Raw genomic sequence first — 57,671 nt, forward strand, 5'->3', positions numbered from 1 at the left:
ACGACGTACGTCCGGACGACATGAGCGCACACCGTCACCCCGGCGTACGCCGGGGTCCACGGCGAGGCGATCGGTTTTCGCCGGCGGTCGCGGCGAAGCCGCCGGTACACCAGCCGCGTAGAGGCTGACCGATACCCGGCGTGCGCCTAGACGACGGGCCCCGACTCCGACTCACGTCGTCGCGGCAACCGTCCGTGCCTTAAGCGACTGGATGATCCGTTTGCCCATCGCCTGCCCCGGCACCTCGACGAATCGGTAGGTCAGCGTCGCGAGAACCACCGTCCCCGCCAGCGCGATGACGACCGTCGCGAGGAAGTAGGCATCCGGCGAGAGCCTGTCGCCGGCATGGACCGCTGCCAGCAGCTTGCGCGCCACCTGCAGCATGAAGAAGTGGACGAGGTACCCGCTGAAGCTGATCTTGCCGATGTGGCGCAGGGGCGCATTCACCAGCCAGCGGTACGGCGAACGGTGCAGGCAGAGCGCGATCAGCGCGAAGGCCGCTCCATAGGCGAACACCGCGCGCGGATCGTCCGTCCACTGCGGGACGACGAGCAGCGCCGCCGCGGCGACCGCGAACCACGCCGCGTTGGCCGCGCGGCTTCCGCCATGGAAGAACGCGGTCAGCCTACCCGCCCGGTCGAAGAGCACGAAATACGCGCAGATCCCGAACAGGAAGATCGGCAGCTGGTTCGGCAACCACACGAACGCATAGCGGGCCCACAGGTCCGTGTCGTCGATGGGCGGATGCGCGAGCAACGGCTCCCACGCCACGAGGTCGATCGCGAGGACGATCAGCAACGCCATCCACGCCGCCCGGAACGAACGCAAGGCGAGGAACACCAATGGGAAGACGATGTAGAACGACATCTCCACGCCGATCGACCAGCCTCCCGGGACGACATCGTTGGCGCCCAGGAGCCAGGCGGGGTTCCACCCGTTGGTGAACGTCAGCGTCCCCAGCACGGTGCCGATCCCGGGGAGCGCGTGCCCCTTGAGGATCACCGGCGCCAGGCAATACGCGGCGAACGCGAGGTAGAACATGGGCGCGATGCGGAACACGCGCCGGATATAGAAATTGAGCCAGGGCTCGGACTCTCCCGAACGCTTGCGCGCGGAGAGGAACAGCGTCAACGCGCTGATCACGAAGAACAGCTGAACGCCACGCGCGCCCTGCTCCGCGTAACGGCTGAGCCACGGCGACAGCGCCGCGTCACGCCCCATCGCCTGGTAGATCTCGACGTTGCGCTGCGCGTGGCTCACCAGCACGCCGACGATCGCGACGCCGCGCAGGGCGTCGATGTAGTCGAGCTGGACCTTCGGCGCGGCCTGCACGGTCAATAACGCGGCTGCAGGTGCCAGTGCCAGGCGCTGGCGAGGATGTCGTCGAGCAACGCGACGTGCGGTTTCCAGCCGAGCGTCTCGCGAGCCCGGGCGCTGGAGGCGACGAGCGTGGCCGGGTCGCCCGGCCGCCGCTCGGCGAACTCGTGCGGCACCGGCCGCGACGTGACGCGCGCGGCGGCGGCGATCACCTCGCGAACGCTGAAGCCTTCGCCGTTGCCCAGGTTGAACGTGTACGCGCCGGGATTCTCGTCGAGGTACTCCACGGCCAGCAGATGCGCCGAGGCGAGGTCGTTCACGTGCACGTAGTCGCGGACGCAGGTGCCGTCGCGCGTGTCGTAATCGTCGCCGAATACCTTCAGCCCCGGCCCGTGTCCGAGAACCGCCTTGAGCAGGTTCGGAATCAGGTGCGTCTCGGGGTTGTGCGCCTCGCCGATCGTCGCCGACGGGTCGGCGCCGGCGGCGTTGAAGTAGCGCAGCGCCACCGAGCTGAGCCCATAGGCCTTGTACGCGTCCGCGAGCACGCGCTCGATCATGAGCTTGCTCTGGCCGTACGGATTGATCGGATCGGTCGGATGCGTCTCGTCGATCGCGTCGGACCTCGGGTGGCCGAACACCGCCGCCGTGGACGAGAACACCAGCTTGTCGATCTTCACCTCGCGCATCGCGGCGAGCAGAACGAGCGTGTTGCCGACGTTGTTCCGGTAGTACTGGTAGGGGTCCACCACCGACTCGCCGACCAGCGATCGGGCGCAGAAGTGCATCACGGCGTCGAAGCGATGCGTCGCGAAGAGGCGCCAGAGCGTGACCGCGTCGCCGATGTCGCCGTGAACGAACGGCACGTCGTCGGGCACCGCTTCCCGGTGTCCCGTCGACAGATCGTCGAAGACGACGACTTCGTGTCCAGCCTGAATCAGGTATCGCACCATGTGCGAACCCACATAGCCCGCACCGCCACAGATGAGAAACTTCAATCGATACCTCGTAACACGGGAAAGTGGGATCGCCGCCCTGCCAGGCGGTCCTTTTTTTCGTCTGTCAGGCGGACTCCTCGCTCGCGCTGGCCGCACCCGAGGCCGCCTGCGCCACCGGCTTGAGCGGTGCGGCAGCGGGCGCCTCGGTATGCACGAAACCCTTGAAGATGGTCAGGAAGATGATCCGCAGGTCGAACGCGAGCGACCAGTTGTTGATGTAGTACAGGTCGTACTCGATGCGCTTGACCAGATCGGTGTCGCCACGCCAGCCGTTGATCTGCGCCCATCCGGTGATGCCCGCCTTGACCAGGTGCTTGTGCATGTAGCCGGCGATCTCGCCCTTGAACTTCTCGACGAACATCGGACGCTCCGGACGCGGGCCGACGATCGACATGTCGCCGCGCAGGACGTTCAGGAACTGCGGAAGCTCATCGAGGCTCGTGCCGCGGATGAACTTGCCGAAGCGCGTATTGGTCTTGTTCGTGGCGTTGCCCCACTGCACCGCGCCGCCCTTCTCCACATCCACGGGCATCGAACGGAACTTCAGCATCTCGAATTCTTTGCCGTCGAGGCCGACGCGCCGCTGGCGGTAAAGGATCGGCCCCGGGCTGGACAGCTTCACGCCAATGGCAAGGGCGACCATGACCGGGCTGATCATCAGGAGGATGATGCCGGCGATCACACGGTCCTCGATGGCCTTGAGTATCCAGGCATGCCCGTGGAGAGGACTCTCGCGCAACGTCACGACGGGGACGCCGCCGCAATCTTCCATGCGATGGTTGATGAGCTGGCGACCCAGCATGTCGGGCACGAACTTCACCGCCGTCACGCGCTCGTCCATGCGGTCGAGTACGTAGCTGATCGCACGATGCGCGCTGACGGGCAAGGCGACCAGCACCTGGTCCCATTCCCCGCGGTCCAGGATCTCGTCGAGGTTCTGCAGCGAGCCCGCGAGGGGGACGCCATGGGGTACACCCGTGTCGCAGGCCGTGCGGACGTAGGACGTGATGCGCATCCCATGGCCAGGATTCGCCGCGGCCTGGCGAGCGAGATGGATGCCCGAGTCGGTCGCACCGATCAGCAGGCAGCGATGCATGCCGATGCCGCGACGGCGCAGATACCAAAGGGTGAGCACCGCCGCCTGGCGCACCACCGCCATGAAGGCGAGGCCAAGGAAGAAGGTGAGCGATACCCATCCACGCGAGAAGAGGTCGCTGACCTTGAGCAGATAACCCAGTGCGATCAGCGTCGCGAAACCGACCGACCACGATGCTGCGATGCGCAAATACTGGCTAAATGAATGCTCGCCTAACGGCTTTTCGTAGGCGCGGAAGGCGACGGATGCCGTGAGCGACGCCAGCACCAGGATCACGAGCGCCACCGCGTAAAGGCTGCTCATCCGCAGCGTGTCGAAGCGGATCAGATAGGCGAGATAAGCGGCCGCGATCATCCCCAGCGGATCGCTGGCACGGAGCTCGAGGTCCAATAAAGCATTGAATCTGGACAACTGCATGACAGGTACCTTCCGCGTGAGCGAGATGTGCCGGCGAAACCGGCAGGCCTAGGTACGTGCCCCCTGTGGAGCCGTTTCCGTCCGATCCATCGGACGTACTTCGGTCCAACACGCTTTCGACCGCGTCCGCGAGAGCGACGGACACAGGCTTTTACGATCGCAAGATTCCACAGCGACGATCCATGCTGCATCGCGGGGAAAAACGGGGCAATCCACGCTCCGGCTTTTTGCGAGTCGTGTCACAAAAAGAGTCTTCTGGCTCTCACGTTCAGCTGTTTGCCTTGACCGTCGCGCTATGTATGACGGTGAATGTCCCATGCGACACGCACGTCGCGACGCATTCACCTTCGCGCACCGTCATCGCGCTTCGCCCCACTCCACAGGAGAACACGCCCGTGAGACGTCTACTCATCGCATGCGCCATTCTTGCCGTCGCCGTTCCCGCGATCGCCCAGTCACAACGTGCCGCGGGACAGAACGCCGCCGCATCGGAAAACCCCGAAAACACGAACGCCCCGCGCGTCGCGACGCCGCGGCAGGCCCGTCAGGCCGCACAGGGCGCGCTCACGCCGGCCCGCGTCGCACCAGGCACGGCGGCCGTCGCGGCGGCGGCCGGCGCGACGGCGAACGACACCAATGGCACCGGTAACGACGGCACCGGCGGTACCGGAGGCACGGGAGGAACGGGTGGGACCGGCGGCACCGGCGGGACGGGCGGAACCCACTGAAGACATCGTATATCGGCGTCTGGACGTCTAGATGTCCACGCATGTTCCCAAGCCATTAATGCACGATCGGTTTAAGTACGTCGCTGGCCCCCGAGCCACACGGCGCCTCGACTGAAGGATCCCGTACACGATGAAGTTCCTGCCGACCCTCGGTCTGGCCGGGTGCTGTCTTTTGTTGCAAGCATGCATCCTCGCACCCGGCCAGCACATGAAACGCGCCGAGCTGAACGACAGGGAGAGCGCCACCGGAAGCCGCTACCAGCTCGTTCCGATCACCCCTAAGCTGATCGCGATGGACCGTGCCACCGCGTCGACGCCTACTGTCGACCCCGTGCTCACCTCGTACCGGCCCGATGAATACCGCATCGGTCCCGGCGATTCGCTCTACATCACCGTCTGGGAGCATCCGGAACTCACCTCGCCGGCGGGTTCGCAGCAGCAGACGGCGGCCAACGGGCGCCTCGTGCGCCCCGACGGCACGCTTTTCTATCCCTACGTCGGCCTGCTCCATGCAGCGGGGCTCAGCGTGGAGGAACTGCGCGTGGCCATCACCGACCGGCTCACGAAGTACATCGAGAAGCCGCAGGTCGACATCAGCGTGGTCAACTTCGCGAGCCAGAAGGTGACGCTCGGCGGCGCCTTCGTGAAAACCGACCCGCAGGACATCACCGTGACGCCGCTGACGCTCGCGCAGGCGGTCGGCACGGCCGGTATCAACGCGCAGCTCGCCGATCTGTCCGATGTGACACTGCGCCGCGACAACCACGAATACCACCTCGACCTCGACGCCCTCTCGCATTCGCCGCAGGGCACGCAGGACATCTATCTCAAGGGCGGCGACAGCATCTACCTGCCGTACAACGATCGCCACGAGGCGTACGTGATCGGCGAGGTGTTGCGTCCCCAGGCGATCGCGTTCAAGACCAGCGACCTCAGCCTGACCCAGGCGCTCGGCCGCGCCGGCGGTCTCAATCAGACCAGTGCCAGCGGCAAGTCGGTCTATGTGATCCGCGGCGTGGAGGACATGGAGAAGGCGCCGGCCACGATCTACCAGCTCGACAACACGTCGCCGTCCGCGTTCGCCGTGGCGGCGCAGTTCGCCGTGAAGCCGGGCGACGTCGTCTTCGTCGGGCCCGCGGGCATCACGCGCTGGAACCGCTTCATCAGCCAGTTGCTGCCCTTGTCCGGGCTGATCAGCAACGCCGCGAACGCACAGTACAACCTGGACCGCGATCGCCAGCTGTAAGCGCGCGCTCCTCTTCCGTTCTTCCAAATCGACAGGCGACACAGATGAAGGTCACTATCTTCGGCACCGGCTACGTGGGATTGGTCACGGGCGCCTGCCTCGCGGAAATGGGCAACCACGTCGTATGCGTGGACGTGGACCAGGCCAAGGTGGACGGCCTGCGCAAGGGGGTGATCCCCATCTACGAACCGGGCCTCGAGCCCATCGTCAAGCGGAACCACGCGTCGGGACGGCTCGACTTCACCACCGATCCGGCACCGGCCATCGCGCATGGCGACGTCATCTTCATCGCGGTGGGAACGCCGCCGGACGAGGACGGCAGCGCCGACATGAAGTACGTGCTGAGCGTGGCGCGCACCATCGGCGAACACCTCGACCGTTACGCGGTGGTGGTGAACAAGTCGACGGTACCCGTCGGCACCGCCGACCGTGTCCGCGAGGCGATCGGCGACGTGCTCCGCGGGCGCGGCGCGGAGGTGGAGTTCGACGTGGTGTCGAACCCGGAATTCCTGAAGGAAGGCGACGCCGTCGAGGACTGCCTGCGTCCCGACCGCGTCGTGGTCGGAGCGTCCAGCGAGCGTGCGGTGGCGATCCTGCGCAAGCTCTACGCCCCCTTCAACCGCAACCACGATCGCATGGTCGTGATGGACGAACGTTCGGCGGAGCTCACCAAGTACGCGGCGAACGCGATGCTCGCGACGAAGATCAGCTTCATGAACGAGATCGCGAACATCGCCGAGCGCGTGGGCGCCGACGTGGAGCTCGTGCGGCAAGGCATCGGCTCGGATCCGCGCATCGGTTACCACTTCATCTACCCCGGTGCCGGCTACGGCGGTTCGTGCTTCCCCAAGGACGTGCAGGCCCTCGAGCGCATCGCGCGCGGCAGCGGCTATCACGCGCGCCTGCTCGGCTCGGTCGAAGCCGTCAACGGCGACCAGAAGACGCGGCTCTTCGAGCAGGTGTTGCGACACTTCGGCGGCGACATAGCCGGCAAGACGATCGCGCTGTGGGGCCTCGCGTTCAAGCCGAACACCGACGACATGCGCGAGGCGCCTAGCCGGCGACTGATGGAAGCGCTCTGGCAGGCAGGTGCGAAGGTGCGTGCTTTCGATCCGGAGGCGCGCGCGGAAGCGACGCGCATCTACGGCGAGCGCGACGACCTCGTGCTCTGCGACGGCGCGTACGAGGTGCTGCAGGGCGCCGACGTCCTGGTGCTGGTGACCGAATGGAAGGCCTTCCGCAGCCCCGACTTCGCGCGTATCGCCGCGACGCTCGCCACGCCGGCGATCTTCGATGGGCGAAACCTGTACGATCCCGCGGTCGTCGAAGAAGCCGGCATCGCGTACTACGGCATCGGGCGCGGCCGCTCGTTGCAGCGCTGAGCGGCGGGTGTCGATGACGCTCACGGCGCAGGCGCGCTGGTCCGGAGCTCTGGTGCTGGCCACGCTCGCACTCGCGGGCTGTTCCTCGGTGTCGCGCGGCAGCCTCGAGGCCGTGCGGCTGGCCGTGCATGGTGAATCCGTGCACCCCACCGCCGCGTCCGTCGCCTCGACACCGTACTACCAGATGCAGGCCGACGGCCCCGACGGCGGAGCGGTGCTGATCCTCGCCAGCACGGACGGTGGCCGCCTCGGCTGGTATGGCTCGGGCAAGGACATCGTGTTCACGCGCGACGGCCTCGTGGTGAAGACGGTTGGCCTGTCGCAAGACCTGGAAAGCTCCACGTTCATCGGCGACGATCCCTTCCACGCGGGCCTGCAGAAGCTCGCGGGCCCGCGCGACGCGCAGCGACGCCTCGACTGGACGCCCGGCTACCGCTACGGCCTCGTCGCGCACTCCCACCTCGAGCCGCGCGGTATCGAGCAGGTCGACATCCTGGGAACGGTGCACGCGCTGCGCCGTGTGGACGAGACCCTGACCTTGACCGACGCGGGGACGACGCTGCACAACCGCTACTGGATCGATCCCGCGGATGGCTTCATCTGGAAAAGCCGGCAGTACGTCGCGCCCGGCCTTCCGCTGGAGCTGACACAGCTGCGCCCCTACCGGGTCGCGACGCCATGAGGATCGCCGGGTTCCTCGTGCTCGCGATGCTCGCGATGGTACCGGCACTGGCCGCGCAGACGATCGACGTCTCGACGCGCGGTGCCGTGTCGCACCCAGGCACCGCGGCATACCCCGCTACCGCGCGGCTCTCCGACGTCACCGACGCGTCGGGCGTCTCGCCCGACGCCTATGCGCTGGGCGCGGCGTGGCTGCAACCGGCGTTGCATACGGACCAGGTGCGCCTGAAGGCCGGCGTGCTCTTCGAACTCGGGGCGATCCACCGCAAGGCCATGGCGGAAGGTGACGACGAGCTCGCGCTGCGCAGCGCCGCGTTCCAGTCCTGGCTCTCGGCACTGCCGGTGACGGACCGCCGCAGCGGCAGCATGCTCGACCCCGCGCGCCTCGCCGTCTCGCCCGCGGACGACCGGCCCGTGCACGCGGGCGATACGCTAGTCTTCCCTCCCCGTCCCGGCGACGTACGGATCGTGGGGGCGGTGACGCAGGCGTGCCGTGTCCCGCACGTACCGATGCGCGACGCGCGGCGGTACCTTGCCGATTGTCCCGTATCGACGGCAGCCGATCGCGATGCGATCTACGTGATCCAGCCCGACGGTGCCGTGTTCGAACAGGAGATCGCGCTGTGGAACCGCGACGATCCCCGCCCGCTCGCGCCGGGAGCGTGGATCTACGTGCCGTTCGACCGTCGCAGGATCGCCGGCGCGGCGGAGGACGATTTCAACCGCGACGTCGCCGATTTCATCGCCACGCAGCTGCTGGACGGTGACGGATGGCGTTGAGGCGTTTCCCGCGATGGCGCCCGCGTGGCGGGTGGCGCGGCTGCTGTCGCGCCGGGCTCGTGCTGTGGGCAGGCGGTGCCGCCGCGGTCGGTGCGCAGGATGCGTACACGCAGAGCGACTTCGGCGGCGTGGGCCTGTTGCAGACCCCCACCGCGCGCATGGCGCAAGAAGGCGAGTTCAGCTTCGTGCTCAGTCGCACGACGCCTTACACGAACTACAACGTGTCGATGCAGCCGCTCCCGTGGCTGGAGGGCTCGTTCCGCTACACCAACGTGAGCAACCGGCTCTACGGTCCGCGCTCACTCAGCGGCAGCCAGACGTACAAGGACAAGTCGATCGATGCCAAGGTGCGGCTCTGGCAGGAGTCGCGGTGGATTCCCGCCGTCGCCGTGGGCGCGCGCGACGTGGGCGGTACCGGCCTGTTCTCGAGCGAATACGTCGTGGCGAGCAAGCGCGCCGGCCCGTTCGATTTCAGTCTCGGCCTGGCCTGGGGCTACATCGGCGCGCGCGGCGACATCCGTAATCCGCTCGGCTACCTCGACGACCGATTCGACGTGCGCCCGAGCGGCGGCACCGGCACCGGCAAGTTCAGCACGAACAAGTTCCTCCGCGGGCGTCCCGGCTTCTTCGGCGGCGTCGAATACCGTTCGCCGTGGGAGTGGCTGCGCCTGAAGGCCGAGCTCGACGGCAACGACTACCGGCACCAGCCGCAGAACAACAACCAGCCGCAGCGCTGGCCCGTGAATCTCGGCGCGGTGTTCCGGATCAACCGCAACGTCGATCTCACGCTCGGCTACGAGCGTGGCGAGATCGCCACGGCCTCCATCAACCTGCATTCGAACCTCGCACGGCACGTCGACCCGCCGAAGGTCAACGACCCGAAGCCGGAGGCGGTGGCGTTCACCTCGACGCCCGTGGATGCCGCACAGCCAGGGGCGGCGGAGCCTGCGAGGCGCGCGCCGAAGGACGTCGACTGGGGCGAGATGGCACGCGCGCTGAGCAGCAACGCCGGCATCGACGTGAGCCGTATCGGCCGCCGCGGGCAGGAACTCGTCATCCACGGCGAGCAGCGGCGCTTCTTCTATTCGGCCGAGGGCGTGGGCCGCGCGACGCGTATCGTCGACAACCGCGTGGACGACAGCATCGGCTGGCTCACCGTATCGAGCGAGCGCGATGGTCTGGCCACCCTGGAAACGAGCGTGCACCGCCCGCGCTTCATCGAGCTGCTCGATCATCGCCTCGACCTCCAGGACTTCCGGCGCAGCGTCGAGCAGAACCCGATCACGCCGCGCGAGGAGGAGACGCTCTACCTGTCGCCCCTGAAGCGGTTCAACGGCGGTGTGGCACTGGGTTACCAGCAGAACGTCGGCGGTCCCGACGCGTTCGTGCTCTACCAGGTCTACGCCGCGGCGTCGGGAACGTTCAACTTCAGTCGCAACCTGTGGCTCGATGGCGTGCTGGCCGTGAACCTGGCCAACAACTACGACAAGTTCCGCTACGACGCGCCGAGCGCCCTGCCGCGAGTCCGCACCAACCTTCGCCAGTACCTGACCAGCTCCGACGTCACGCTGCCGAACTTCCAGCTCACCGGCACGCGCAAACTGGGCAGCGATCTCTACGGCCTGGCGTATGCGGGCATGCTGGAGAGCATGTACGCCGGCGCGGGCGGCGAAGTGCTTTACCGTCCCTTCGGCGAGCGCTGGGCGATCGGCGCGGACCTGAACTGGGTGAAGCAGCGCGGGTTCCGACAGGACTTCTCTCTGCGCCGGTATCACACGATCACCGGGCAGGCCACCGGCTACCTCGATACCGGCTTCCAGCACGTCACGCTCGCGGTCAGCGTGGGCCGGTATCTGGCGGGCGACTGGGGCACGACCATCGACGTGTCCCGCCAGTTCTCCAACGGCACGCGCATGGGCGCGTACGCGACGATCACGAACAAATCGGGCAGCCGCGGCTACGGCGAAGGCAGCTTCGACAAGGGCATCTACGTGTCGGTCCCGTTCGACCTCCTGCTCCCCCACTCCTCGCGCAGCCGCGCGACCCTCCTCTGGCAGCCCCTGATCCGCGACGGTGGCGCGCGCCTCAACAAGCGCTACACCCTCTACACGCTCACCAACGACCTGGACACCAATCTCTTCGACAAGAACCTCGGCAAGATCGCGGAGTGACGGCTCGTAGGAGCGCGCCCTGCGCGCGACATGTTTTCGCGAGGAGCATCGGGTCCTGTGGCGCTTGCTCCAGGGAGCTGTCGCGCGCAGGGCGCGCTCCTAAAGATAACGGAGCCAGCTTGCCACGCCGCGTTCGATCAGTCCGTGCACGTGCTCGAAGGCGGGACGCTGCTGGCGGTAGGGATCGGGAATGTCGCGCCCCTCGTTCCAGCGGTCGAGCAGGAACACCTTGCCGCTGACCTCGGGCGCCATGCGCTGGATCGTCGCGACGTGCGCCTTCTCCATCGCCAGGATGAGGTCGGACTGGCGAAGCATGGCAACGTCGACCTGACGTGCACGGTGGGGCGCGCCATCGATTCCCTCCCCGCGAAGGAGGTCGAGCGCCGTCGGATCCATCGGATGGCCCGTCATCGCGCCGAGGCCGGCGCTGGACACCGTCGCGCGATGGCCGTCGCCGAGGCGATGACGCAGGAGGTACTCGGCGGCGGGGCTACGGCAGATGTTGCCGATGCAGACGATCAGTATCCGTTCGAACATGGCTGCTGCGATACTCGGTAATCGACAGATGATAAACGATGGGCATGACGACATCCGCACGATATCCCGGTGGTGACACGGCATGAGCGTCTGGCACGCCATCACCGCCTTCGGCGACAGCGCCTTGCTGCTGCCCGTGATCGCATGGATGGCCGTGTGCCAGCTGGCCGCGGCCCCATGGCGTCGGGACGGCTGGCGGTGGATCGCGGCCGCCGTCGCCTGCGGCGGCTGCGTGTCGCTTTCCAAGCTGCTCTTCATGGCGTGGCACGTCGCGCCACCCGGCATCGACTACACGGGATTCAGCGGTCACACGGCGCTGGCGATCCTGGTCTGGACCGCCCTCGCGGCGATCGTCACCCGGGGCATGCCGCTGGCGGCGCGCGTCGGGGCGATCGCCGCCGGCGCGTCGCTCGGTGTGGCGGTCGGCGCGTCGCGCCTCGCGCTCAAGGTGCACAGCCCTTCCGAGGTATGGCTCGGCGGCGCGCTGAGCGTCGTCGTCGCGGCCTGGTTCGTCGCGCGCATGACCCATGCGGTTCCTCCGCGCGATCGCGCGACCGGATGGCGACTCGCGCTCCTCGGCGGCACGCTCGCGATCGGGCTGGTCTGCTACGGGCGCGTGTTCCCATCGCAGCACCTGCTGCAGGACATCGCCTTGTGGCTGAGCGGACACTCCCGCGTCTTCACGCGCCTCTGAGCCCCGGCGTCACGTCGTCGTGGCCGGATGAAGGCCGATCAGTTCGGACAGCCCGACCCAGAAAAGCTGGATGCCGATGCAGAAGATCACGAACGCCAGCAGCTGAAGCACCACCTGGGTGCGCTGGGCGCCGAGTTTCTGGCTGAGCCGGTCGGCGTAGCGCATGCACAGGTAGATGCTGACGGTGAGCGCCGCGAGCGCGATCGCGGCGGCGATGACGTGGATCCATCCTGCACCTTCCCGCGGCGATCCGGTCCCGATCGCGATCGCCACGGAGATCGAGCCCGGCCCGACCGTGAAAGGCAGCGTCAGCGGATAGAACGACGGGTCGCCGCGATGGTGGTGCACCTCGGTTTCGTCATCGTCGTCGTCCTGGCCGTTGAGCATGCGCCATCCCGCCGCGGCGATGACGATTCCGCCGGCCACCCGCAGCACGGGAATCGAAACGCCGAAAAACGACAGGACGTACGCTCCGAGCAGCAGGGAACCGAGCAGTAACAGCAGGCTGTTCAGCGCGACATTGCGCGCGAGCCGCTCGCGCTCCGCGGCATCGGCATGGGGCACGACCCCCAGCGACATGAGCGCCGAACCCGGCGGATTCACCACCGGCAGCAACGCGGCGACGATGACCAGCGTCGCCTGACCGATCTCCATGAACATCCATCACCCCCGTTGTTGGAGCGGACCGGGCCGCTCCGACAGGATGGCGCGACGCCGGCGGTCGGGGCAAGGGTCGTTTTCACACCTCGTTTCAACAAGATTCCGGCCGTGGCGCGCCACATGATGCGTCAGGCGCTTGCGCCCAACCCGCCGGCAGCGCCGGCTTTCCTCGTCGAAAAGGAGTACCACCATGCTGCCCAAGTCACACCGGTTCATGCTGCTGGCCATCGCCGTCGCCGGCTCCGCGTTCTTCACCCAGGTCGTCATGGCCGACGGGGACGCGCATTACCCGGCATTCGCGACGCTGAAGAAGGACAAGGCCGATCCCAAGATGCTGGACCGAGACGCCATCACGCCGGCGCTTGAAAAGAAATACCCGCGTCTGGCGGGCCTGAAGAGCCATTGGGACGACGCTGACCTCGACCACGACGGCAAGATCAACCAGGCGGAATACGACGCCTATGTGTCGGTCGACCACGGGACCTGAAGCGCTCCGCGCGATCCAGGCCGGACCGCGGCGGTCCGGCCTCCCCGCCGCCGCGCCGACGCGCGGTGCGTGCGCATGAACGTCCAAGCATGACATGACAGGCGTAAGGCGGCGGAAAGCTTCGCCGCGCGTTACTTCCGGGACTTCGCCGTATCCGCCGCGGGGGGCAGTCCGCCCGCGTTGTCCGTCCCCTGCCCCTTGGGCGGCGTCACCTTGGGCGTACCGTACTCGTCGCGCTCGCGAGGATCCGGCGCGCGCTTCGTATTCATGCCGTCATTCCAGTGCTCCCGGCGTTCCTTCGCGCGCGAGTGCGCATCCTCCTTCACCGTCTGCGGCTTGCCGCCGTTGACGGACTGGCGCGTACCGTCCTGCACCGTGGCGGGCGGCTCGTGGTTCTGCGGAACACCTGCACTGCTACCGAGCAGGAACATCATCGTCAGGATCATGGGGGTCACCTCCCGCACAGCCTGCCGCCGCCGCCGTGACCGGCGCGTCACAGGCCCGGCCACGGGAGGTCACGCCCGCGTGGCGCCCATCGTCACCGAATCCAGGTGCTCCACCCGCTCGATGTCGCCAAGCCAGACGAGACCGCTCCAGCCGGGCTGCCGCGCGTCCTCCAGCTTCACCGTGCCGTTGATGCCTTCGTTGTCGGCCGCGTCGCGGAACACCTGGATCGTCGGCGTCACCATGACGACGCCTTCGACGACGCCGCTCTTCGTGTGCACCCGTACCCTGGCATTGATCGCGAGTTCTCCGACGAAGCGTTCGAGGCGCGCCACGTCGCGCGGGTCGGTATATACCTTTTCGGCAATGCGTCCCATCGTCTCCTCCTCCGGAAGAAGGCCGGACGGCGGCACACCGCCGCCGGCACGAGTCCCTCAGGCAGCCGACTGCTCCGCGGCACGCTGGTTGCCCGCCTGCTCCGCCAGGAGCGTGAGCTTCTCGTCGGTCGCCTTTTCTTCCTCGAGCGTCGCCTGCAGCAATGGGATCGCGTCCTTGTAGCCAAGCTTTTTGGCGATGGCGGAAATCGTGCCGTACGACGCGATCTCGTAGTGTTCGACTTTCTGGGCGCCACCAATGAGCGCGGCGTCGCGGAGCGGACCTGCTTCGATGCCGTCGATCACTTCCTTGCTTTCCTCCACCAGGCCTTCCATCGCGGCGCACTTGACGCGCTTGAGCCGGATGCCCAGCGCATCGACGATCTGGTCGATGCGCTCGACCTGACCCTGGGTTTCCTCCAGATGCGTCTCGAAGGCCTGCTTGAGTTCGGGGGCCTCGGCGGCGCGCGCCAGGCGGGGAAGTGCCTTGGTCAGCTGCTTCTCCGCGCTGTAGATATCCGACAGTTCGTGGATGAAAAGATCTTCGATGGTCCCGATGGGCATGTGCCGCTCCGTCTTCATGAATGAGCCGCCATCCTATGAAGCCCGCCGTTGCGCGGGACACCAGAGGGCGTGAAGAAACGTCACAATGCTGAAGGGCGAGAAGGAGGTGGGCGAAATGCCTCGACCGACTCCCAGCCGCCTTGCTCGTCCTCGATCTTGAGCCTCACGGATCGACCGCTCCGTCGGCCAAGGCTGTCGGCCAGACGTAGCGCATGACGGAAGCATTCGTCCTGCGTCGCGAACGTTCCCATCCGGTGCGCGTCGTGAAACACCTCCCAGGGGAAAGCGTCATGTCGCTGCGCCAGGGGCAGGTAAAGCATGATCGGGGGCTGCGGATTCATTTCCATGCATGGAAGGCATACAAGCACCGTGCCAATGGGAAATTCCCGCCACGGAGCCGCTCGTGCGGAACGTCACGCCCGGCCCCTGCAACTTCTTCATGCACCACTGCAACCCTTGCCGCCGCAGGAGCCACGCGGCGAACGTGGCCATCGACCGAATGCGGATACCCGACGCATCGTCGTCAGGCGTCGTACTCCGCCTCCTCGGTCAGCGCCTGACCCGGACGTCCGGTGTCGCGTCGCGCAGGAGCATTCCCTCGTCGGGCTGCGGGAGGTGTTCGCGTACCCACCTCGCCCTGACCTGTGCCTGCGGCAGCATTCGCTTGTCCCGTTCACCAGTGTGTCGTCGCCGTCACCACGGGTGCCCGCGGTATCGACCCGCGACATCGAAGGATGACCACTCCACCAGCCTGCCGAGAGCGATACAAACATGTTCAACCACAACAAGCGACTCCAGTACACCGTGCGCGTGGGCGAATCCAACCCGGGTCTCGCCAACCTCATGCTCGAACAGTTCGGTGGTCCGCAGGGCGAACTCGCCGCCGCGATGCGTTACTTCACCCAGGCGCTGGCCGAGGAAGACCCGGGCCGCAAGGACATGCTGCTCGACATCGCCACCGAGGAGCTCAGCCATCTGGAGGTCATCGGATCGATCATCGCCATGCTCAATCGTGGCGCCAAGGGTCGCCTCGCGGAAACGATCGACCAGCACGCCGAAATGTACCGCGCCCTGCAGGGCGCCGGAAACGACAGCCATGTGACGCAGGTCCTCTTCGGAGGCGGTCCCGCGCTCATCAATTCGGCCGGTGTACCGTGGCACGCCGGGTACGTCGACACGATCGGAGAACCGACCGCGGACCTGAGGTCGAACATCGCCGCCGAGGCGCGTGCGAAGATCGTTTACGAGCGTCTGATCAACGTGACCGAGGACCCCGGCGTGCGCGACGCGCTGACGTTCCTGATGACACGCGAGATCGCGCATCAGAAATCGTTCGAGAAAGCGCTGTACTCGATGGACAAGAGTTTCCCGCCAGGCAAGCTTCCGGGCGATCCGCGCTTTACCGACGTTTATGTGAACACGTCGCTGGGCGAAGGGGATCGCACGGGCCCATGGCGCGAGGGCAAAGGCTTTACGGAGGTGCTGGTGCCCGGCGAGGACACTATCCCGGTGAATGGTGGCGATGGGCATGCCGATGTCGGACTGTCCACGGACGAACAGGCCGCTGTCGACGCGTTCGCCGAGCGCGGGGCATCGGATCCTACTCGCGACCCGGTGACTGGCGCCGACCTCGGCACGCTGCAGCAGGAGGCCGCTCGCTGATAAGCGGTGCCACCAGCCTGCTGAGCGGGGCGGCCGGAGCTGCGTTAAGTTCCCGGGTGCCACGGTGATGACGCATTCACATGCCGCTCACGGCCATCGCAACGCGTTCGGGATATTCCTGACGCTTCGAAGCCGGCGACCGTTTCCCGATCATGTCCGTAGGCACGCTGTTGATTCTGGAAGACGATCTCCGTTTCGCCGATCTGGCGGGCAAATTCGCCCGCCAGATCGGGTTCGATCCGCATCCGGTGACCACGCTCGGCGAGGCGGTGCGGATGGCGTCGAAGCGGCGCTTCGATTGCGCGTTGGTCGACATTGGACTGCCCGATGGTTGCGGCCTCGACCTGTTCGCCGAGCCGCGACTGGCGAGCACGCGCAAGATCGTCATGAGCGGCGACGCGTCTCTGGCCGGCTGGGCGGCGCGCAGCGTGCCGGGCGCACTTGGCGCGTTGACCAAGCCTTTTCGCTTCTCCACTTTCCGCGAACTCCTCGACCGCTCATGCCCTGCCCCGCAACCCGGGCGCGACCTGCTTGGACGGTCGACGGCGATGCGGGCTGCCGTCGATGAACTGGACACCGTAGCCCGAAGCCGCTTTCCTGTTCTGATCCACGGCGAGAGCGGCACCGGCAAGGAGTTGGCGGCGCGACTGGTCCACGACCGCAGCGGACGCAACGGCCCTTTCATCCCGGTCAACTGCGCGACATTGTCGGCGGAACTACTTGCCAGTCAGCTGTTCGGGCACCGGCGTGGCAGTTTCACCGGCGCCGTCGGTCATGAGGCAGGGCTCGTCGCGCAAGCCGATGGCGGCACGCTCTTCCTCGATGAACTCGCGGAGGCGCCGCCGACGGTGCAGGCGGCACTGCTGCGCTTCCTGGAATCCGGGGAGGTCCTCGCCCTCGGTGCACATTCGCCGAAGCGGGTCGACGCACGTATCGTCGCGGCGACCAACGTCGATCCACGGCGCGCGGTCGATGAAGGGCGACTGCGCGCCGACCTCTACTTTCGCGTGGCCGGCTACGAGGTGCGCATGCCGCCGCTTCGCGAGCGACCTGAGGATGTCGACGTCATCGCGCAGTCGATCCTCGACGAACTGAATCGCGAATACGGCAAGGCGCGTCGCTTCGTTCCGGGCGCGTTCGACGCCGTCCGCGGCGACCGCTGGCGTGGCAACGTGCGCGAGCTGCGCCAGCGCGTCCAGCGTGCCTGGCTCGAAGGTGACGAGGCGCTGATCCTCGGCCGGCCGGCGTCGGAGAGTCACCGCCAGACGCGCGACTCGCGCACACTCGACGACATCGAGCGGGAGGCCATCCTCGACGCGCTCCTCGCGTCCGCTGGCGATCGGGCGATGGCCGCCGCGCGCCTGGGCATCAGCACGCGCACCATCTACAACAAGCTCTCCCGATACCGTGGCGACGTGCCGGACGCGCCCCTTCCCAAGACTGGATGAGCGAGGTCCTACGCCCCGATCAGACGGAGGAAGGGTCCGACTCCAGGCGGATCCGCTGGCTGACCGACGCGTAGACCTGCTCGCGCTCCGCACCGCGACGGCGCGTCGTCGACGGCGACAGCTCGTCCGCGTCGGCGAGCAGTTCGAGAAAGTCCTGCGTGCTTGTGCGCGACGCGGGGGTCGTGATCTCGTCGACAAGCCTGGCGAAAACGTACTTCATCTGGTGGGTCGACTGACTGGCGCTCAGCGTGAGCGACGCCTTGACGAGTTTGCCGTCGCGATAGCCGATTTCCGCGAGGCTGCTGGCCCGGTCGTCGATCTGGGTGTAGAGATAGTTCTGCGACAGCGGATCGTCGGTCAGGGACAGCGTGCCACCCACCGTCAGCGGCGAATGGAAGCTGGCGAGCAGATGCGTGTCGCGACGCTGCGACAGTTCGCGGTTGCGCATGCCGCCCTCGCCGATGCGGGTGGTTTGCGAGGTGTCGTACGAAAAGGCGTCCTTCTCGTCCGCCCGGTAAGGATTCGACGCCACGGCGGTCTGGACGATGCTGGCGTGGTAGTCCGCCAGGCCGCTCAGCATCGCGTGCTCCGCCTTCGAGAGCGACGCGGCCATCGGTCGCGTCGTGCCGGGTGGGACGTCGTCGGCGGCGTGCAGCTGACGGAAGGCATCCTTGTACATCGCCGCCAGGAACCGATCGCCGTGCCCCCGCGCCGTCGCCTTGTCGACCTCGCCCAGGACATTGGCCATCGCGCGATCTCGCTGCGACGCCGTGCCGAGGATGGCCCCCGACGACGCGTCGACCCCGATATCGACGACGCCTTCGGCCGAGGTGAGCTTCAGGGTTCGTCCCCCGGTATCGGCGTGGAACGCGAGCGTCATCGGCGCACGGTTGGCAGACGCCACGCTGGCCGTGACATCCACCGAGGCGAACGCATGTTTGTCGAACGCGGCGAGCGCCGCGAGATCGAGCTTCGGCGGGGAGCCGGCCAGACCGTCGATCGCGGCCTGGAAGCCATCGGCGAGCTTCGACAGCGCCGCGCGTTCCGCGTCGTCGAGCGTCGCGCTTCCGCGAGCCCGTACCTGAAGTTCACCGTCGCTCCCGGTAAGCGCGAAGGTCACCGTTTTGCCGCTCGCGGTCGTCGCGGAGAGGCTGAACGCGGTTCCGTCGCTGCCCTGCGTGCCGCGAGTCGATACGGCCTGGGCGAAGTCCACACCCTCGGCGGCGAACTGCCCGACCAGCGCGGTGCCGAGTCCCGCGAAACGCGCTCCGTCCGTGGACGCGGTGTACTGCCGCGCCATGCGCCGCGTGACGTCGTCATCCGACGGAGTCTGCCACAGAGGCATCGCCGGCTTCGGGTAGACCGGCGATGCCGGGGGCGCCTCGGCCCCGCTCAGACTTACCACCACGGAAGGCGGTGCGGCGGCGGCCGGCGTGGCCGCCGCGTTCACCGGGCCGCGGCCTACCGTCCCGGTCATCGGCCACGCGAGCATGCCCGTCGATACGTTCCCTATCATGCGATCTCCTTGCGCTTTCCGTGCACGGGTTATCGGCGCCCGTCGCGGTCTCTTGAATGGCGCCACCTCCGGGTGGGGGCGAGCGAATCGCTATTTCGCCGCGCAATCCGTCCGGCTGTTGTCGGCCACGCCCGCGATCAGCCACCTGCCGTTCGTGCGCACGAGGTGGATCAGGTCCGAGCCGCAGTGGTGCACCTTGCCGTCGACAAGGAACTCGTACGGCGCCCAGACCATGGCCAGGTCGCCATCGACGCGCACCAGCGGATCGTAGATGCGTTCCTCGATGCGCCCCTTGCCCGGCTTCACGTGGCTGACGAACTCGCCCAGGGTCATGCGCTTCACCGTGCCGTCCCGCAGCAGCGCCACGCTGCCTTCGGGCTGCACGGTCGCCAGCATGGCCGCCTGGTCGTACTTCGCCATGCCGTCGAACATTGCGTAGACCGGCGCCAGCACGGCTTTCTCGTCCGACGGTGATGCCGCTTGCACGGAGGTGGCCGCGACCACGGCGAGGGCCGCCACGATCACGATTCGGATGGTCATACGCACTCCCCTCACTCCCAGGTCGGGCCCCATCCTAACCCGAGGGAGCGGCCCTGGCGCTCTCACCCGGAGGACGAATCGACAAGCCCCGTCACGCGGTCTCTGGTACACCAGCGACCTTCCTACGCGCTTACCGGAGACGCCCCATGCCCGCCAACCATCTCGACGACGCCTTCATCCATGGCCAGAAGCAGCGGCTCCTCGCGCTGCGCCGGCAGCTGATCGCGTCCGGCGACGCGGCGGGTGCCGACGAGCAGCTGCTGCAGTCGGCCGCCGGTGGCGAGCCGCAGGATGCCGGGGACGATGGCGAACGCTTCGCCCAGCAGGAGAACGACGAGGCCTTGCTCGCGCATGACGAGGCCCGGCTCGCCGCCGTCGACCGCGCGCTCGAGAAGATCGAGGACGGTACGTACGGCCTCTCCGACCTGAGCGGCGATCCCATCCCGCGCGAACGCCTGCAGGCCGTGCCCGAGACGAACGTCACGGTCGACGAGGCATCCCGGCGCCTGCATTGAATTCCCTCGACCGGCACCGCGACGCGGAACCATCGTGTCGATCAAAACGCGGCACGACCGTCCTATCCGGCCGCGTGTGCATTACGTAAAAAGGGCGCGGGCCACCCAAGGAGATACCCGTGACCGATTCCCAGAACACCGCCCCCGATGCCGGGCGCCGTAACTTCGTCGTGAGCGCCGGCGCCGTCGCCACCGCCACCCTCGTGGGCGCCGGCGCCATGGCGGCCGCCACCACGGCCGAAGCGGCACCCTCCTCCACCTCCTCGAAAAAGAAGGAAAGCTCGATGCTTACGCTCAAAGACGGGACGCAGATGTACTACAAGGACTGGGGCACCGGTCAGCCCATCGTCTTCCATCACGGCTGGCCGCTCAGCGCGGACGACTGGGATGCGCAGATGCTGTTCTTCCTGTCGCAGGGTTTCCGCGTCATCGCCCACGACCGTCGCGGCCACGGCCGTTCGACGCAGACGGCCACCGGTAACGAAATGGACACCTACGCGTCCGACGTGGACGAGCTGGTCACGCACCTCGGCCTGAAGGACGCCGTGCATATCGGCCATTCGACCGGCGGTGGCGAAGTGGCGCGTTATGTCGCCCGTCATGGCAAGGGTCGCGTCGCCAAGGCCGTGCTGGTCAGCGCCGTGCCGCCGATCATGGTCAAGACCCCGGCGAATCCGGAAGGCCTCGACATCTCGGTGTTCGACGGCCTGCGCAAGCAGCTCGCCGAGAACCGCGCGCAGTTCTACCGCGAAGTGCCGATCCCCTTCTACAACTTCAACCGCGCCGGTGTGAAGACGATCGAAGGCACCGTGGACAACTGGTGGCGCCAGGGCATGATCGGTGGCGCCAAGGCCCACTACGACTGCATCAAGGCGTTCTCGGAAACCGATTTCACCGAGGACCTCAAGGCGATCACCGTGCCGACCCTCGTCATGCACGGCACCGACGACCAGATCGTCCCGTACAAGGACGCCGCCGAGAAGTCGGTGAAGCTGCTGAAGAACGGTACGCTGAAGCTGTACGACGGCTACCCGCACGGCATGCTGACCACGCACGCGGACGAGCTCAACAAGGACCTGCTCGCGTTCATCAAGAAGTAAGACTGGAGCCGGGCGGCCTCGCCGCCCGGCTTCCGATTCGCCGGGGCGCTAGGCCACCGGCCCCGAGCACAGGCACTCGCCGTCCTCGTTCACATGACCCAGCATCGCGTCGAGCAGGTCGCCGGTCGGCGTCCACTGTCCGATGGCCGGATGGATCAGCATCGCCTTGCGGGCACCGAGCCGGTCGCCATCGAGCACCGAGGCGATCGCCGCGCGCTCATACGCCTTCACCGAACGCACGAGTCCGCTCACCGCATCCGGCAGCGGCGCGATCGGGCGCGGCACGATCGCATCGAGCGACACGTCCGACGCGATCTCCACGATGTCGTCGTCCGGCAGGTCCGGCAACGCCCCGCCGTTGCGGGTATTGACCACGATGCGTGCGGGCTTCGCGCCCGTCAGCGCGCTCATCACGTCGATCGCGATGCGGTGGTAGCCGGTCGCCACCCGGAACGGGTCGCCCTGCAGGCTCACGCCCTGGTCGAACGCCGATCCCCCCTCCGCCTCCAGCTTCATGTACGACCCCGAGCGCTGGTTGAGGTATGCCGCGTACGCGTCCACGGCACCGGCGCCATCCCCGGCATCGAGGCGCGACCGCAACGTGGCGAGCAGCTCGTCGTTGAGGCGCTGGATCTCCGCGCCACGGCTGCCCCCCTGCTTGCGCTGGTTGAACAGCGCGCGGCGGCGCTCGTAATAGAAGAACAGATACTCGGTGGGAATGAGCCGGAGCGTGCGGATCATGTCCACGTCGAACAAGGGAGCGAGGTAGAGCTGGCGCAGCCGTTCCTCGCTGGCGAGCAGACGGTCGAACACGTCTTCGCCGCGCACGCGTACGCCGCGCACCCACCCCAGGTGGTTGAGTCCGACGTAGTCGCACTCAACCTCGTGCGCCGGCTCGCCGAGCGCGCGCGCGATGTTGTGGAAGAGCTCGGTCGGCGTGTCGCAGATGCCGACGATCCGCGCCTTGCTGTGGTCCGACACCGCCTGGGTGACCAGGCCCGCGGGGTTGGTGAAGTTGACGAGCCAGGCCTCCGGGCTGAGACGCTCGACGAGCCGCGCCTGCTCGATGGCGACGGGCACCGTGCGCAGCGCCATGGCGACACCCGCCGGGCCGGTGGTTTCTTGCCCCGGGTACCCGTGTTCGATCGCCGTGCGTTCGTCGGCGGCACGACCGGCGATGCCGCCGATGCGGATGCTGTTGAGCACGAAGTCGGCGCCCTCGATGCAGTCTTCGAGGGATGCGGCGCCACGCAGGCGAAGGCCGCCGCCGAAACGCGACACGATGGCGCGGCCGAGATCCACCATGATCGCCAGCCGCGCGGGGTCGGGGTCGTAAAGCACCATCTCGGATGCGCCGAGCGCTTCCGCGGCGTCGTTGACGCCGAACACCACCAGCGGCGAGCGAACGCCGCCGCCTCCTACCAATGCGATCTTACGATCCGTACGTACGGTCACGAAGTGTCCTCAATTGCGGGGGATGGGGTAGAGCCTGCAGCGCACCGGCCGCGGTGGTGCACAGCGCGCCGCAGACGCAGGCCTGCTGCACGCAGCGGCCGGGCGATTCGCCGTCGAGCCAGGCGTCGATGAGACCCGCGTTGAACGCGTCGCCGGCACCCGTGGTGTCGACCGCGTCGACACGCGGCGCGCGCACGGATTGCGACATGCTGCCATCGGTCCACCACGCGCCGTCCGCGCCGAGCTTGAGCACCGCGCGGGGAAGGTCCACGGTCTGGGCCCAGGCGGCATAGGCGTCCACGCCCTCGCCGCCGGCGACGAGCGCGGCTTCCGTGGCGTTGGGCAGGAAGAAGTCGACCTCGCGGCACGTGGCATGGTTGGCGCTGTCGCGCAGCCATGCCGGGCTGAAACCGACGTCGATCGACGTCGTGCAGCCCGCATGGCGCAGCTGCGGCAGGATGGCGGTCGCCAGCTCGCGCGTGAGCGGCATCGCGAAGTGCACGTGACGCGCGGCACAGAGGTCGGCGATCACCGCGGGAACCTCCAGCAGCTCGGCGAGCCCGCGGTTCGCGCCGTGATAGGTGAAGAAGGAGCGGTCGTCGGGCATCGAGACGCTGAACGTCGTGCCCGTTCCGTCGGCCCCGAGTCGGATGCCGCCCACGCGCACGCCGTACTCGCCGAGACGCCCCTCGAACCAGTCGAAATCGGCGTCACCGATCAGGCCGACGAGGCGCACCCGTCGACCCAGACGCGACAGGCCACAGGCCGTGTTGACGCTGCCGCCGCCCAGTTCGCGCACGTAGTGCTCCGCGAAGGCCTCCTCGCCGGGCTTTGGCCACGAGGGAAAGCCGCTGAACACGTGGTCCGCGTAGATATCCCCGACGACGGCGACGTCCCAGGGCTTCATGTCGATTGAAATGGCCACGTGCGGGTCCTCCGTGACTGGACGAGGAAGATGAAGCTACCGACGACCACGGCGAGCAGCGCGACGACGAACGAGGGCCATCCCGCCGTCGCCACCAGATACAGCCAGCCGGCGACGCTGACCACGATCGGCAAGGGGTACAGCGGCATGCGAAAGGCTTCCGGCGCGGTGCGGCGACGCCGCAGCGCGACCACCGCGAAACACTGGGCGATGTACTGGAACAGGATCTGCACGACCATCAGCGTCGCGATGAGCCGCTCCAGCGAGAGAAAACAGGCGAGCGCCGAGGTGATTCCGACGAACACGAGCGATACGGTCGGAAAGCCACCGCGCGGATGCAACCGCCCGAACACCCGGAAGAACTGGCCATCCCGCGCCGCGGCGAACGGCACGCGCGAGTAGCCCAGCAGCACCACCAGCGCCGAGCCCCAGCTGGCGAGAAGGATGAGCGCGACGGCCAGCATGCCGCCCGACCGGCCGTGGATCGCCTGCATGAAGTCCGCGACGACGGCCTTCGAACCCGCCGCCTGCTCCCACGGCAACACGCCGAGGATGCTCACGTTGAGTCCGAGGTAGAGCAACGCCACGAGCGGAATGGATAGCAGCACCGCCCGTGGGATCGTCCGTCTCGGCTCGCGGACTTCGCCGCCGAGCATGCAGACGTTGTTGTAACCGCCGTAGTCGTAGACGGCGATCAGCGCGACCGCGCCCAGACCCAGCCAGAAGCCCTGCCCCGCGTCGGGCCGCGCGTCGAGAAAGCGTCGTGCGACCGCCATGTCGAAATGGGCGATGCCGGTGACGACGATCCACGCGCAGGCGGCGACGACCACCGCGCTCACCAGCATGGACAGCTTCTGGATGTGACCGATGCGGCGATAGAGCACGGCGGTGTTGAAGAGGCAGAGCCCCGCGGCCATCACCACCCTTCCCGCGTCACCGAGGGAAGGGATGAGGAATCCCGCGTACTGCGCGAAGCCCACGGCCGCCGATGCGATCGACAGCGGGGCCGTGAGCAGCGTCTGCCACAGGTAGAGGAAGCCGAACAGCCGCCCGGCGCCCTCCCTCCCGTACGCCTCGCGCAGGTAGTGGTACGGCCCCCCGGATTCCGGAATGGTGGAGCCGAGTTCCGCCCAGACCAGGCCGTCGCAAAGGCACAGCAGCGCGCCGGCGATCCAGCCGAGGAGCACGCCCGGCCCCGCCAGCGCGGAGAGCGCGAGCGGAATGGTGACGAACGGACCGATGCCGATCATGTTCAGCACGTTGGCCGACAGCCCACCCCACAGGCCGATCGCGCGGGGCGGCAGCCCTTCGCGGGCCGCCGTGCCTTCGGACGCTGCCGCTCGCATCAGAACGCGTACTTCACGGTGACCAGCGTGGTCATGCCGGCATCGACGATGTCGGAATTGACCAGGCTGTTCTTGCCGATGTGCGACCAGTACGAGTACTGCTTCGTCAGGTTGCTGACCTGCAGGTCGACCTGGAAACCGTTGGTGAACTGGTAACCCGCGTGCAGGTCCACGCGGCGGATCGGCCGGATCCACAGGTCGTCCCACGGATCGTTCTGGTTGAGGAAGTCGTACGTGGAGAGGTAGGAACCGGTGTAGTGGTAACTCAGGTTGAGCGAGAACCCGTTCTTCTCGTAGAACAGCTCCGCGTTCGCCATGCGCTGCGGCGCCGCCTGCAGGCGCTCGTTGCCGAAGCCCTCGCGGCCGAGGTCGACCTTCGAGTTCTGCCGCGTCGCGTTGACGCTGAATCCCAGCCCGTCGAACGGTGCCGGCAGGTCCTGGAACTTCTGCCGCCAGGTCGCCTCGAGGCCATACACCTTGCCGTCCCCGCCGTTGGTCGGCGTCTTCGTCAGGATCGTTCCTTCGCCCGTGGTGTTCGGATTGGCCTGGCCGCCGCCGCTGTCGTAGATATAGTCGCGAAGCTTCTTGTAGTACCCGGACAACGACACGTAGCCGCCCCGCTCCGTCGTCCACTCCGCCGCGAGGTCCACGTTGGTGGACTTGATCGGGCTCAGGTTCGGGTTGCCGCGCGTGATGGTCGTCACGCCGTCCGACGTGTTGATCTGCGATCCGCCGCCCAGCTGCACGAAGGCCGGCCGGGTATAGCTCTGGTAGATCGACGCGCGATAGACCACGTTGCCGCTGGGCCGGTAGTTGATGAACAGGCTGCCGAGGGGCTCGTTGTAGATCGTCCGGTTGTTGGAGAAATAGCCGGGCAGTTCGTTGCCGGCGTCGTCCGTGGGCGTGGTCCAGAACGTGTTGTGGATCGACGTGTGCTCGAAGCGCACGCCCGGGATGATCTCGACGGGGCCTTCGTTGATCGTCGCCATGGCGTACGCCGCGCTCACCGCCTCGGTGCCCCGCATCGTATCGCAGTTGTAGTTGTTGAAATCGAGCGAGCCGCAGGTATCCAGGTCGGAAGGCAACACGTGCTGGTCGATCAGGGCCGCGACCGCCGCGCGACTCACGTCCGGCGTCCGCCAGTGGAACTTGTCCGGGAAGATCGACGAGTAGTAGCCCTTGAAGATGCCCAGATCGTCGAGCGTGGTCACGCCATCGTTGATGCCGCCCGTGGACCAGTCGCGGTTGGTGAACTTGCGCGAACTGTCGCTGTACTTCACGCCGAACTTCACCGACGACACGGGGCCATCCTCGAAGTCGTAGCGCAGGTCCAGCTTCGCGCCACCGCGCTTCTGGCCGGACCGGATGCGCGTGACCTCGCCGTAATCGTTGGCCCACATCGCCTGGACGTTGTTCACGGAATTCAGCAGGCCCGGCGTAAGCACGGGATACGGGAAGTGGCTGCTGCCATAGCGAAGCAGCGAGCTGCGGTCGTAGGCGAAGTTGTCCTGCGAGTACTTGTCCTCGCGACCGTCGATCTCGACGTGCTCGGGGCGGTCGTTGCGACCGAAGCTCCAGAACACGTTCGGGGAGATCGTCCAGCCACCGGCCGTCTTGTCGGCCCCGAACTGGAAGGTGGCCAGGTCGGCCCGCTCGGGGTTGGTCTCGAACCAGAAGCGGTTCGCGATGCGGCCGATGTTCGGCGTGTAAACGCCCGGCGTCGCGGTCGGCACGTAGGTCACATCGGACGGCAGCAGCTGGTTGTACGTCGTGTTCTGCTCGGTGAGCGCATACGCGTAGGTCATCTTCGCGTAGGCCTTCAACGTGGGATCGACGTTCCAGTCGAACGAAATGTTGCCGCCGTAACGGCGCTCGAAGCCGGCGGCGATACCGACGTTCGTGCCGAGGCTCGTCAGGTTGCGCGCCGGATCGTATCCCGGTGCGTTGTCGCCTTCCGCCGTCGCGTGCAGGAAGGCCCAGGAGCCGTCGTTCGACGCGCTCTCGGCGGCGCCGATCTCGCTGTTGGTGATGTTGCGGTAATCGTAATAGCCGCTGACATAGACGCCGAACTGCTTCTCGGCACCGAACTTGCCCTGCAGCTCGCCGGCGAGGCCGCCACCGAGCCCGCTGCCACCGTAATCGCGCGCGCGGCTCTCGGAGCGACCGCTGGCCGTCACGCTGCCGCTGAAATCCTTCTTGAAGTCGAAGGCGCTCGGCGTACGGAAGTCGATCGTGCCACCGATCGCGTCGCCATCCATGTCGGCGATGGCGGTCTTGTTGAGCACGATGGTCTGCAGGCCCGAGGGCGGCAGCAGGCTCAGCTGCACGCTGCGGCTGTACGGCATGCCCTGGGCGATGTTCGAACCGTTGATCAGGTTCACGTTGTACTCGGACGGCAGACCGCGCACCGACGCGAACATGCCTTCGCCGCGTGCCGCGCCATCGATGCCGCCGAAATAGGCCGTGCCGGTGGTCGTCACGTTGACGCCGGACATGAGACCGAGCGCTTCCGCGACGTTGTGCACGGCGGTGCGCTGAAGGTCGCTGGCCGAGAGCACCTCGACGGTGTTGACCGAATCCATGCGCATGTTCGTCGCGTCGTAGCGGTTCGCCACCACGCTGAGCGCCTTCATCTGCACGGCTTTCTCCGGCTTCGCCGGCGCGCCCTTGTCGTTGTCCTGCGCGGTGCCCGACGCTGCCGGTTGCGCCTGTTGCGCCCAGACCGGTAAGGCGACGGACCCAAGAACGGCGCAGAGCGCCACCACGAGCGATTTCCTGTTCGGACGATGAATGTTACGCACGATGCACCCCACCCCAAAAAAAGCGTACGAGAAACCGATCGCGCGGCCCCTCGCCACGCGACGCGTCACTGGCTGCGACCAGCGGGTTCGCGTGCGCGTACGGTCACGCGATGCCCGGCGCGCGCAGGCATGCGGGCGCACGAAGGCATGACGTCAGGACGCGTCGAACGTGCCGATCAGCCGGATTGGATCAGTGCGCGAGGATCGGGGGCGAGTAGCCGGCGACGCACTTGCCGCGCGAACGCAGCGCGCTGAGCTTCGCGCGCGCGAGGATCGGCTGGCCATCGGCCCGGACAAGCGGAAACGAGCGTTCCGCGAGGACGCAGCGGGAGTTCGCTTGATTGGAATTGAGGCGACGCATCGAGGCTGTCCCGTCATTCACTTCGCGAGCTGCGCGTGCTCGCGCATGCCCCATGCATGCGCGATGGAGCAAGGTATAGCGCACGGTAAAAAATGCGTCAACGGCCAGATTTGCATAGGCGATCGGGTGCTGCATCGCGTCATGCGAGCGAGGGCGCCGCGGCGAGGTCACGATGCTGCGTCGCCAGATGACATGCGCGGGCCGCTCACCCATCCTGCGCCACCGCGACGTCAGGGGTGGGTCGCGATCTCTTACGAACGCAGGGAATGAACGGATGATTCGTCTTCGCTCGACGCACGGCGCGGCCGTGCTGGCTTCTCGTCCGCGCGCGCTCGCCAGCGCCTGCGCCCTCGCCCTTCTGCTCGGCACGAGCGCCTCCGCGGTGGCGCAACAACAGGCACAGAATCGGCAAGAGAATGCCACTCCGGCACCGCCGGCCGCTCCCGCGAAGGAGAAGAAGCGCGTGGATCCCGATGCCGCCAGCAACCTCGACGCGATCGTCGTCACCGGCATCCAGGGCAGCATCCAGAATTCGATCAAGGCCAAGCAGAACTCCGACAACATCATCGAGGCCATCTCGGCGGAAGACATCGGCAAGCTGCCCGACAGCAGCATCGCGGAAAGCCTCGCGCGCGTCTCGGGCCTCGCGACGCAGCGTGTCGGCGGACGCGCGAACCAGATATCGATCCGCGGGTTCTCGCCCGACTTCGCCGGCACCACGCTCAACGGTCGCGAGCAGGCGACCATCGGCGAGAACCGCGGCGTCGACTTCGACCAGTACCCGTCGGAACTCATCAGCGGCGCGGCGATCTACAAGACGCCCGACGCCACGCTCATCGGCCAGGGCCTGTCGGGCACCGTCGACCTGCACACGATCAAGCCGCTCGATCTGCCGAAACGCGCGTTCGCGGCGAACCTGCGCGGCGAGAACACGTCCAACGGCAGCCTCAACCACGGCAGCGGGGTCGGCGACACCGGCCACCGGGCAAGCGCGTCGTACATCGACCAGTTCTTCGACCACACGCTCGGTCTCGCCGTCGGCTTCGCGCAGCTCGACTCGCCCGTGCAGGAGAAGCAGTACGAGGCCTGGTGGTGGAGCCTGAACAACGGCCCGGACGGCGCCGAAGGACGCTGGGGCGCCCCACGTACCCCCGGCCTCCCCGACGGCGTGCTCTCGCAGGAGGGCATGCAGCTGCGCGCGAAGTCCGAGCACCAGGTGCGCAACGGCCTGATGACGGTGCTGGAATGGGCGCCCGACGATCACTACCACTCGACGCTCGACCTGTATTACTCGACGTTCGACCAGAAGTCGTACCTCAACGGTGCGCAGTGGTCGAGCAGCCCCTACGACAACGTCTCGTATTCGAACGTGGGCTACGTACCGGCGCTGCCCTACCCCATCGTGACCACCGGCCACATCGACGGCCTGAAGTCGGTGCTGCAGAACGACTATACGAAGGAGCGCGACACGCTCTTCTCCGCGGGATGGAACAACCAGTACGATTTCGGCAACGGCTGGCTCGTGACGGCCGACGCCTCGTATTCGAGCGCGAAGCGGCGCCTGCACGACGCTTATCTCTTCGCCGGCCTGCCGGGCCAGGCGACGTCGTCGACGGATTTCGCGACGCCGGAGCACGAGGGCTTTCCGGACTTCCGTCCCGGCGTGAATTTCGCGGATCCGGCGCGCATCTTCTTCACCGACCCGAACAACTACGGCTACAACGGACGCGAGGAGTTCGACCGGCAGAAGGACACCATCAAGGCGTTCCGGCTCGAGGTCACCCATCCCGTGGGCTGGATCTTCAGCGACGCGACCCTGGGCGTGAACTATTCCGACCGGCGCAAGACGAAGGAGGCGGACGTCTTCTTCGCCTGGCTCAACGGCAACGGCTCGACCGCCGACGACTACGACCCCGGTTTCGCCGCGCCCATCGATCCATCCGCGCTCAGCGGTTCGACCGATCTCAGTTACGGCGGCATTCCCGGCATCGTCAACTACGATGTCCTGCGCGTGCTGCGCAGCCAGTTTTACCTCACCCAGCGCAATGGCCAGGCCGACTGGAGCCGCAACTACACGGTGCGCGAGAAGGTGCCGGTCGCGTACCTGAAGTTCAACATCGACACGCACCTGGGCGACATACCCCTGCGCGGTAACGTGGGCGTGCAGGCGGTACGCACGGATCAGTCGTCGGAGGCGCTGCAGACCAACGGCGATACCCTGGTCGGCAGGATCACCGGTGGCACGCGTTACACGAAGGTGCTGCCGAGCCTGAACCTGGCGGCGGAGATCGCGGACAAGCAGTACCTGCGCTTCGGGCTCGCCAAGACCATGGCACGTGGACGCATCGACGACGAAAAGGTCGCGACCTCGGCGGGCGTCGGACTCGTCAACGACGGACCCGCGGCCGGCCAGGTGCTGTGGTCAGGAAGCGGCGGCAATCCGAAGCTGAAGCCGTACATCGCCGTCGGTGCCGATCTGTCGTGGGAGAAGTACTTCGGCACGTCGAGCTACGCCGCCGTGGCCGTCTTCAACAAGAACCTGTTGAACTACATCTACAACGAGACGACGCTCGATTACGACTTCTCGCGCTACATCAACGACAACCCCACGCTGACGCCCACCAGCACCATCGGTTCGTTCACGCGCCCCGAGAACGGCACGGGCGGCAAGATGCAGGGCATCGAACTCTCCGGCGCACTGGAAGGTGCCCTGGTGACACCGGCACTGGACGGTTTCGGCGCGCAGGCGAACTTCTCGCTGACCAACAGCACGCTGCCGGTCAGCGCGGTATCGAGCATTCCCGGTAGCCCGTCCACCCTGCCCGGTCTGTCGCGCAAGGTGGCGAACCTCGCGTTGTATTACGAGAAGCATGGCTGGTCGGTGCGCATCGCCGAGCGTTATCGTTCGGCGTTCACCGGCGAGGCGGTCGCGCTGTTCGATCAGCTCGGCTACACGCAGGTGCTGGCCGACAAGCAGACGGACTTCCAGCTGGGCTACGCGTTCGAGCATGGCACGTGGAACGGCCTGTCGATCCTGCTGCAGGTGAACAACCTGACCAACTCGCCGATGAAGACGCAACAGATCGCCGCGCTGCCGAACGACGTCAAGGTGGCGCGCCCGCTGAAATACGACACCTACGGACGGACGGTGCTCTTCGGCATCAATTACAAGCTGTGACGTCGCAGTGATCGCGGCCAGGTCCGCTCCAACGGTACGACGCGCTGTTGGAGCGCACCTGGGCGCGATAGGGGTCTTGCCGCGAGCACCCATCGCGGCCAGGTCCGCTCCAACAGCGCGATAGTTTGGGGTCTTGCTACGAGCACCCATCGCGGCCAGGTCCGCTCCAACAGCGCGATAGTTTGGACCTCGTCGCGAGCACCCATCGCGGCCAGGTCCGCCCCTACGGGGAGCGTCAGGTCGCCTCGACCGGCGGTGGGTGCAGGTGGTCGCGTCGATAGCGCGCGGGGGTGACGCCCATCACGCGCACGAAGGCCTTCCCGAACGCCGATTCGGAACGGTAACCGACACGATCGGCGACCGCGCCGGCCGTGAGGTCGCCCCGGCGTAGCAGGTCGCCTGCCAGGTGCATGCGCAGCAGCGTCAGCACCTCGTGCGGTGCGATGCGTCCCCGTGCCTCGAAGTGACGTGCGAAGGTCGCGCGCGACATCGCCGCCTCACGCGCCAGCGTCTCGACCGTCCATTCGCGCGCGGGATCGCGCAGCATGGCGAGCACCGCGCGGCCAAGACGGGCGTCGCCCAGCAGCGACAACAACGAAGGGGGCAACTGCCCTTCGCGCAGCTGCGCGCGCAGCGCGAATACCAGCAACGTGCGGCTGAGCGACGTGACCACCGCGAGGGCGCCCGGCTCCATCCGTTCCACCTCGCTGCGGAACATCGCGACCACCGCATCCAGCGCCGCGGCGCCATGCTGCTCGGAGACCTTGACGTGAAGGACGTCCGGCAGCGCATCGAACGCCAGTCGCGCGGCATCCGGCGCGAACGTGAAGCGACCGCACAGCAGGTCGAGGTCCGCGGGACCGAGCGTGTTGCGCTTGATGTCGAGCGGTCCCTGTCGATCCACGTGCACCGGCACCGCCGCCGAACGCGGGCCACCGTCATGGACGCGATGCGACGTGCCCCGCGGCAGCACGATGAGGTCGCCCGCGGACATCGGCACCATGACGCGTCCCGGGAGCTCCATGATGCCCTCGCCCGAAAGCACGAGATGGAACGGCGCCTCGCCCGCGAGTGCGATGTCGTGTTCGACACTGAAGCCGCCGGCGAGATAGCAGCGGACGTCCAGCACCCCCTGCACGTTCGCCAGGTCGAGAAGTCGGGTCAGGGCATCCATGAGACGATCGCGCCAGTCATTGAGAGATACGAGTATTCATCCTCTCATTCCCCAGAGCAACACTATGCGGGTCGCGTCCACCTTCCCCCGGACGCCTTGCTCTGGAGCTTTCCTCATGAACACCCGTTTCCGCCAGGCCCTCGGCCTCTTCGCCCGCACCGAACGCGTCGGCCCGAACCTGATGCGCCTCGCCATCGCCATCGTCTTCATCTGGATCGGCCTGCTGAAGTTCGTCCCCTACGAGGCGGACAGCATCACGCCGTTCGTGGCGAACAGCCCGGTGATGTCGTTCTTCTACAACCACCCCACCGAGTACAAGGCGCACCTGACCCACGAGGGCCAGCTGGTGCCGGAACAACGCGAATGGCAGACGGCGAACAACACCTACGGTTTCTCGACCGGCCTGGGCATCGTGGAACTGACCATCGCCGCGCTCGTCCTCGCCTATCCCTTGTCGAAGAAGCTTGGCCTCCTCGGCGCCTTCCTTTCCTTCGGCACGACGCTGGTCACGCTCTCGTTCCTGGTCACGACACCGGAGGCGTGGGTGGCTGCGCTCGGTGACGCGCAGCACGGCTTCCCGTACCTCTCCGGCGCCGGACGACTGGTGCTCAAGGACACCATGATGCTGGCCGGTTCCTGGGTGATCGGCGTCGACGCCGCCAAGGCGATCCTCGCGGAGAATCAGAAGCGGTAACCCACGCTCGCTCCATAAACCCAGGGGTCGATGTGGGCGGTGCCGACCCGGGCGCCGCCCACTTTCACGCGACTGTCGATATCCATGTAGCGGACGTCGACGGTCGCGACCCAGCGCGGCGCGAGGGCGATGTCGACACCGGCATGCCATGCGAGGCCCCAGCTGTCCCCCAGATCCACGTCGGCGCCCTGCAGCGGGCCCCGGCCCTTGGCGTCGAAGAAATGCGTGTAGTTGACGCCGGCACCCACGAATGGCGTGACGGCGGCATGCGGCAGGAACCGATAGTTCACGCCGACCACGGGCGGAAGCTGTTTGACGCGCACCGCGCGCGAACCGGCGAGGCTCACGTCGTGGCGGAACGGGAGCGCCGCCAGCGCTTCGACGCTCCATGCGTCGCTCCATCGGTACTCGATGCTGAACGTCGGCCGCGTGCTGCTGTCGACGCTGGCATGGATGCCCGCGAGGCGGCCGGTGTGGGAGGTGGGATCGACGACATGGGCGCCGACGTGAACGATCCATGGCGAGTCGACCGTGGCGGCGAATGCGGTCGGTGCCGCCGCGCAGGCGATGCCCGCAGCCAGAAGCATGAGGTGACGCACGATGATTCTCCTTCGATGACGTTGGCGTCACCGTAGCGATCGCGCGTCGATCGAAGGGGAAATGTCGGTGGGCTGCGACGTCGTGCCCATGCCTCGGTGGGAGCGCGTCATCGCGATCCCACCGAGGCGACGCATTCAGGCGGACGCCGGAACGACCACCGGCGGCGGGAGCAGCTTGCCCTGCGCGGTTCGTACCAGCGTGCCCACGACGAGCACCGCCATCACGAGGTTGGTGAAGACGAACACGATCGGCGCGAGCTGCGCGATGGCGCCGGTGACGCCACGCTCGGTCATGACCAGGGCACCGGTCGACAGCGCGGTGATGCCGAAGCTGAAGGCCCAGTACGACGGCGCGAACGGCTGCTTCGTGATCCAGAAGAAGAGCCGCAACAGCAACAGCAGCTGGATCAGCCCGTAGCCCCACGCGGCCTGCGTCAGCAGCTCGGGATGGCCCTGCGTGTTAGCGAGGAAAGCGACCACGGCCACGACGGGCGGCGCGAGCTGGATGCCGATCGTCGGCCGCAGCGGCGGCGGTAGCGAAGCGACGTTGAGCAGGCGGAACACGACGATCGATTCCAGCGCGAACCAGCTGAAGAGGCCGACGCCGAAGAACAGGATGCCCCACGAGGGAAAGCCCAGCGTGCCGGCACCGATCGCGATGATGAAGTTGCCCGCGACGGACGGCAGGTAGATGACCGGCGTGGTGGTGGAGACGTCGCGGTCGCCTTCGAGCATGCCGCCGAAGCGCCAGACGCCGAAGGCCACCTGGCCGATCGCGCCGCCGATCAGGGCGACGACCGCGAGCGCGTGGAAATGCGGCGCCAGCACCACCGCCATGAGCACCGTGCTGGAGGGCGCCAGGCCCACGAAACAGCAGTTGATCGGGTGATGGATCTCCTCGATCGCCGCGTCGCGGTGGGCGATCCATTTGTACCAGAACGCCGCGGTGAGGATGAGCCAGACAACGAACGCGACGGCCATGATCGCCTCGCCGATCTCGGGCGGAAGCCCCCACAGGCGCGCGGCGACGCGCCAGCTGCTGCCCAGCCCCACGAGGCCGAGGATCATGCCGAAGAAGCCGGCGGGAATGGTGCGAACGGGATTGGCCATCGGCGGTACCTGCGTGTCCTGTCGTTGATGTCGTGGTGTCGTGCCCCTTGGAAATGCGGCGTGCGGCACGGGCACGACGCACGATCGCGGTCGAGACGATCGCGCCAGAACCTGCGCCGCGCGCGCGTTCCCAAGGTGCGCCGATCGGCTCATGATTTCCCCTGTCGACGACGCATACCGTGCCGCCGCATGACCGGAGAAACACCATGCTCGATTGGGTCGAATATCGCAGCCAGCTCATGGGCCGTATTGGCGAAATCGCCAAACTGAGCCCCGGCACCGTCCAGGGTTACCAGGCGCTCTCCAACGCCGGCGCCAAGACCAACCACCTCGACGCGAAGACGCGCGAACTGATCGCGCTGGCCGTCTCGGTCACCACCCGTTGCGACGGCTGTATCACCGTCCACACGGCGGAAGCGCTGAAGCACGGCGCCACGAAGGACGAGATCGCCGAAGCGCTCGGCGTGGCCGTGGCGCTCAACGCCGGCGCGGCGCTGGTCTACTCGGCACGCGTCATGGACGCCGCCGAGGCCTACGAAAAAGCCTGACGTGCCTCGCTGTGGGAGCGGCTCCGGCCGCTCCCACATGCTTCCTACATCCGCTCGGGCACGTCGACGCCGAGCAGCCAGAGCGACTTTTCCAGCACACTCCGCACCAGGACGCACAGCCCCAGCCGCGACGCCCGTACCTCGGCATCCGGCTCGGACAGCACGGCGCACTCCGCGTAGAACCGGCTGAAGCGCTGCGCAAGGTCGAACGCATGATCGGCCAGGATGCCCGGCTGGTACTGCCGGCACGCCGACGCGACCGTATCGCCGAAGGCAAGACAGGCCAGCACGACGGCGCGCTCGCTGGGCGCCACCGGGTCGATCGGTCCGATGTGCGCATCGCCCGCCTTGATCAATAGCGAGCGCAGGCGCACGCAGGCGTACTGCAGATAGGGACCGGTCCGCCCTTCGAACGCGACGAGCCGGTCCACGTCGAAGACGTAGCCCGACAGCCGGTCGCCGGAGAGATCCGCGAACTTCACGGCCCCGATGCCCACACGTCTCGCGAGCACCGCGCGCGAACCCGCGTCGAGTTCCGCACCGTGACCCGCCTCCTTCATACGGTCTTCCGCCCGCGCCACGGCCTCGTCGAGCAGGTCCCTCAGCCGTGCCACGCCGCCGGCGCGTGTCCTGTACGCCTTGCCGTCGGGGCCGTTCACGGTGCCGAAACCGGCGTGCACGAGCTCGACGCCCGGCGCGATGCCGGCCTTCGCCGCCGCGCGGAACACCTGCGTGAAATGCAACGCCTGCCGCTGATCGACCACGTAGACGACGCGCGCGAGTCCCGGCATGCCCGCGCGCGCTTCGAGCGTCGCGAGATCGGTCGTCGCGTAGAGCGCCGCGCCGTCGCTCTTCGCCAGCAACAAGGGAGGCACGTCCGCCCCGTCGTCCGGGCTGGCGACATCGACCACGAGCGCGCCCTCGCTGCGCCGTGCGACACCCTCGGCCTCGAGCCGGGCGACCAGCGGAGCGATCGCGTCGCGCACGTCGCTCTCGCCGTCGAGCGCATCGAAGACGACTCCCAGTTCGTCGAAGTCGCGCAGCTGCGCCGCAAGGCTGAGCTCGCGCAACGCGCGCCACAACGCGAGCAGGCCGGGATCGCCCGCCTGTAGTGCCGCCGTGTCGGCCCGTGCTTCGGCCATGCGTTGGGGATCGGCCCGGCACGCCGCGGCCGCTTCCGGATAGAGCCGTTCCAGTTCCGCCAGCGTCACCGGCGGGTTCGCGGGAAAGGGCTCGGCATCGCTACGGAAATACGCCAGCTCCGGCGACCGCCGCCGGATCGCGGCGCTGAGCATGCCCATCTGCAGTCCCCAGTCGCCCAGGTGCGCGTCGCCGTGCGTGCGCCAGCCCAACGCGGCATGCATGCGGCGCAGGCTTTCTCCCAACACGAGCGACCGCAGGTGTCCGACATGCAACGGCTTGGCGACGTTCGGGCCGCCGAAGTCGAGCACCACGAGGCGCCCCGCGCCGTCGTCCGGCACGCCCAGCGCGTCGTCTTCCACCATGGCGGCGGCGCATCCGGCGAGCGCGCGACGGGACAGTGTCAGGTTGACGAAGCCCGGTCCCGCGACGGCAACGTCCGCGAAGAGATTGTCGGCGCGCAACGCGCTGGCGATGTCCTCCGCGATGTCGCGCGGCGGCCGGCGTGCCTCACGCGCCGCCGCGAGCGCACCGTTGCATTGCAGGTCACCGAGCTCCGGGCGATCGGATGGCTGTGACCGGGCAAGGTGGACGGGAAGACCGAGGGTATCGAACACGGCGGCGAGCCTGGTATCGACCAGGGACGCGAGGGAAACGGGCATGGAAGGCTCCGGAAGGGTCACGATCGGGCGGATTTCCTTCGCGCGCGACCGCCCCCATGTCGTACGGGAGTCGGTGAGCGCGGAATCAGCGTCGTCGTCGGAGCATCGGTACGCAAGCCATGGCGGTTGTGTACATGACGAAAGCGGTCTTCGCAAGCCAGCCACGAATCCACCGTTATCCTCGTGCGGCGGGACTTACCGGAGATCCACCCATGAACACCGCTCCATCCGCCCACGGCAGGCACGCCGTCGTCATCGTCGGCGGCGGCGCGGCCGGCATCGAACTGGCGACCCGCCTGGGCCGGCGGCGTGACCTCGACGTCGTGCTCGTCGATCGCGACGCCAGCCACTTCTGGAAACCACGCCTCCACGAGCTCGCGGCGGGACTGCTCGGCGACGGCGAGGAAGCCGTGCCCTACCTGGCGCATGCGCAGGCGCACGGCTACCGCTACGAGCCCGGCGCCCTGAAACGCGTCGACACCGTCGAGCGGCGCATCGACCTCGATCAGGTCGTGCTGCCGATGACCGACGAGCTGATCCTCCCGCCGCGCTCGCTGCGCTACGACACGCTCGTGCTCGCCTTCGGCAGCCGCGTCAACGACTTCGGCACGCCCGGCGTGCTTCAGTACTGCGACATGCTCGACAGCCCGGCCCAGGCGATCGCCCTGCGTCGCAAGATCCTGGCGCTCGCGCTACGCAGTGCTGGCGATCCGGAGCGACGCATCCGCATCGGCATCGTCGGCGCGGGAGCCACGGGTGTCGAGCTCGCCGCCGAACTACACCACGCCTTCAACGACATGCATCGCTACGGCGGCCTCGATCCGGCGTCGAAGCTGGACATCACGCTGATGGACATGGCGAAACGCATCCTTCCCGCCGTCGATCCCCGGACATCGGAATCCGCGCACCGGGCGCTGGTCGGCATGGGCGTGAACGTGCGCGTGGGCGTCGGCGTGGACGCGGTCACCGCCAGCGCGTTCCACCTTTCGGACGGCAGCACCGTGCCGTGCGACATCCGCGTCTGGGCCGCCGGCGTCGTCGGACACGACATGGTCGCCGGGCTGGGGCCGTTCACGCTGTCGAAGGATCGCCGCATCATCGTCACGCCCCAGCTGGCGGCGGTCGGCGTCGACCATGTCTACGCCATCGGCGACTGCGCCTTCGCCGCCGCGGCGCAGGGCGGCCCGAGCGTGCCGCCGACGGCGCAGGCGGCACACCAGCAGGCCAGCTACCTCGCCCGCGCCCTGCCGCGCGCGCTGCGCGGCGAGACCGTGGAGCCGTTCGTGTACCACGCGAAAGGCACGCTGGTGTCGCTGGGTGAATACCATGCGACGGGCGAACTGCCGTCGGTGCCCAAGGGCAAATCGCCGATCCCCATGCGTGGCTGGATCGCCAAGATGCTCTACGTGTCGCTCCAGTACATGCACCGCGCGACGCTGCACGGCTGGCCCCGCGCGACCGCGCTCTGGCTGGCCGACTGGCTGCGCAATACGACGCTACCGCCGGTGAAGCTGCATTGATTCATCGATTTTTGTGGGAGCGGACCTGGCCGCGACATCTTCTCGCCAAGAGCCGCAGGCCCTGTAGCGCACGGCCCCAAAGGCGTCGCGGCCAGGTCCGCTCCCACAAGCCGGCTACAGCTCCCGCGCGATATCGTCGAGCAGCCGGTCGATGTCGTGGCGGGCGACCGGTCGTTCGACCAGCAATGCCTCGATCCGCCCGAGCGTTTCGACGACCGTCGTCGACCCCAGCACCAGCGCGGCGCCCTTCATGCGGTGCGCGAGGGCGATGGCGCGTTCCGGATCGGCCTTCGCGAGCGCGTCGCGCATCGCGGCAAGATCGTGCTCGCTTTCCTCGCGGAACGTGCGCTCGACCGGCGACATGCCCGGCGCGGAGGCGAGCGCGGTCTTGAGCGCGGCCAGCGACAACGGTTTGCCGAGCACCGTGTCGATCCCGCTTTCGGCGCAGCGCCGCAGGTGTACCTCGCCGTCATTCGCCGAGATCGCGATGAAATGCGTGAACGGCCCGTTCGCCGCGACCTCATGGGCCCGCAGCTCGACCGCGATGTCGTAGCCCTGCATGTCGGGCAACTCGCAGTCGAGCAATACCCCCGCGAACCGGCCCGGCACGAACGCGTCGATCGCGGCCTGTCCATGATCGACCGCGTGGGTGTCGAAGCCGAGGAACTTCAGCTGGGCGGCGATGATCTGCCGATTGGCGGGATGATCCTCGACGAGCAGGACGGTGCCGCGCTCGGCCACCGCCGCATCGGGCGCCGCGTCCGCTTCGTCCTCCACCGGCGGCGCGACGGGCACGCGACTGGTGGGCAGCTCGATGCGCACCGCGGTGCCGACGTCGACATCGCTGTTCAGTTCGAGGCGTCCGCCGAGCTGCCGGGTGATCTCCGCGCAGATGCCCAGCCCCAGACCCGCGCCGCCGAGCCGTGCGGAGTGCGCGCCGTGCGCCTGGGAGAACGGCTGGAACAGCTCCCTCTGGCGGTCCGCCGGCACGCCGATACCCGTGTCGAACACCTCGACGACGAGGTGACGGACCTCGTTGCCGTCCTCCCCGGCCGTTTGCCACAACGCGATGCCGACGTGGCCGCGCACGGTGAATTTCACGGCGTTCGAGAGCAGGTTCTCCAGCAGCTGGCGCAGGCGCGTCTCGTCCAGCATCAGCCACGGCAGCGGGCCCATGGGCAGGTCGAGCCGCACGTCGAGGCCTTTCTGCTCGATCGCCGTGCGCTGGCCTTCGATGACGTCGCGCGCGACGCCGACGGCGTCGCATGCCGTCAGGTCCGGCGTGAACCCCTGGTTCTCGGAGCGGCTGTAGTCCAGCGCGCTCTTGAGCAGGTTCTGCAGGCTGCGGCTGCTGGACTGGGCGATCGCCATGAGGTCGCGTTGCGGGCCCTCCATCGGCGTGCGCGAGAGCAGCTCGATCGACGAGGTGACCGCGTTGACGGCATTGCGCACCTCGTGGCTCATCACGGCGAGCAGCATGGTCTTCTGCCGTTCGCCCCGACGCGACGCGAGCTGCGCGCGACGCAGCTGCCAGAGCGCGAACACCATCGCCACGATCAGCGCGAATCCCAGGCCGAACTCCACGCGATACACCGACAGCACCTGGGAGAGGGTCGGCGCGCGCAGGTAGGCGGCCTGTAGCCAGCGCTCGATCACGGCGCGATTCTCGTCCGCGCTGATGCCCCGGACGCTATCGTCGACGATCTCGAGCCACTCGGGCGCATCCTTGTGTACCGCGACGCGGACCGCCACCGGCATCTGGGGAATGTCGCCCGCGATGCGCAGGCTCAGCGCGTAGTCGCGACGCACGATCGGAAGATAGGCCACGTCGACGCCGATGCCCGCGTCGGCGATGCCGCTTTCCACCGCGGCCAGCACCTGGTGAAGATCGGCCAGCGGGAGGCGCGTGACGGCGGGATGCTCCCGGCGCAGCCACGACTCGTAGGCGCCGCCGCCAGTGAACGCCACCGTCCGCCCGTCCAGGGCCCGCATGTCGAGCGTGGCGGGCCCGACGGTACGGGCGATGATGACCGTGCGGCCCTGGTAGAACGGTTCCGACAGGAGCGCCTGGTCGCCAAGATCCGCCATGAGGAGGCGATCGTTCAACGACGGCAGCAGGTCGACCCGCCGCTCCCTGAAGGCGCGCACCGAGTCCTCCCATGAACGCGTCCGCACCGTCACGATGCGCAGGCCCGTATGCCTCGCCACGAGTTCGAGGTACTGGCTGACGAGCGGATTGGATTCGCCGCGATTGACTTCGGAACCCTGCTGCGCGTCGATGGCGATGCGCATGACGGGATGGGCGGCGAGCCACGCCTTGCGCGCGGCATCGTCGGACGCGGCGGCGACGGCGCAGCCGACGCAGGCCATCCAGGCCAGCAACCCGACGAACAGGCATTTCACGGCGATCCGGCATCCAGCGCGAGCACGTAGTCGCGCAACAGGAATAGCTCGTTGTCCGAGGTGATGCGCAGCTTTCGGTAGGCACACGACTTCTGCGTGCTGATCGTCTTCAGGCTGCGCCCCGTCCGCGCCGCGATCTGCCCGACGGTGAGCCCCTCGAGCAACTGGCGGATCACGTCCCGCTCGCGCGGGGAAAGCGGCACCAGGTCCTTCGGCGGCGTTCCGTCCACGGCTTCGCGCACCGGCACGAACTCGCGTCCGGTCATCACGGCATCGATCGCGCGGATGACGTCGTCGGGATCCTGGCTCTTGGCCACGAACCCGTCCGCCCCGGCAAGGCGCATGTTGTGCACCACCAGTTCCTGGGCATGGGCGGACACGACGAGGATCTTCATCCTCGGGTAGGACGCACGGAGCAGGTTGATGAGGGCGATCCCATCGATGTCGTCCATGGCGAGCGAGTAATCGATCAGCGCGACATCCACCGGCATCGCGGCCAGCATGGCGCGAAAAGGCCGGCTGCTCGTATGGCTGCCGACGATCACGATCGAGGGCGTTTTCTCAAGGTGTGCGATCAGCCCCTTCAGGACGAGCGCGTGGTCGTCCAGCAAGGCCACGCGCACCGAGCCTATGTAGGATCGCGCGGACATGAGTGGACCATAGAACCATTGTATGTAGTCGAAAGCCCGGCCTCCGGCCGGTGCGGGATGAAACATATATCGGCGCGGACCCCTTGTAAACGTTCTCATGATGCGCCGTTCATGCTCTCGCGCATGCCCGATATCGGCCATTCGTCCACCTCCGTAAGCCATACAGGCAAGGCCCGGGCGCGTTGCTACGCTTTCATCGGCCCCCTCCACAGGGGTTTTCGCCACGCACCCAAGGGGTAGGACGGGGGATGGATACTGAAAGCCGCAGGGCAGCCACCGGCCAGGCCGGCGTGGCGGAGCCCGTTGTGAACGCCCGCTCCTGGACCGCACCCGGCGGCTTCGTCGCACCGGCCCTCGACACGGTGCGCATCGGCATCGTCGGCCTGGGTTACGTCGGGCTGCCCCTGGCAGTCGAGTTCGGCAAGCGCTACGCGACGGTCGGCTTCGACATCCGCAACGAACGCGTCGCGGAACTGAACGACGGAGTGGATGCCACGCTCGAGGTCGACGCTGGCGAGCTCGCCGCGGCCGGTCGTTTGAGGTTTTCCTCCATTCTCGACGATCTGGCGGCCTGCGACGTCTACATCGTCACCGTGCCCACTCCCATCGACGACGCGCGCCGCCCCGATCTCACACCGCTGGTCCGGGCGAGCGAAACCCTGGGTAAGATTCTCAAGCCGGGCAACGTCGTCATCTACGAATCGACCGTCTACCCGGGCTGCACCGAAGAGGTCTGCGTGCCGATCCTGGAGCGCGAATCGGGCCTCGTCTTCAACCGCGACTTCTTCGCCGGCTATAGCCCCGAACGCATCAATCCCGGCGACAAGACGCATCGCGTCACGGGCATCCTCAAGGTGACCTCGGGCTCCACGCCGGAGGTCGCGGACTTCGTCGACGCGCTCTACCGCTCGGTGATCACCGCCGGCACGCATCGTGCGAGCTCGCTGAAGGTGGCCGAGGCCGCCAAGGTCATCGAGAACACGCAGCGCGACCTCAACATCGCGCTCGTCAACGATCTCGCGATCCTCTTCAACAAGCTCGGCATCGACACCCTCGAGGTCCTCGAGGCGGCCGGCACGAAGTGGAATTTCCTGCCGTTCCGCCCGGGTCTCGTCGGCGGTCACTGCATCAGCGTCGATCCGTATTACCTGACCCACAAGGCCCAGCAGGTCGGCCACCATCCGGACGTGATCCTCGCCGGACGCCGCACCAACGACGGCATGGGGCCGTACATCGCCAGCGAACTGGTCAGGCTGATCGTCCGCAAGGGCATCAACCCCGTCGGCGCGCGCGTGCTCGTGCTGGGACTCGCGTTCAAGGAAAACTGCCCCGACCTGCGCAACACCCGCGTCGTCGACATCGTCGGCGCGCTGGGCGGCTATGGCGTGGCGGTGGATGTCCACGACCCATGGGTCCGCCGCGCCGAGGCGCGACACGAGTACGACATCGATCCGGTCGCCGAACCCGCGCACGGCACCTACGACGCGGTGGTGGTCGCCGTGGGCCACCGCGAATTCGTGGCGCTCGGCGCCGACGGCATCCGTGCCTTCGGCAAGCCGCTCTCCGTGGTCTACGACGTCAAGTACGTGCTGCCGCGCGACGCGGTGGACGGTCGCCTCTGACGCCATGGCCTCCCCATGAAGATCCTGGTCACGGGTACCGCCGGCTTCATCGGGTTCCACGTCGCGACGCGGCTGCTGGAGCGTGGCGACACCGTGATCGGGCTCGACAACCTTTCCGACTACTACGACGTCGCGCTGAAGAAGGCCCGGCTCGCGCACTTCGACGGCCATCCCGATTACACGCACGTGCACGCCGATCTCGCCGATCGCGAGGCGATGGACGCCCTCTTCGCCACGCATCGCCCGGAGCGCGTTGTGCATCTCGCCGCGCAGGCGGGCGTGCGTTACGCGGCGAAGAACCCGCACGTCTACGTATCGAGCAATGTCACCGGTTTCCTGCACGTGCTCGAGGGCTGCCGCCGCCACGGCGTCGAGCATCTCGTATTCGCCTCCACCAGCTCGGTCTACGGCGCCAACACCCACCTGCCCTTCTCCGAACACCAGCCGACCGAGCATCCGCTGACGCTGTACGCCGCCACGAAGAAGGCGAACGAGCAGATGGCGCATTCATACGCGCACCTGTACGGCCTCCCCTGCACCGGCCTTCGGTTCTTCACGGTGTACGGGCCATGGGGCCGTCCCGACATGGCGCTGTTCCTGTTCACGCGCGCGATCCTCGCCGACGAGCCGATCCCCGTGTTCAACCACGGCCGGCACAGGCGAAGCTTCACCTACGTCGACGACATCGTCGAAGGTGTCGTCCGCACGCTCGACGGCCTGCCGCGCGCCAACGATCACTGGTCCGGCGCCCGGCCCGATCCGGGCAGCAGCGGCGTCGCCCCCTACCGGATCTTCAACATCGGCAACGAGACGCCGGTCCCGTTGCTGCGTTACATCGAAGTCCTCGAAAAACGGCTCGGCCGCAGCGCACGACTGGACATGTTGCCACTGCAGCCCGGGGACGTACCCGACACCGAGGCGAACGTCTCCGCCCTCGTCCAGGCCACCGGCTACGCGCCGAAAGTGGATGTGGACGAGGGCGTGGGCCGGTTCGTCGACTGGTATCGCGGGTATTACGGCGCCTGACGCCAAGAACAAGAAAAGAACGATGCCCATGAACTTCGCCGCCGCTTGCCCGGGAGACGCACCGTGATCATCGACTATTTCGACCGGTCGGTTCCCGACGACCTGCAGGCCGACCTGTGCATCATCGGCGCCGGGCCGGCGGGCATCGCGATCGCGCGCGCCTTCCTGGGCACGGCGACCCGCGTGTGCCTGATCGAAGGTGGCGGTCTCGCGGGCGAGGATCGCAGCCAGTCGCTGTACGAAGGCGACTGGACGGGCGACGCGCCGTTCGACGCCGGAACCTCCCGGATGCGCGTCTTCGGCGGCAGCTGCACGCTGTGGGGCGGCGGCTGCATCCCGCTCGCCGACAGCGACATGGCGCCCCGCGAGTGGGTGCCGGACAGCGGCTGGCCGATCCGCTACGACGATCTGGCGCCCTGGTACGCGCGGGCGCGGGACTTCTGCCGTATCGACCCGTCGCACGGATTCGGCCCCGGCGCGTTCGACGGCCCGCTGCCGCGACGGCCGCTCGACCTCGATCCCGACGCGCTCGTTAACTTCGTCTTCGCGCGCAGCCCGATCACCTTCGGCGACGCGTATCGCGACGACATGCGCAGGGCACCCAACATCTCCCTGCTCCTGCATGCGAACGTGATGGAGCTGGAATCCACCGCCGACGCCAGCCGCGTCACCGGGGCACGGATCGGCACGCTCGACGGTCGACGCGGACGCGTCTTCGCACGGCATTACGTGCTGGCCGCCGGCGGCATCGAGAACGCCCGCATCCTGCTGCTCTCCGACAGTGTGGCTCCCGACGGCCTCGGCAACGACCGTGACCTGGTCGGCCGCTACTTCATGGACCACCCCAGCGGAACGATCGGCACGATTCGCGCGGACGACCCCGATCGGGTCACCCGGCCGTACGAGCGGACCATCGGCAAGGTTCGCGCGCCGTTCGCGCCGGAGATCGGGCTTTCGCTGAAGGCACAGCGCGATCACCGCAGCCTCAATGCGCGCGTGCACCCGTTCGCCGTCGAAGGCCAGGTACCCCACGGCATCCGCGCGCTGCGCGACGTGCGCGCCGCGCTGCGTCCGCCGACCCGCGACGAGGCGGCGCTGCTCGAGGCACGCCTTTGCGCCGCGCTGCAGAACGGCCCCGGCGGAACGGCCGCCGTACAGCAGAACCTCGCGATCAGCGCCATGCGCCTGGGTCTGCACATCGGCGACGTCGTGCGCGCCGTCGCGCAGAAGGTCGCCGACCGTCCGACGGTACGCAGCGACCGCGTCGAGCTGGTGGGCTTCTTCGAGCAGGCGCCCCAGCGCGACAGCCGCGTCACGCTCGGCGACGAACGCGACGCGCTCGGTCAACGTCGCGTGCGCGTCGACTGGCGCCTCAACGAGCTCGACCGCCACACCTGGCACACGACGACGCTGCTCACGGGCGCGCGACTCGCGGCCGCCTGCAACGGACACTTCGAACCGGAACCGTGGACCCACGGCGCGGCGCCGCCTGGCGTGCATGGCACCGCGCACCACATGGGCACCACGCGCATGGCCGACGATCCCTCGCGCGGCGTGGTCGACGCGCAGTGCAAGGTGCACGGCGTGGCGAACCTGCACATCGCGGGAAGCTCGACGTTCCCGACCGGCGGCTGGGCCTTCCCGACCTTCACCATCGTGGCGCTCAGCCTGCGCCTCGCCGACCACCTGCGCGTGTTGCTGACCGCATGCGAACACAGCGGGCTGGCGTGATCGCCCGGCCATTCGGACTAGCCGGGCGACGACCGTAAGTGGAATCGACACGTGGCGCCACGCTACCTAGCCTTGGAACACGAGCATGCAGGGGATGCATGTCATGAGGAATGACCGATGATCCGCCTGTTCCGACAGCCGATCGTGCGCTGGCTGACCCTGCTGGGCACGTGCGAGCTGCTCCTGCTCGCCGCATCCCTGAACGCCGCGACCTGGATCCGCTTCGCCCCCTCGCCGGAGGATCTCGCGGCATCGACGCATACCGTCACCGCCCGGGCCACGATGTTCGCGGTCGTCATCTTCCTGTGCATGGCGGCACTCGGCGAGTACCGCTCCACCCTGCGCATGAGCTGGCGCGGCCAGCTCGCCCGCCATGCCATCGCCTTCGCCCTCGGCGGCCTGGCGCTGGTCGTCGGCTACTACGTCATACCGCAGGCCTACGTCGGCCGTGGCGTCCTTGGCATGGCGCTGATCATCGCTTTCATCGCGACCGCGGGCTTCCGCGCCCTGTTCATGCGCCTGGTGGAGATGGAATCGCTGAAGCGGCGCGTGCTGGTCCTTGGTGCCGGGCAGCGCGCCGCCCAGATCCACACGCGGATGCGCCGCCGCTCGGATCGCCGCGGCTTCTGTCTGCTGGGCTATGTGCAGGGACCGAACGAAACGGTGGCGATTCCGGAAGCGCTCCTCGTCAAGTCCGGCTCGACGCTCGCCGAACTCGCGCGCCGCGAACGGCTCGACGAGATCGTCGTCGGCGTCGACGACCGCCGCGGCAGCCTGCCCATGGACGATCTGCTCGCGTGCCGCCAGCTCGGCGTGCAGATCACCGATTTGACAACGTTCGTCGAACGCGAGGCCGGACGTGTCCAGCTCACCATGCTCGACCCGTCCTGGCTGGTCTTCTCCGGCGGCTTCAACGCGACGCCGGTCGCGCTCTTCGTCAAACGCGCCTTCGACATCGGCGCGGCATCGCTGATCGCCCTGCTCTGCTGGCCGATCATGCTCGGCGTGATGCTCGCGATCCGGATCGAATCGGGGCATGGACAGCCGATCCTCTACCGGCAGGAGCGCGTGGGCGAGCACGGCCGCACGTTCTGGCTGTACAAGTTCCGCAGCATGCGCACCGATGCGGAGATGGACGGCGTCGCACGCTGGGCATCGAGCAACGACGACCGCATCACGCGCGTGGGCCGCATCTGCCGCAAGCTGCGTTTCGACGAGTTGCCGCAGCTGTGGAACGTGATCCGCGGCGACATGAGCATCGTCGGCCCGCGCCCTGAGCGTCCGCAGTTCGTTTCAGACCTGGAGACGAAGATCCGGTTCTACAACCTGCGCCACAGCATCAAACCGGGCCTCGCCGGCTGGGCACAGCTGAGCTACCCCTATGGCGCATCGGAAGAGGACGCCGCCGAGAAGCTCAAGTACGACCTCTTCTACGTGAAGAACCATAACCTGTTCCTCGACGTGGTCATCCTCATCGAGACGGTGGAGGTGGTGCTGTTCGGACGCGGCGCACGGTAAGCGCCGCGGTCATGACGTCAGGGGCGCGGCCGGGAGGAGCCGACGCGCAGCGCCCGAAGAGGTGAGCTATGCCAGTCCACGACGGTATCGCCTTCGAAGCGCACCCAGGAGGGACCGTACTCCCAGCGATCGGTCCCGCGGCGCGTGGGCTCGCCTTCGATCGCGAGCACCTCGTCGGGCGACATCCCGAGCGCGAGCGTGCCTGTGGGCACGGCGTCGGCACGCGTCGCGACGGGCGATCCCGGATCCTCGCCCGGATCGGACTCCCGTCCGTCCGGCCACGTCGACCAGAGGACGGCACCGATGCCGAGCAGCACCGTCGCGAACCACCAGCGCGACGCGACGCGGCGCGCGCGGGCCGGCGCCTCCGCGCCGCTCGCCGCGGAAGCTACCGGGTCGATGCGCGGCATCGCGGCCGGCTCGGCCGACGCGGTTTCAGCGACCGGAGCTTGCGCGACGACCGGCGCACCGGGTAACCGGCCGTGCCTGCGATAGAACTCCATCGCCGCCCCGTATTGCGCCGTGAGACGCTGCAGGCGCGCGGCCGCGATCGCGTCGGCGCGCGTGCCGCGGCGGCGATCGGGATGCCACAGCGCGACGTTCCGCCGATACGCCTGCTTGAACTCGTCCAGCGAGCAGCCAGGCTCCAGCCGCAGCTTGCCGTAGAGATCGAGAAAGTCGGTTTCGTGTGCCACCGGATGGCTCCCCTGGGACGGCGTGAGTGACGGATCCTCGCACTCGCGTCCCGCGCCACCAAGCGTGGCGCAGGCCCATCGCACTGACAAGTACAACTTTTGGAGAATCGCCATGCCCGCACGGCTCCCGTGCCTCGCGGTCGCGCTCGCCCTCTCGCTCGCCCACCCGCGCGCGGCGATGAGCGCCGACATCTCGTCATCCGCGCCGTCGCTCGGCGCCCATGCGTTTCTCGGCCAGGCCGAAGGCCTTGGCGTCAGCCCCGCGCGCACGCCGCCGCTGACGACCCGGCCGGCCGGCAGCGTGTTCATCGCCTTCAACGCGGGCTACGCGAGCAACGACGCACGGCCCGCCGATACGCACGGGAACACGTGGAAGCGCCTCGGCCATGCCATGACCTACGCCGGCTACGGCGACCGCTTCAGCGTCAGCGCGTGGATCACGAACGGTGGCAAGGGTGGCGAGGGCCACAGCGTCTCGATCGAAAAACGCGGCGAACCGGCAGGTGAACTTTCCATGCCGTTCGTCGAAGTGCGCGACGCGACGCGTGTGCGCGCGTTCGCGCAATCGTACGCCGAGCCGTCGCTGATCGTCGCGAGCGACGAGATCACGGTGGACGGTCCCGCGACGCTGCTGGCTTTCTGGTGGGGCGACGGCGGCGTGAAGCGGATGACCGTGACGCCAGGCGACGGCTTCCAGCTCATCGACGCCTTCGTCGAACTGCCTGACGAAAGCGGCGTGCAGGGCGCGGTCGCGTGGCGCCAGGTGGAAGCGGCCGGCACCTATCGCGTGCACTGGACGGCCGCCCCCGTGCAGGGCGCCGCGTTGTGGATCATCGCATTCCGCTGATCGGCCGTCCGGTTCCGGACACCTGTCGAGGCGTGCATCCGCGCGCGACGCCAGCGCTGACGCCATTCCTATGGACGTGCGGACATAATTCCATCGAAACGGCGTGATCCGGCGTCCGGAAACGGACATCGACGCCTACAACCACCGGCATATTTTCCCAGCGAAGTCAGGCGACTAGGCTCAAACCTCGACATCGGGAGCCGCGGACGGGAAAGGCAGGAAGCCCGCCAGCAGGATGGCCTCGAGGAGCAGGACGCGCAAAAGGAATGGACCGCAGCGCGCAGGGATGCGCGAGGAAGGATCCAAGGATGCGCAGCAAACGGAACGCGCACGACGCGCGATCCGTCCGCGGCTACGATGTCGACTCGCGAGCGGCCGGTTTCCGGCGCCACGGCGGCATCGTTTGGTGCCGCCGTGGTTCTTCTTGCCGGAATGTCAGAACACCACGCGCACGCCGAGGTTGCCGGACCAGCCGCGCATGCCATAGCTGCCGACGAAGTGCTGGTATGTGCCCTGCCCGTAGACCTGCACGTGGTCGGTAAGCTGGCTCACCGCGCCCGCGGCGAATCGGTACGCGTTGCCGACGCGACCCGAGCCGAAGCGCTCGGCGACGTTCCATTCGGCGTTCGACACGTCGGCCGCCGGATCGCCGTTGCTGGTGTGCGTGAGGTCGAGGCTCGCATAAGGCATGAACCTCACGTTCGTCGTCCGCGCCACCTGCGCTCCGATGCGCGCGCTGGTCTGCTTCGCCGTGCCGAGCCGGACGAGCAGCCCGTCGACGTCGGTGAAGTTGCGGAAGTTCAGCTGCTGGTGCTTCAGCTGGAACCGCGGCTCGACCGTCCAGTCACCACCGATCGCGAGCGGCATGCCGGCTTCCACCGACATCGTCCACCCGTTCGCGCGGATGCGGCCCACGTCGGCACCGCGTGCGTCCGTGCCGACATCGCCGCGGAAACGCGTGGAGCCGACCACGCCATCGACCCACAGCCCGCTGCCGTGCAGCCACGTGATCCAGGCCGACATCCCGTTCGCGCGATACTTCGCCGAACTGTCGCCGTCCACCGCCTTCGGCGTGACGCGCGTCGTTCCATGATCCGCGGCCCACCCCGCGCGCAACGATCCGTTGTCGCCGTCGAGCGCGATGACGCTACCACCCAGCTGGAGCGCATTCACCTGCTGGTCGAAGTCGTAGCCGAAACGTGTGAACGACAGATTCGACGTGTACCGGAGCTGGCCGCCCAGATAGCGTGCGAAGACCTCGCCTCCCACGGGATCGCTGGACGTGCCGGAACGCAACTCGCCCAGGCGCTGGTGCAGACCGTCGTTGAGCATGTCGCCGTAGGTGAGCAGTGCCGCGGGCGCCGACAGATACGACGGCAGCTGCGGGACGACCTCGAGCCGCTCGCCCTCCCCCGGGCCCGGATCGACCGGCGGTTCCACCGGTGGGTCGACCGGCGGAACGCCCGGGTCGACGGGCGGATCGATCGGCGGCTCGACCGGATCGCAGTCGTGCTCGCAGACGTAGCTGTTGCCGAGGCGGTAATCCCAGCCCAGCGTCGCGCCGTTCTGTAGCGCGTTCTGCGCCTGATCGACCTGCCCCGGACCGAAGGCATGCAGCGTGTATTGCCAAGGACCGGCGGCGACGTAGCCTCCGCGCAGCGCGAACGCATCGGCGCGCGACGCACCGTGAACCTGCACGAGCGAAATGCCTTCGTTGGCGTCCACGACGCCGTTCTGATTGGCGTCGGTCAGCGCGCCACTTCCACTGCCGGTGACCGCAAGCTCCGTGACGCCCGTGGTCGCGACATCGCCCTCGATGAGGACGCGATCGGTCACCTGCTGCGAAAGCGGACCACCGGCGCCCAATTCCGTGTTCAGGCCGAGCGTGCCGCCCGTTCCCGTCAGGCCGCCACGGATGACGAGCGATTTACGGCTGCTGTCACCCGAACCGTCGAATATCGCGGCACCGCCCGAGAGTCCCAGCGAATCGACGTCCGAATCCGCCTCGATGTTCCAGACCGATCCACTTGCCAACGACGCGGCTACCGGACCCGACATACGGCCGTGCAACGTTGCCTGGTTGCCGAGTGCCAGATCGACACGGCCACCCGCTGCGACGAGCACGTCGCCGTCGACCGCGCTGCGGTCGACGGTCACGCTGGCGGTCGTGCCCGACGCCGCCTCGATGGCGGTGCCGTTGCCACCGACGAGGACGCTTCCGTTGGTCAGCGAAATCCTGGCGTCGGTGGTTGTCGCGTTGTCGAACGCGTCGATCCAGATGCCGCTACCGGTAGCGCTCTGCATGCTCGAGCTGTCGAGGTTGAGATTGATGCCCGTGGCCCCCGGAGACGACCGTGGGTCGTACATGAGATAGGCGCCATTGAGCGCACCGGTCATCTGCGATGCCGTCGCATTGAGGGTTCCGTCGAAGACTCCGACACCGGCTCCGAGGTCCGCACCGGTGCCCGACACCGCGACACCGTTCAGGTCGAGCGTCGCCGCGGAAGCGACACTCGTTCCGTAGGTGAAACCCTTGATCGACCCACCGGTGGCCGAGATCCGCATGACCGACGCCGAGGTGCGGTTGACGATGATCAGCCCGGCAGCGCCGGTGCTCTCGACGTTCGCACCGTTCAGCGTGCCCTGCGCGCCGTCCGCGAATTCGAGCGCCATGTCGGAATCTCTGATCGTCGCGCCGCTGTCGACGACAAGCCGCCCGCCGACGACCTGGGTTCGTTCGGCCGAAGCGCGCTGCGACAGAGTGAGGAATGCGCTCCCGGGCACTATCCACGGCTCGGGCCTCTCGTTTTCCTGCACAGTCGCCGTTTCACCAGGCCTGAGCGTCCTGGCCTCCGCGCCACCGGTGTTGCATAACGCAGCGGACGCCAGGGCCAGGAACAGCCTCGTCCGCTGCCCTCGAATGTGGTTCGTCGTCATAGTTCTTGTCCTTTCTGACGCGCTGTTTGGCCACGACATGGCCGACGCCAGCGGAAAGCGAGGGTCGATCGCGATGCGTGGCGCGGTGCGCGGAATTCCTTGCCGCTATTGCACCGCAATCCCTCGGCGAGCTTCCATAGGATTACTCCTAAAATGCCCGATATGCTTAACACGGCAAAAAGGTCGGCGTGATCCGGCTTGCGCCCGTCGGGCCAGATCGCATGGCTCTTTTTTGTCACATCGACGTCGCCTGTCCGCAAGCGGACACTCGCCGTGTCCGGATCCGGACACTATCCATCGCGGGGGACGCCATCGCCACCCTACGCTCTTTGGCATATAGCCATCCACGAGGCCGGAATATATTGTTCTGCGACCGGCGCGCGCTTCGGGACGAGGCGGTTAACGCGCAGCACCTACATGGATGAGAGGTCACGACGATGAACAAGGCAAGGACGATCTACGCCCCTGGTTTCACGCCGACGCGGGCGCCCCGGCGTGTTCGCGGCACCGGAGTACTCGCCGATCAGAACCTGACAGACCCGCTGACGTTCGCCGCGGCCGACCTGGGCAGACCCAAGCCGGATGGTACGGTCGACAACATGTTGCACAAGGATGCCGCAGGGAAAGAACTCACGGTTACGGTGCCCATCCCCGACCAGGTGAAGGTCCGCGACACCGTCTGGATCGCGATCGACGGCGTGCAGGCAGGTGCGAAGCACATCGTGACGCTAGCAGACAAGACTGCGAAAAGCGTCGGCCTTCCCATCACGGCCGACCAGCATGCCGTTGAGGGCGCACATTCCATCAGCTACACCTTCGAATTCACTTCGGGAGCTGGTGGCTTCGCCTACGGCCCACGGCAGGGCTTCATCGTCGACACGACGAAGCCGGGAGAACCGACGCTCGCCGACATGACCTTTCCCGATGCGGCCGACGGCTACGTCACGATCGATTCCATCATCGACAATGGCACCGATGAACCCTACGTCGTCGCGCTGGTGGACGGCTACTCCGGGTACGCGCCTGAAAACGGCGATGAGATCATCGGCTATATCGACGGGCAGGAGGACACGGTTCACCTGACCAACAACGGCACGTCGCTCGAATTCCACTTCGGAGCGGATTTCATCATCGCTCAGCACGACGGTGAAAGGGTCTTCCAGTACAAAGTCATCGACAGGGCGTGGAACGAGTCCGCGTTGTCGCAACCAACGACGCTCACGGTCCTCATCGAAAACGCGTTGACGGACCTGAAGCCGCCGAGCGTACCGAGCTACGACAACGACGCGGACCCGAAGGTCATCGACGAACAGGATGCCCGCGAGGCCGGCGGCCTCAAGGTGGTGGTCCCTCAAGACGACCAGATCGAGGTTGGCGACGACATCTGGGTGACATGGGCCTCGGCGGCCATCGGCCCCGTTCGGGTTACCGATCCCTCCCAGGCGACCACCGTCGGTGTGCTTTACCCGTCGATCAGCGCGGCCTACGCATCAGGGGGCGGCACGGATGCGCCCGTGGATGTCGCCGTCAGCTATGAGGTGTGGCGCGGAGGCGGTATCGTGGGACGGCCCGATGCCGGCGTGACTGTCAAGGTCAACCTGTTCCAGGCCGGCGGCGTCGATCCGACGCCCGAAACGCCCGAGAACGAAAACCTGCTGCCCGCCTCGTTGCAAAGCGGCGAGTCCACCGACGCACCGAACACCATCAGCCTGAAGGGCTTCGAGTTGGATGCGAAGGTCACCATCCCTTGGAAAACCAAGGACGACGTCGGCAGCCTGATCCTGGGTGACGTCATCGGCGTCAAGTACGGCAAGGCTGGCACCATCGCCGACTACACCGTGACCGCCGCCGATGTCCTGGCAGCGGAAGATCTGGAGTTGACCCTCCCCAAGGAAACCCTCCAGCCTGAAGGATCGGGAGATGTCGCGCTGACCTACACCGTGGCGAGGTCGCTCGCCGAGAACGGACCGAATCTCTCGTCGCCCCCGGCCCAGATCGTGAAGGTTACCGGCAAGGACGGTCTGCCGGGCGGCGGCACGCTCGCGCCCATCCGCATACCCGCCGCCGAGGGGCATGACACCATTGACCCGCTTCGCCTGCTCCTTGGGCCGGACCAGACGCCGAACAAGGACACGATGATCGACTTCGTCATTCCCGAGTACGCCAATCAGAAGGCTGGCGATACCATCGTCATCAACATCAAGGCGTACGATCTGTTCGGTTACGAGGTGGCGGATCACACACATCCGGCCGACGATCCCTCCGCCATCACGGATCGCGACATCCTGGGTGAGACGGTGGAGGTCGCAGCGGACACGGGCGAAACGCGCAAGCCGATCAACGGTTACAGGTTGATGGGTTTCAATGCCGCTCAGCCGGATCCGGCCGATTGGATCGCCATCCATGCACACGTCGTCTACACCGTGACGAACAGCGTGGGCACTTCGACATCGCCCGGACCCGTTCTCGATCTCGATGGTCGGGGCGGCCCCAACAAATAATCGACTGCTCGACGAGAGTGCGATCGGCAGGCAAGCCGGTCGCACCCTACCGTCTCCACCATGGAAGGTGCAGCATGACCACGCCAACGAACCGCGTCGGCTCATACCCGGATGCGCTTCCGGACCCGGTCGAGATTGCCGACGATCTGCTTGCCCGTGTCCCCGCGGGTATGGCACCGGATTTCCTGCTCGATGCATCAGTGAAGGACCAGACCATCGACTTTCTGCTGCCGCGAGCACCCACCGGCGTCAAGACGAGCGACACGGTGCAGCTAACGGACAACGGCCAGCCCCTCGGCGCGCCGGTGCTTGTCGACCCTTACCTTGCGCAGGAGTACATCCCGCTCGCTTTGCTGCCTGCGGACCGCCTTGCCGAGCGCACGTACGCGCTCAACTATGTCGTCACCTACCATTCCGCTGGTGGCCGGCAGGTCGAGGGGCCACAAGGACAGCAGTTCATTGTCGACTACACGGCACCCGGCGGTACGAACGGACCCTCCGCCATGGTTTTCGCCCCAGGCGTCGCCGATGGCGTGACGCAGGAAGACCTCGAGTCCAACGCGAACGGAAGCTGGTTGAGCGCCACGGTCGAGGCGTACAACGATCAACAGGCGGGCGACAGGGTGCACGCTTACATCGACGGCGTGGCGGAGATCGGCTACGTCGAAGTGACCCTCGGCGAGGAGGAGTCAGACATCGCCCTGCGCTTCCCCAGGGACGTACTCGAACGCGTACGATACGCGGCCGCCGACCCGGACGGTGAGTTCCTGTTCACCTACCGCCTCGAGGATCGGGCCGGGAACCTCTCCGATTCTTCGGTGCCCGTGTCACTGAGGTTGCTTCTTGGCCCGAGCGCGCCCTGGGTCGCAAACACCGTCGGCGACAAAGGTACCGAGCTCCATCTCGGCGACGTTCCTGACGGCTACGTTTCCATCATCGCCGAGGAGCACGGCGGCATCGTCGGCGACAGCATCGCGGCCTCATGGAAACCCGTGGTGGGCTCGCCATGGACATCCGCGCCCCTGCCAGTCCAGCGCCCCAACTACCCGGTCACGATCCCCATGCCCGTCGCCGATGCGAACCTTCGCACGGGTTCCGTCGATGTGACGTACGCACGAACGGGCGTGTCCGGCGAGGCGAAGTCGCTAGCGAGAACGTTGAACGTCATAGGCCTTGCGAACCTCCTGCCGGTGGATGTCCGCGAGGCGGACGGAATCGATATCGCGCTCGCCGAGGTGCCGCCCGCGGGCGCCACCTTGATCGCGGCCGTCCAGGCTTTGATCCCTGCGGGAAGCGCGGTCACGTTCGAGTGGAAAGCGGTCGATGCGAGCGGCGCCTCTTTCTCCGATCGAACCACCGTCTACGCGAACGGCATGGAGCCGACCGAGGCGCGACTGCCGTTGAGCGATCTTCAACAGGCCGCCGGATCCATCGACATTCGCTACACCGCCGACCCCGACGCGGCGACCCGGCTCGCCCAGGAGGCGCCCTGGAGCACCTTCAACGTGATCGCGAGCGGCACCGGCTACCCGCCACCGACCGTGGCGGAGGCTCCGGAGGGAATGCTCGATCCAGCGAACGCGACGGAGGGTGCACACGTCGTGGTGGACGCCGACCTGATCGCCAGCGATAGCGTGACGCTACTCTTCGGAAGCGACGAATTTGGCCCTTATCCGGGAAGCAAGCCGCTCACCGTGCTGATTCCCGCGAGCCTCATCCGCTCCCTGCTCGGACAGAGCGTGCAGGTGGCGTACCGGGTAACGCGTAACGGCATCCCGGACATGTCGGCGCCACTGGACCTCACGATCGGGACGTTCGAGGACGAGGATGACGATCTGCCGACTCCGGTCATCGATCGGGCCATCGCCGGCGAGCTCGACATGACGACATTCGACGGCGATCCCCAGGTGCTCGTCACACCCTGGCCTCTGATCTCGGCGGGTGAGACGGTTTGGCTCCGTGTCACCGGCACGCTGAGCAACGGTGGGACCGACACCATCGCGCTCTACGCCGCGCAATCCGTGACGCCGGCCATGGTGACCAGCGGGCTTGCCGTGTCCGTTCCGCGGGCCCGCCTTCTGTCGCTCAAGGACGGAAGCGACGTGACCGTGACATGCAAGGTCGACTTCGGGGGAACGACCGTCGAGAGTGCGGCGGTTCTGTTCCCCACGTCGTCGTACCGTCTGCGCCTGAAGAGCGGCGGATTGATCGGAGGAAGAGCCTTCGAGCTCGAGGAGTTCGAGGACCCGACCTCAGCGGTGGCCAACGGCGACACCTATCGCATGCGCTTCTGCCGGATCACGCCCGTGGGAGGACGCCTGCAGAAGAGTACCGGGTCCAACTCCCCCTACCTGCTCAGAGCATGTGCCTATCTGAGCGAGTCCACCGATGTCACCGCGCGAATCGTTCTGGACCATCCCGCCATCGAGGCAAGACTGGGCGTCCGGCCACCGACGGCGCCTTACACGACCACCGTCGTCGCTTATGACGCGGCGCACCAGGTGATCGACCGACACACGCTTTCGTTGCCGGGCTGGGCGGAATTCGCCTCGCCTTCCACACGCCCGATCGCGTCGCTCGAGGTGCTCGGGACCGGCAACCACGCCACGTGGTTCGACAACCTGAGCATCAGGACGGGGGCCGCCTGGGACGAGATCACGGATGCAGACCCGCGTTGCCTCGAAACCTTCGACGACCTTCCGCTCGAACGGCACGGAGATCACTATGAGTTCGACCGATGGCACGTGAATGTGGGCGGCACCGGCACGCAGACGGGCGAGATCGAGATTCTCGTACCGGGCGGACTCTCGACGAAGGCGCTGGGCGTGCACATGAGGCCCTATGGTACCGTTCACCAGTTCACGCCGCAGTTCG

The 57,671-nt window shown here is 67.3% G+C and carries 46 protein-coding genes (1 of these 46 only partly in view); 23 read left to right on the forward strand and 23 right to left on the reverse strand.

Going from position 1 to position 57,671, the window contains the following annotated elements:
• Window positions 1-171: 171 nt before the first annotated feature.
• The 3 genes from BMY69_RS13880 to BMY69_RS13890 form a co-directional block, all read right to left on the reverse strand.
• A complete protein-coding gene (locus BMY69_RS13880; protein WP_255364566.1) occupies window positions 172-1,332 on the reverse strand; it encodes an acyltransferase family protein in 1,161 nt (386 codons plus the stop codon).
• 2 nt (window positions 1,333-1,334) lie between these two features.
• Complete coding sequence (gene galE, locus BMY69_RS13885; RefSeq protein WP_090053556.1) at window positions 1,335-2,312, reverse strand: UDP-glucose 4-epimerase GalE; 978 nt, start codon at window positions 2,310-2,312, stop codon at window positions 1,335-1,337.
• Window positions 2,313-2,376: 64 nt separating this feature from the next.
• The gene (locus BMY69_RS13890; protein WP_090179265.1) at window positions 2,377-3,825 is read right to left on the reverse strand and encodes an undecaprenyl-phosphate glucose phosphotransferase; all 1,449 of its coding nucleotides are present in this window, start codon (window positions 3,823-3,825) and stop codon (window positions 2,377-2,379) included.
• Window positions 3,826-4,220: 395 nt separating this feature from the next.
• Here BMY69_RS13890 and BMY69_RS19370 point away from each other — a divergent pair, with 395 nt between their 5' ends.
• The 6 genes from BMY69_RS19370 (at window position 4,221) to BMY69_RS13920 (ending at window position 10,813) form a co-directional block, all read left to right on the forward strand.
• Window positions 4,221-4,553, forward strand: coding sequence for a hypothetical protein (locus tag BMY69_RS19370; RefSeq protein ID WP_139206039.1), 333 nt, complete (start codon window positions 4,221-4,223; stop codon window positions 4,551-4,553).
• A 130-nt stretch (window positions 4,554-4,683) separates the two neighbouring features.
• Entirely contained in the window at window positions 4,684-5,799 is a 1,116-nt protein-coding gene (locus BMY69_RS13900) for a polysaccharide biosynthesis/export family protein (RefSeq protein ID WP_254779078.1), read from the forward strand.
• Window positions 5,800-5,843: 44 nt separating this feature from the next.
• Window positions 5,844-7,181: a UDP-glucose dehydrogenase family protein gene (locus BMY69_RS13905; protein ID WP_090179270.1), complete on the forward strand. Its 1,338-nt coding sequence runs from the start codon at window positions 5,844-5,846 to the stop codon at window positions 7,179-7,181.
• Window positions 7,182-7,194: 13 nt separating this feature from the next.
• Window positions 7,195-7,863 carry a YjbF family lipoprotein gene (locus BMY69_RS13910; protein WP_255364556.1) on the forward strand — a complete coding sequence of 223 codons (669 nt, stop codon included), beginning with the start codon at window positions 7,195-7,197 and terminating at the stop codon, window positions 7,861-7,863.
• On the forward strand, window positions 7,860-8,642 hold the full coding sequence (locus BMY69_RS13915; RefSeq protein ID WP_090179275.1) for a capsule biosynthesis GfcC family protein: 783 nt from the start codon (window positions 7,860-7,862) through the stop codon (window positions 8,640-8,642). Before BMY69_RS13910 ends, BMY69_RS13915 begins: the two co-directional genes overlap by 4 nt.
• Entirely contained in the window at window positions 8,639-10,813 is a 2,175-nt protein-coding gene (locus BMY69_RS13920; protein WP_255364557.1) for a YjbH domain-containing protein, read from the forward strand. The genes BMY69_RS13915 and BMY69_RS13920 overlap by 4 nt, the downstream gene beginning before the upstream one ends.
• Window positions 10,814-10,912: 99 nt before the next feature.
• Here the strand turns inward: BMY69_RS13920 and BMY69_RS13925 are convergent, their stop codons facing one another.
• Entirely contained in the window at window positions 10,913-11,350 is a 438-nt protein-coding gene (locus BMY69_RS13925; RefSeq protein WP_090179279.1) for a low molecular weight protein-tyrosine-phosphatase, read from the reverse strand.
• 82 nt (window positions 11,351-11,432) lie between these two features.
• Between BMY69_RS13925 and BMY69_RS13930 the strand changes: the two genes are divergently transcribed.
• Window positions 11,433-12,044 (forward strand): phosphatase PAP2 family protein, encoded by a 612-nt coding sequence (locus BMY69_RS13930; RefSeq protein WP_090179281.1) that lies wholly within the window; start codon window positions 11,433-11,435, stop codon window positions 12,042-12,044.
• Between the two features lie 9 nt (window positions 12,045-12,053).
• On the opposite strand, the gene BMY69_RS13935 is transcribed toward BMY69_RS13930, so the two are convergent.
• The gene (locus BMY69_RS13935; RefSeq protein WP_255364558.1) at window positions 12,054-12,698 is read right to left on the reverse strand and encodes a MarC family protein; all 645 of its coding nucleotides are present in this window, start codon (window positions 12,696-12,698) and stop codon (window positions 12,054-12,056) included.
• Window positions 12,699-12,894: 196 nt separating this feature from the next.
• Here BMY69_RS13935 and BMY69_RS13940 point away from each other — a divergent pair, with 196 nt between their 5' ends.
• Window positions 12,895-13,191 (forward strand): hypothetical protein, encoded by a 297-nt coding sequence (locus tag BMY69_RS13940; RefSeq protein ID WP_090053572.1) that lies wholly within the window; start codon window positions 12,895-12,897, stop codon window positions 13,189-13,191.
• Between the two features lie 131 nt (window positions 13,192-13,322).
• On the opposite strand, the gene BMY69_RS13945 is transcribed toward BMY69_RS13940, so the two are convergent.
• The 3 genes from BMY69_RS13945 to BMY69_RS13955 form a co-directional block, all read right to left on the reverse strand.
• Window positions 13,323-13,637, reverse strand: a complete 315-nt coding sequence (locus BMY69_RS13945; protein WP_090179286.1) for a hypothetical protein — start codon at window positions 13,635-13,637, stop codon at window positions 13,323-13,325.
• A gap of 69 nt (window positions 13,638-13,706) precedes the next feature.
• Window positions 13,707-14,012 carry a DUF3247 family protein gene (locus tag BMY69_RS13950; RefSeq protein WP_090179289.1) on the reverse strand — a complete coding sequence of 102 codons (306 nt, stop codon included), beginning with the start codon at window positions 14,010-14,012 and terminating at the stop codon, window positions 13,707-13,709.
• A gap of 57 nt (window positions 14,013-14,069) precedes the next feature.
• Complete coding sequence (locus tag BMY69_RS13955) at window positions 14,070-14,573, reverse strand: YciE/YciF ferroxidase family protein (RefSeq protein ID WP_090179462.1); 504 nt, start codon at window positions 14,571-14,573, stop codon at window positions 14,070-14,072.
• 771 nt (window positions 14,574-15,344) lie between these two features.
• On the opposite strand from BMY69_RS13955, the gene BMY69_RS13960 reads away from it, so the two are divergent.
• Together BMY69_RS13960 and BMY69_RS13965 are read left to right on the forward strand one after the other, a co-directional pair.
• Window positions 15,345-16,235, forward strand: a complete 891-nt coding sequence (locus BMY69_RS13960; RefSeq protein WP_090179290.1) for a manganese catalase family protein — start codon at window positions 15,345-15,347, stop codon at window positions 16,233-16,235.
• A 152-nt stretch (window positions 16,236-16,387) separates the two neighbouring features.
• Window positions 16,388-17,683, forward strand: a complete 1,296-nt coding sequence (locus BMY69_RS13965) for a sigma-54-dependent transcriptional regulator (protein ID WP_090179293.1) — start codon at window positions 16,388-16,390, stop codon at window positions 17,681-17,683.
• Between the two features lie 19 nt (window positions 17,684-17,702).
• Here BMY69_RS13965 and BMY69_RS13970 read toward each other — a convergent pair whose 3' ends face one another.
• Both BMY69_RS13970 and BMY69_RS13975 read right to left on the reverse strand, forming a co-directional pair.
• Entirely contained in the window at window positions 17,703-19,199 is a 1,497-nt protein-coding gene (locus BMY69_RS13970; protein WP_143070478.1) for a hypothetical protein, read from the reverse strand.
• Between the two features lie 90 nt (window positions 19,200-19,289).
• Window positions 19,290-19,739, reverse strand: a complete 450-nt coding sequence (locus tag BMY69_RS13975) for a nuclear transport factor 2 family protein (protein ID WP_090179297.1) — start codon at window positions 19,737-19,739, stop codon at window positions 19,290-19,292.
• Between the two features lie 146 nt (window positions 19,740-19,885).
• Between BMY69_RS13975 and BMY69_RS13980 the strand changes: the two genes are divergently transcribed.
• Together BMY69_RS13980 and BMY69_RS13985 are read left to right on the forward strand one after the other, a co-directional pair.
• The gene (locus tag BMY69_RS13980; RefSeq protein ID WP_090053609.1) at window positions 19,886-20,254 is read left to right on the forward strand and encodes a TraR/DksA family transcriptional regulator; all 369 of its coding nucleotides are present in this window, start codon (window positions 19,886-19,888) and stop codon (window positions 20,252-20,254) included.
• Between the two features lie 284 nt (window positions 20,255-20,538).
• Complete coding sequence (locus BMY69_RS13985; RefSeq protein ID WP_254779244.1) at window positions 20,539-21,354, forward strand: alpha/beta fold hydrolase; 816 nt, start codon at window positions 20,539-20,541, stop codon at window positions 21,352-21,354.
• 48 nt (window positions 21,355-21,402) lie between these two features.
• Here the strand turns inward: BMY69_RS13985 and BMY69_RS13990 are convergent, their stop codons facing one another.
• The 5 genes from BMY69_RS13990 to BMY69_RS19375 all read right to left on the reverse strand — a co-directional run bounded on the left by BMY69_RS13990 (window position 21,403) and on the right by BMY69_RS19375 (window position 28,455).
• Complete coding sequence (locus BMY69_RS13990) at window positions 21,403-22,809, reverse strand: family 4 glycosyl hydrolase (protein WP_090179300.1); 1,407 nt, start codon at window positions 22,807-22,809, stop codon at window positions 21,403-21,405.
• The gene (locus tag BMY69_RS13995) at window positions 22,787-23,734 is read right to left on the reverse strand and encodes a carbohydrate kinase family protein (RefSeq protein WP_255364559.1); all 948 of its coding nucleotides are present in this window, start codon (window positions 23,732-23,734) and stop codon (window positions 22,787-22,789) included. Before BMY69_RS13995 ends, BMY69_RS13990 begins: the two co-directional genes overlap by 23 nt.
• Entirely contained in the window at window positions 23,713-25,080 is a 1,368-nt protein-coding gene (locus BMY69_RS14000; RefSeq protein WP_090179305.1) for an APC family permease, read from the reverse strand. Before BMY69_RS14000 ends, BMY69_RS13995 begins: the two co-directional genes overlap by 22 nt.
• Complete coding sequence (locus BMY69_RS14005; protein ID WP_255364560.1) at window positions 25,080-27,881, reverse strand: TonB-dependent receptor; 2,802 nt, start codon at window positions 27,879-27,881, stop codon at window positions 25,080-25,082. The genes BMY69_RS14000 and BMY69_RS14005 overlap by 1 nt, the downstream gene beginning before the upstream one ends.
• Before the next feature lie 190 nt (window positions 27,882-28,071).
• Window positions 28,072-28,455: a hypothetical protein gene (locus BMY69_RS19375; RefSeq protein ID WP_143070479.1), complete on the reverse strand. Its 384-nt coding sequence runs from the start codon at window positions 28,453-28,455 to the stop codon at window positions 28,072-28,074.
• 61 nt (window positions 28,456-28,516) lie between these two features.
• Between BMY69_RS19375 and BMY69_RS14010 the strand changes: the two genes are divergently transcribed.
• Window positions 28,517-31,420, forward strand: a complete 2,904-nt coding sequence (locus tag BMY69_RS14010) for a TonB-dependent receptor (RefSeq protein WP_090179308.1) — start codon at window positions 28,517-28,519, stop codon at window positions 31,418-31,420.
• Window positions 31,421-31,655: 235 nt separating this feature from the next.
• On the opposite strand, the gene BMY69_RS14015 is transcribed toward BMY69_RS14010, so the two are convergent.
• Window positions 31,656-32,594, reverse strand: coding sequence for a cupin domain-containing protein (locus tag BMY69_RS14015; RefSeq protein WP_090179311.1), 939 nt, complete (start codon window positions 32,592-32,594; stop codon window positions 31,656-31,658).
• Between the two features lie 115 nt (window positions 32,595-32,709).
• Here BMY69_RS14015 and rclC point away from each other — a divergent pair, with 115 nt between their 5' ends.
• Window positions 32,710-33,288, forward strand: coding sequence for a reactive chlorine resistance membrane protein RclC (gene rclC / locus BMY69_RS14020; protein WP_090179314.1), 579 nt, complete (start codon window positions 32,710-32,712; stop codon window positions 33,286-33,288).
• Here the strand turns inward: rclC and BMY69_RS14025 are convergent.
• Together BMY69_RS14025 and tehA are read right to left on the reverse strand one after the other, a co-directional pair.
• Window positions 33,276-33,887 (reverse strand): OmpW/AlkL family protein, encoded by a 612-nt coding sequence (locus BMY69_RS14025; protein WP_255364561.1) that lies wholly within the window; start codon window positions 33,885-33,887, stop codon window positions 33,276-33,278. The genes rclC and BMY69_RS14025 overlap by 13 nt on opposite strands.
• 135 nt (window positions 33,888-34,022) lie before the next feature.
• Window positions 34,023-34,997, reverse strand: coding sequence for a dicarboxylate transporter/tellurite-resistance protein TehA (gene tehA, locus BMY69_RS14030; RefSeq protein ID WP_090179321.1), 975 nt, complete (start codon window positions 34,995-34,997; stop codon window positions 34,023-34,025).
• Window positions 34,998-35,203: 206 nt separating this feature from the next.
• Here tehA and BMY69_RS14035 point away from each other — a divergent pair, with 206 nt between their 5' ends.
• Window positions 35,204-35,545 (forward strand): carboxymuconolactone decarboxylase family protein, encoded by a 342-nt coding sequence (locus BMY69_RS14035; RefSeq protein WP_090053624.1) that lies wholly within the window; start codon window positions 35,204-35,206, stop codon window positions 35,543-35,545.
• 44 nt (window positions 35,546-35,589) lie between these two features.
• Here the strand turns inward: BMY69_RS14035 and argS are convergent, their stop codons facing one another.
• Window positions 35,590-37,347: an arginine--tRNA ligase gene (gene argS / locus BMY69_RS14040; protein ID WP_090179324.1), complete on the reverse strand. Its 1,758-nt coding sequence runs from the start codon at window positions 37,345-37,347 to the stop codon at window positions 35,590-35,592.
• A gap of 212 nt (window positions 37,348-37,559) precedes the next feature.
• Here argS and BMY69_RS14045 point away from each other — a divergent pair, with 212 nt between their 5' ends.
• Entirely contained in the window at window positions 37,560-38,867 is a 1,308-nt protein-coding gene (locus BMY69_RS14045; protein ID WP_090179325.1) for an NAD(P)/FAD-dependent oxidoreductase, read from the forward strand.
• A gap of 114 nt (window positions 38,868-38,981) precedes the next feature.
• Here the strand turns inward: BMY69_RS14045 and BMY69_RS14050 are convergent, their stop codons facing one another.
• Entirely contained in the window at window positions 38,982-41,270 is a 2,289-nt protein-coding gene (locus BMY69_RS14050) for an ATP-binding protein (RefSeq protein WP_090179327.1), read from the reverse strand.
• A complete protein-coding gene (locus BMY69_RS14055) occupies window positions 41,267-41,920 on the reverse strand; it encodes a response regulator (protein ID WP_090179330.1) in 654 nt (217 codons plus the stop codon). The genes BMY69_RS14050 and BMY69_RS14055 overlap by 4 nt, the downstream gene beginning before the upstream one ends.
• Window positions 41,921-42,225: 305 nt before the next feature.
• On the opposite strand from BMY69_RS14055, the gene tviB reads away from it, so the two are divergent.
• The 4 genes from tviB to BMY69_RS14075 all read left to right on the forward strand — a co-directional run bounded on the left by tviB (window position 42,226) and on the right by BMY69_RS14075 (window position 47,817).
• Window positions 42,226-43,542, forward strand: coding sequence for a Vi polysaccharide biosynthesis UDP-N-acetylglucosamine C-6 dehydrogenase TviB (gene tviB, locus BMY69_RS14060; protein WP_255364562.1), 1,317 nt, complete (start codon window positions 42,226-42,228; stop codon window positions 43,540-43,542).
• Window positions 43,543-43,557: 15 nt separating this feature from the next.
• Complete coding sequence (locus BMY69_RS14065) at window positions 43,558-44,568, forward strand: NAD-dependent epimerase (protein WP_090179335.1); 1,011 nt, start codon at window positions 43,558-43,560, stop codon at window positions 44,566-44,568.
• 63 nt (window positions 44,569-44,631) lie between these two features.
• On the forward strand, window positions 44,632-46,299 hold the full coding sequence (locus BMY69_RS14070; protein WP_090179337.1) for a GMC oxidoreductase: 1,668 nt from the start codon (window positions 44,632-44,634) through the stop codon (window positions 46,297-46,299).
• 117 nt (window positions 46,300-46,416) lie between these two features.
• On the forward strand, window positions 46,417-47,817 hold the full coding sequence (locus tag BMY69_RS14075) for a TIGR03013 family XrtA/PEP-CTERM system glycosyltransferase (protein ID WP_090179340.1): 1,401 nt from the start codon (window positions 46,417-46,419) through the stop codon (window positions 47,815-47,817).
• 17 nt (window positions 47,818-47,834) lie between these two features.
• Here BMY69_RS14075 and BMY69_RS14080 read toward each other — a convergent pair whose 3' ends face one another.
• Entirely contained in the window at window positions 47,835-48,512 is a 678-nt protein-coding gene (locus tag BMY69_RS14080; RefSeq protein WP_090179343.1) for a J domain-containing protein, read from the reverse strand.
• A gap of 112 nt (window positions 48,513-48,624) precedes the next feature.
• Here BMY69_RS14080 and BMY69_RS14085 point away from each other — a divergent pair, with 112 nt between their 5' ends.
• Window positions 48,625-49,359: a hypothetical protein gene (locus BMY69_RS14085; RefSeq protein ID WP_090179346.1), complete on the forward strand. Its 735-nt coding sequence runs from the start codon at window positions 48,625-48,627 to the stop codon at window positions 49,357-49,359.
• Window positions 49,360-49,794: 435 nt separating this feature from the next.
• On the opposite strand, the gene BMY69_RS14090 is transcribed toward BMY69_RS14085, so the two are convergent.
• Complete coding sequence (locus tag BMY69_RS14090) at window positions 49,795-52,032, reverse strand: autotransporter family protein (RefSeq protein ID WP_177191183.1); 2,238 nt, start codon at window positions 52,030-52,032, stop codon at window positions 49,795-49,797.
• Between the two features lie 701 nt (window positions 52,033-52,733).
• On the opposite strand from BMY69_RS14090, the gene BMY69_RS14095 reads away from it, so the two are divergent.
• The gene (locus BMY69_RS14095) at window positions 52,734-54,797 is read left to right on the forward strand and encodes a hypothetical protein (protein WP_090179351.1); all 2,064 of its coding nucleotides are present in this window, start codon (window positions 52,734-52,736) and stop codon (window positions 54,795-54,797) included.
• A gap of 74 nt (window positions 54,798-54,871) precedes the next feature.
• On the forward strand, window positions 54,872-57,671 hold the start of the coding sequence (locus BMY69_RS14100; protein WP_090179354.1) for a hypothetical protein. The gene runs 5,081 nt beyond the window's last position; the window shows 2,800 of its 7,881 coding nt (coding positions 1-2,800); its start codon is at window positions 54,872-54,874; the stop codon falls past the right edge of the window.

The sequence above is a fragment of the Luteibacter sp. UNC138MFCol5.1 genome (assembly GCF_900110505.1).
GTDB lineage: Bacteria > Pseudomonadota > Gammaproteobacteria > Xanthomonadales > Rhodanobacteraceae > Luteibacter.

Excerpts from the sequence above, each read along its gene's own strand:
- argS (WP_090179324.1), bottom strand. The coding sequence starts at position 37,347 with ATGCCCGTTTCCCTCGCGTCCCTGGTCGATACCAGGCTCGCCGCCGTG.
- BMY69_RS14000 (WP_090179305.1), bottom strand. The coding sequence starts at position 25,080 with ATGCGAGCGGCAGCGTCCGAAGGCACGGCGGCCCGCGAAGGGCTGCCG.
- BMY69_RS13925 (WP_090179279.1), bottom strand. The coding sequence starts at position 11,350 with ATGTTCGAACGGATACTGATCGTCTGCATCGGCAACATCTGCCGTAGC.
- BMY69_RS13950 (WP_090179289.1), bottom strand. The coding sequence starts at position 14,012 with ATGGGACGCATTGCCGAAAAGGTATATACCGACCCGCGCGACGTGGCG.
- BMY69_RS14075 (WP_090179340.1), top strand. The coding sequence starts at position 46,417 with ATGATCCGCCTGTTCCGACAGCCGATCGTGCGCTGGCTGACCCTGCTG.
- BMY69_RS14090 (WP_177191183.1), bottom strand. The coding sequence starts at position 52,032 with ATGGCGCTCGAATTCGCGGACGGCGCGCAGGGCACGCTGAACGGTGCG.
- BMY69_RS13960 (WP_090179290.1), top strand. The coding sequence starts at position 15,345 with ATGTTCAACCACAACAAGCGACTCCAGTACACCGTGCGCGTGGGCGAA.
- BMY69_RS13940 (WP_090053572.1), top strand. The coding sequence starts at position 12,895 with ATGCTGCCCAAGTCACACCGGTTCATGCTGCTGGCCATCGCCGTCGCC.
- BMY69_RS13955 (WP_090179462.1), bottom strand. The coding sequence starts at position 14,573 with ATGCCCATCGGGACCATCGAAGATCTTTTCATCCACGAACTGTCGGAT.
- BMY69_RS14085 (WP_090179346.1), top strand. The coding sequence starts at position 48,625 with ATGCCCGCACGGCTCCCGTGCCTCGCGGTCGCGCTCGCCCTCTCGCTC.
- BMY69_RS13970 (WP_143070478.1), bottom strand. The coding sequence starts at position 19,199 with ATGATAGGGAACGTATCGACGGGCATGCTCGCGTGGCCGATGACCGGG.
- BMY69_RS13945 (WP_090179286.1), bottom strand. The coding sequence starts at position 13,637 with ATGATCCTGACGATGATGTTCCTGCTCGGTAGCAGTGCAGGTGTTCCG.
- BMY69_RS13890 (WP_090179265.1), bottom strand. The coding sequence starts at position 3,825 with ATGCAGTTGTCCAGATTCAATGCTTTATTGGACCTCGAGCTCCGTGCC.
- BMY69_RS13910 (WP_255364556.1), top strand. The coding sequence starts at position 7,195 with ATGACGCTCACGGCGCAGGCGCGCTGGTCCGGAGCTCTGGTGCTGGCC.
- BMY69_RS13905 (WP_090179270.1), top strand. The coding sequence starts at position 5,844 with ATGAAGGTCACTATCTTCGGCACCGGCTACGTGGGATTGGTCACGGGC.
- BMY69_RS13935 (WP_255364558.1), bottom strand. The coding sequence starts at position 12,698 with ATGGAGATCGGTCAGGCGACGCTGGTCATCGTCGCCGCGTTGCTGCCG.
- BMY69_RS19375 (WP_143070479.1), bottom strand. The coding sequence starts at position 28,455 with ATGGGTGAGCGGCCCGCGCATGTCATCTGGCGACGCAGCATCGTGACC.
- BMY69_RS13985 (WP_254779244.1), top strand. The coding sequence starts at position 20,539 with ATGCTTACGCTCAAAGACGGGACGCAGATGTACTACAAGGACTGGGGC.
- BMY69_RS14055 (WP_090179330.1), bottom strand. The coding sequence starts at position 41,920 with ATGTCCGCGCGATCCTACATAGGCTCGGTGCGCGTGGCCTTGCTGGAC.
- BMY69_RS14035 (WP_090053624.1), top strand. The coding sequence starts at position 35,204 with ATGCTCGATTGGGTCGAATATCGCAGCCAGCTCATGGGCCGTATTGGC.
- BMY69_RS14065 (WP_090179335.1), top strand. The coding sequence starts at position 43,558 with ATGAAGATCCTGGTCACGGGTACCGCCGGCTTCATCGGGTTCCACGTC.
- BMY69_RS13975 (WP_090179297.1), bottom strand. The coding sequence starts at position 19,739 with ATGACCATCCGAATCGTGATCGTGGCGGCCCTCGCCGTGGTCGCGGCC.
- rclC (WP_090179314.1), top strand. The coding sequence starts at position 32,710 with ATGAACACCCGTTTCCGCCAGGCCCTCGGCCTCTTCGCCCGCACCGAA.
- tehA (WP_090179321.1), bottom strand. The coding sequence starts at position 34,997 with ATGGCCAATCCCGTTCGCACCATTCCCGCCGGCTTCTTCGGCATGATC.
- BMY69_RS13930 (WP_090179281.1), top strand. The coding sequence starts at position 11,433 with ATGAGCGTCTGGCACGCCATCACCGCCTTCGGCGACAGCGCCTTGCTG.
- BMY69_RS13900 (WP_254779078.1), top strand. The coding sequence starts at position 4,684 with ATGAAGTTCCTGCCGACCCTCGGTCTGGCCGGGTGCTGTCTTTTGTTG.
- BMY69_RS14095 (WP_090179351.1), top strand. The coding sequence starts at position 52,734 with ATGAACAAGGCAAGGACGATCTACGCCCCTGGTTTCACGCCGACGCGG.
- BMY69_RS14045 (WP_090179325.1), top strand. The coding sequence starts at position 37,560 with ATGAACACCGCTCCATCCGCCCACGGCAGGCACGCCGTCGTCATCGTC.
- BMY69_RS13965 (WP_090179293.1), top strand. The coding sequence starts at position 16,388 with ATGTCCGTAGGCACGCTGTTGATTCTGGAAGACGATCTCCGTTTCGCC.
- BMY69_RS13980 (WP_090053609.1), top strand. The coding sequence starts at position 19,886 with ATGCCCGCCAACCATCTCGACGACGCCTTCATCCATGGCCAGAAGCAG.
- BMY69_RS13915 (WP_090179275.1), top strand. The coding sequence starts at position 7,860 with ATGAGGATCGCCGGGTTCCTCGTGCTCGCGATGCTCGCGATGGTACCG.
- BMY69_RS14010 (WP_090179308.1), top strand. The coding sequence starts at position 28,517 with ATGATTCGTCTTCGCTCGACGCACGGCGCGGCCGTGCTGGCTTCTCGT.
- BMY69_RS14015 (WP_090179311.1), bottom strand. The coding sequence starts at position 32,594 with ATGGATGCCCTGACCCGACTTCTCGACCTGGCGAACGTGCAGGGGGTG.